Here is a 54,350-nt window from a genome sequence, read left to right as displayed (position 1 = left end):
TTTGAGCGACAATGAACTCACCTGTCTTAAAACAGGGTTGCCGACGCCGCCAGCGCATCATCCACATTACGCCTTTCGTTTTATCGATCTCTTCGCGGGCATCGGCGGCATTCGCCGCGGATTTGAAGCGATAGGCGGACAGTGCGTGTTTACCAGCGAATGGAATAAGCACGCGGTACGGACATATAAAGCGAACTATTTTTGCGATCCGCTGCAACATCGCTTTAATGAAGATATCCGCGATATCACGTTGAGCCACCGGGAAGGGGTCAGCGATGATGAGGCGGCGGAACACATTCGCCAGCATATTCCGCAACATGATGTCCTGCTGGCGGGCTTTCCCTGTCAGCCATTTTCTCTGGCGGGCGTTTCCAAGAAAAATGCGCTGGGCCGCGCCCACGGCTTTGCCTGCGAGACTCAGGGGACGTTATTTTTTGATGTCGTAAGAATTATCGACGCTCGCCGCCCCGCGCTGTTTGTGCTGGAAAATGTGAAAAACCTTAAAAGTCACGACCAGGGCAACACCTTCCGCATTATTATGCAAACGCTCGATGAACTGGGATATGACGTGGCGGATGCCGCTGACAATGGCCCGGACGATCCGAAAATTATCGACGGGCAGCACTTTCTTCCTCAGCATCGGGAACGTATTGTGTTGGTGGGATTCCGCCGCGATTTAAACCTGAAAACCGATTTTACGTTACGCAATATCGCCCGCTGTTATCCACCGCGCCGTCCGACGCTGGCAGAACTGCTGGAGCCCGTCGTCGAAGCCAAATATATCCTGACGCCGGTGCTGTGGAAATATTTATATCGCTACGCGAAAAAGCACCAGGCGCGGGGAAACGGTTTTGGCTATGGCATGGTTTATCCTGACAATCCGGAAAGTGTGGCGCGCACGTTATCTGCTCGCTACTACAAAGATGGCGCCGAAATTCTGATCGATCGTGGTTGGGATATGGCGAAAGGCGAAGTGAATTTCGACGATGCTGGCAACCAACAACATCGTCCCCGCCGACTCACGCCGAGAGAGTGCGCGCGTTTAATGGGATTTGAGGCGCCGCAAACGTACCAGTTCAGGATACCAGTCTCGGATACGCAGGCCTATCGCCAGTTTGGCAATTCCGTGGTGGTGCCGGTATTTGCCGCGGTAGCAAAGCTGCTGGAACCCAAAATTCACCAGGCGGTGGCGCTGCGTCAGAGAGAGACGGTAGATGGCGGACGTTCACGATAAAGCCACGCGCAGTAAAAATATGCGCGCGATAGCGACCCGCGATACGGCTATTGAAAAACGTCTTGCCGGCCTGCTAAGCGCGCAGGGGATTACGTTTCATACTCAGGACGCGACATTACCGGGCAAGCCGGACTTTGTGGTGAATGACTATGACTGTGTGATTTTTACTCACGGCTGCTTTTGGCATCATCACCACTGTTATCTGTTCAAAGTACCGGCCACGCGAACGGCTTTCTGGATGGAAAAAATCGGTAAGAACGTTGAGCGCGATGAGCGCGATATTCAGCGTTTACAGGTGCTTGGCTGGCGGGTACTGATCGTCTGGGAGTGCGCCTTGCGCGGGCGAGCGAAATTGAGCGACGCGGCGTTGGCGGAGCGCCTGGAAGAGTGGATCTGCGGCGGCGGCGCCAGCGCGCAGATCGACACCCAGGGGATTCATCTACTGGCGTGAATCTTCCGTTTTACACGGCGTGACCACCGCCTTGACAGGAAACAGGTACTTACCCAGAGTCACCAGCACTACGGCAAACACAATCACACCCAGCGCGGCCCATTCAACGGGCGATAACCTCTCGCCGCCCAGGCCAGTGCCAAGCAACACGGCGACAACCGGATTCACATAGGCGTAGCTGGTCGCCAGCGCCGGACTGACGTTGCGAATCAGGTACATATAGGCATTAATGGCGATAATAGAACCGAACAACGCCAGGTAGCCGACGGCCATAAACCCCGATAAACCAGGCAGCGTGGCGAGCTTTTCGCCGGAAAGAAACGCCGCGCAAAGCAATACCACGCCCGCCGCCAGCATTTCAATCGCGCCCGCCATCATGCCCACAGGGAGGGCGATGCGCGAGCCGTAAACGGAACCAAATGCCCAGCTCATCGAACCTATCAGGATCAAAATCGCGCCCCACGGATTGCCGCTTAAATTGCCGCCGCTGTTCAGCAGAATAATCCCGGCAAGTCCAATGGCAATCCCCACCCATTCTAATTTGCGCGTTTTAATACCAAAAAAGTAGCTAAAGCACAGCGTAAATAGCGGGACAGTGGCGACCACGACGGCAGCAATGCCCGATGGCACGTTTTGATGCTCCGCCACCGTCACCAGACCGTTACCCACCGCCAGCAGCAGTAGACCAATCAGCGCGGCGTTGATGGTCTGGCGTAGCGGCGGAAGTTTTTCGCCGCGCAGCAGCAAAAACGCCATGAGCAACATCCCCGCCGAGAGAAAACGTACGCCTGCCATCATCAGCGGCGGCCAGCTTTCAACGCCTATGCGGATAACAAAATAGGTAGACCCCCAAATGATGTACAAGGCAAAAAGCGCGCCAAAAAGAGGTAATAACTGCCGGAAACGCATAATCACTCACGGTGAAATAAAAAGGGTGAATATAGTAAACGTCAAAATTATTATGCTGGCGAGCATTATAATTGTCCTTTTGGAATAAAAAGGCGTTGACCCGCGCCGCCGGTTTCGGCATTGCGCGTTTTGCTACATACTTAACGTCTTAGAAGAAAAGACCGAGGAAATCATTTTGGCAGGAAGTAGCTTACTGACATTACTCGACGATATCGCCACGCTGCTGGACGATATTTCGATAATGGGCAAATTGGCCGCGAAAAAAACCGCGGGCGTACTGGGGGACGACCTGTCGCTCAATGCACAGCAGGTGACCGGCGTTCGTGCTAATCGCGAGCTGCCAGTGGTATGGAGCGTGGCGAAAGGATCATTAATCAACAAGGTTATTCTGGTGCCGTTGGCGCTGCTGATAAGCGCATTTATCCCGTGGGCCATTACGCCTTTATTAATGTTAGGCGGCGCGTTTCTCTGCTTTGAAGGGGTAGAAAAAGTCCTGCATACCTTTGAGGCGCGAAAACACAAAGAAGACCCGGCGGAGCGGCAAAAACGTCTTGAGGCGCTGGCTGCACAAGATCCTTTGGCCTTTGAAAAAGATAAAGTAAAAGGGGCGGTCCGTACCGATTTCATTCTTTCCGCTGAAATTGTGGCAATTACCCTGGGGATTGTCGCGCAGGCGCCGCTGCTTAATCAGGTGTTGGTACTGGCGGGGATTGCGTTGATTGTGACCATTGGCGTGTATGGCCTGGTGGGTATTATTGTCAAACTGGATGATATGGGGTACTGGCTGGCGGAAAAGCGTAGCGTGCTGGCGCAGGGCGTCGGTAAAGGATTGCTGATTATCGCGCCCTGGTTAATGAAAGCATTATCCATTGTCGGTACGCTGGCGATGTTTCTGGTTGGCGGCGGGATTGTCGTACACGGTATTGCGCCGCTACACCATGCCATTGAACATTTTGCGCAGCAGCAGGGGGCTTTCATGGCGCATACGATCCCTGCGGGGCTGAATCTGGTGCTCGGATTTATTATCGGCGCCATTGTGGTGGCGCTGGTGAAAGGTGTGGCGAAAATTCGCGGTGTTTCGCACTGATTTTCTACAATGAATTATGCAAAATTGCCCATCCTCGTCTAAGGTGAAAACGTTTCATCTGATACAGGAGGCAGGTATGGTCTTTTCTGTCAGTGAGGAAGTTACCGTGAAAGAGGGTGGGCCCCGGATGATCGTCACCGGTTATTCCAGCGGAATGGTAGAGTGTCGCTGGTATGATGGTTTTGGCGTAAAGCGGGAGGCATTCCATGAGAATGAGCTCGTGCCAGGCAAGGAAAGGCGCGTGCGGGACGAAGCCCGATGACAAAACGCCCGGTTAATGCCGGGCGTTTTGCTGTGGAGAAAAAGAGTCGTCGCGCTGCGACATGCTGCTACCTGGTTATGCCAGGATTGAGTGGTATCCCTTGATGAGGTCTGGCTACCGTAAGCCATCAGGGGGCGTTGTATCAATAACCAGGAGTTACCAGGGTGCCGCACGAAACACTGTTAGATAATCAAGGCTGGTTTAAAAAGCTGGCGCGGCGTTTTGGTCCCGGTCATGTCGTCAACACCTGTTTTCTGATCGTGATGCTGTTCTCGACGCTACTTACCTGGCGGGAAGTGATGATACTGAAAGACGCGTATGTCGCCAGTCAGCGCAATCATCTGGGGAGCGTCGCGAATGTCCTTGACCGCCAACTGCAATTCAACATGGACAGGTTGATCTTTTTACGCAACGGTATGCATGAAGCGCTGGTGGCGCCGCTGGCTTTTTCCGCATTGCAAAGCGCGGTGACGCAGTTTGAGCAACGACGCGTCAGACATTTCTGGCAACTGGAGCTGGATAAGCGGCGGACATTGCCGTTATATGGCGTTTCCGATCAATTTGTCGCCCGGACGACGCTTCTTTCGCGGGAAAGTCGTGACCTGGCAAATGAATTAACCGCCACGCTGGAGTTAGGGTATCTGGCGCGTCTGGCGCGCTCATCCGCCATGCTGACGCTGGAGACGATGTATGTTTCTCGCTCAGGGTTTTACCTCTCAACTCTCCCTACGGCGTACGGTAGCGATATTGTCTCCCGTTACTATCAGTACGTGACCCAGCCCTGGTTTATCGAGCAAAGCCAACGGCGTAACCCACAGCGCGGCGTGCGGTGGTTTACCTCCGCACAGCCCTATGTTGCTGACGAGCAGAAAAAAGTGACAGCCAGTCTACCGCTGGATCACGATAATTACTGGTATGGCGTACTGGCAATGGATATTCCCGTCGCGTCATTACAGCGGTTCCTGCGGGATGCGGCCGAAAAGGATATTGAAGGGGAATATCAGCTATACGATAACCATCTCCGTTTGTTGACGGACTCCGCGCCGGAACAACAAACCGCGAATACGTTAAATGACCGTGAGCGCGCCTTACTGGCGCGTGAAATAGAAAAAGATACCCTGGGCGGGCTGCGTTTAGGAACGCATTATGTAAGCTGGGAGCGGCTGGATCATTTTGATGGCGTCCTGCTGCGCGTGCATACACTACGTGAAGGCATCCAAGGGAATTTTGGCAGTATTAGTATCGCGCTGACGCTGTTATGGGTGCTTTTTACGGCGATGCTGTTGATCTCCTGGGGCGTTATTCGACATATGGTCAAAAACATGTTTGTTCTGCAAAATTCGCTGCAATGGCAGGCATGGCACGATCCGCTGACCCGGCTATATAACCGTGGCGCGCTGTTTGAAAAAGCGTCCAGGCTGGCAAAGCGCTACCGGGAAGCCCGCCAGCCATTTTCTGTGATACAGCTGGATTTAGATTATTTTAAAAGCGTTAACGATCGCTTTGGTCATCAGGCAGGCGATCGCGTGTTGTCCCATGCCGCTGGGCTCATTGGCAGCACCATTCGAGCGCACGACATCGCCGGACGGGTAGGGGGCGAAGAGTTTTGTATCGTGCTGCCCGGCGCGACGAAAGCGCAGGCGCTGCAGATTGCCGAACGCATACGCCAGCGCATTAATGACAAAGAGATTCTGGTGACGAAAAGCACGACGCTTCGTATCAGCGCGTCAATGGGGATCAGTAGCGCGGAGGAATACGGCGACTATGATTTTGAGCAGTTGCAGTCGCTGGCCGACAAACGGCTTTATTACGCCAAACAGTCCGGACGCAACCGTATTTGCGCCAGCGACGCGACTCAGGAGCGGGAAAAGAAATAGTCCATTCCTTCGCGCCAGCCATCCGGCCCTTCGTTCTGGCTACGGTAGACGCGCTGAGGATCGTCGTTACGCAAATGTACGCCCTCCCGGTTTAGCCCTTTAACGACAACCGCATAATCCATCACATCCAGTAAGGGCGCATCATTGGGGCCGTCTCCTAGCCCCAACGTCAGAGGGCGCGTGCGCCACTGCCGACGATATGCTTCTATCAGCCAGTTGGCAGCCTGATCTTTACCGGCGGAGGCGTCCAGCACATGCCAGAAACGGGCGCCATGGACAAATTGCAGTCCCAGGTCATTTAAATGGGCGACAAACTGCGCCATGCGTTCATCGCTATCGCGCCAGATCAGCGACACCGACGCTTCATGCAGACGGGTTAGGGCAGACTGTGCCCGGTTTAGGCCCGTCCATTCGCTTATCACCTGATCGTCAACGTCATCAAACGTGGTGAACTTAAACTGTTCCTTTTCACGCAATTTATGCAGGACGAGGCGGATTTCGTTGTGAGAAATACCGGCAATCAGACGGGGATAGTTGGGATGGTCTTCCCAATGAACGTCCAGTTGGATCACCGCGCCGTTTTCCGCAATTAGCGGCAGTCCCTGTAGATTTAACGTCGTCTGGAGCTGAAGCATTTCAGCCGCGGTTTTACTGCTACAGAGGATCACGGGCACGCCGCTTTCATGCAGGCGTGTAAGCCAGGGAGCCGCGGGCTGCCACTCAAAAGTGTGGCTGTTCAGCAATGTGCCGTCCAGATCGGTAAAAATCAGCAAGGGGTCATGGATTGAGAGCATTTTTTCCTCATTTTCCGTTGCAACGGCGGGCTTATTTCCAGGAAAAGTCCTAAAGCACACCCGAAAGAAGTCGAACGCTAACTGGAACCGATCCCGTCGCTTCCAGGCAGCACATGCGTTGTCACACTTTTGCTACCGAACTATTAGCGCGCTTAATCATTCATGTAAAAAATATTTACTTGTCATGCAAAAAAATTGCAGATAAGGTAAATCTCACATCAGATTTCCTGGTGTAACGAATTTTCAAGTGCTTCTTGCATAAGCAAGTTTGATCCCGACCCGTAGGGCCGGGATTTTTTTCGGCCATTTTTAACGGTTTACTTCTGTTACACTAAAATCATGAATATCCAGCTCGAATGCTTCAGCTAATTCATGCCATGTATGATATTCCCGTCCGTCTACGCTCACCCGCTCAGGATCTTCCTGGCTACGGTGAACCTCGCTTTCGCTGATTTCATTGATGGCCGCCAGTAGCGCATCTACATCGACGCTCACTTCGCGCTTGGCCGTATCACTGTACTCTTTTGCCGTTTTCATCTTCACTACCTCACGGGTTCCTGACAGCCTAAGTATAGACCGTTGAGAAAACCAGCAAACACGCCGGCAAGGCGCTGTCAGACGCAGAAAATTGTTCTACACTGGCACAAAGCGACAGGAGGAAAATGATGAAGGTGAATGATCGGGTAACCGTTAAAACGGACGGCGGTCCCCGCCGACCAGGCGTGGTACTGGCAGTGGAAGAATTTAGTGAAGGCACAATGTACCTGGTTTCGCTGGAGGATTACCCGCTCGGCATCTGGTTCTTCAATGAGTCAGGTCACCAGGATGGTATTTTTGTCGAGAAGGCGGAGCAGGACTAATTGAGCCGGACTGGAGGTACATTGCCAGTCCGGATGTCTCAGCGCATGTTAACAAAAATGCCGTTAGTGACGTTATCTGTCAGCCGCACTACGTGATAGATCACTTGTTTATTATGTGTTTTTATCTTTCTTTTTATATTCCCCTTATGGGAGGATACTGTTTTTGCTTTAATATTCATTCTGTCAGAAATCTGAATGGTTCCCTGACCTTCCATCCACATTCGCAACATGCTGGATTCAGTTCGACTTAACGATAATGTTGGTAAATTTATGGTTCCTGAAATACCCGACTCTTTTTTCAGAATATCGCCAAGAATGGTATCCAGCGAGTCAGGTTTAATCGATTTCGAGCTAATCAATAAGTTTTTTCTTACTAATAAATATTCATCAAAATGCACATTAGCAATTGCCATAAAAACAATAAATAACGTGTCAGGATGTTGATTAATGATTTGCTTTATTTGTTGACTGTCTGAAGGCGTATGAATGAAACAGTCCTCATTAATAAACACCACCGAAGGCTGATGCGCGCCACAAGCGATAGCGAGTTCGTCAACGGTTTCGATGTCGTTGATTTCCCTTTTTTTCACCCCTCTGCTGACCAGATACCCGCTTAACCCTAGCCGGGTGTAACTGCATAAATCCATAATAATCGTTGACATGGCATACCCTCACTCAATGCGTAACGATAATTCCCCTTACCTGAATAACTCACCATAATCAGACGGAACACGAATAGTCACCTTAGACAACGCTTACGCGGTTTTTCAGGCGAACTTACTATCCCGTAAAGTTACATATAATTTGCCAGGAATCATCTTAAAGTAAAGTGAATGTTGCGTTATGTGAGTGAAGTAAAAACAAATAAGGGGCAGCGGATATATCCTGGTGAATGTTTTTTAAAATTTATTTTCGGATAAACCTTAGTAAAACAGGATAAAAATTATGGGTTATTATTTATCGGCATCTCGCTAACAATATCAGCAAGCAAATTGAAAATTTCGCTGAATAAATGTTCGCAAAACGGCGCAATTAATGGCATTAGCGCGGCCATCAGCATAATGCCGACGGTGAGGGTAAGCGGGAAACCGATAACAAATATCGAGAGCTGCGGCGCCATGCGGTTTAATAGCCCCAGCGCCAGGTTGAGCGTAAGCAGGAGGGTAATGACCGGCAATGCCAGCATCAGTCCGTTTAAGAAAATGAGTCCTCCGGCCCTGGCGAGCGCCATAAATGCATTACTGTTCACCGGGTTACTACCGATGGGCAGAGTATGGAAGGTATCGACCAGCAGCGAAATAAGCCACAAATGGCCATTAAAGGTGAGAAACAGTAGCATGGCGAGCATATCCATAATACGCGCCAGAACCGGCATATTCAGGTGGCTGCCCGGGTCGACGAAGGTGGCAAAGGAAAGCCCCATTTGCAGACCGATAAACTCACCTGCGGTACGCACCGCCGCAAAGGCGAATTGCATGGTAAATCCCAGCGCAATACCGATCAGAATTTGTTGCATCGCCAGCCATAAGGCGGCAATAGAAAAAAGCGGCGTATCGTTTGCCGGTAGCGACGGCGCGATAACAAGGGTAATCATTATTCCCAACCCCAGTTTTACCCGCTTGGGAATAGCGCGCTCGCTGAGAATTGGCGCCGTTGAAATCAGCGCCAGTACGCGCAGCAAAGGCCAGAAATAGAGATGCAGCCAGTATAGCCATTGCTCGCTTGTAACCTGTATCATCGTTCTGTTTATCCGATGATATAAGGTAAATTGCTGAACAGAGTGCGTACGTAGTCCAGCAGCAGGTTGAGCATCCACGGGCCGGCAACGATAATTGCGATGAATACCGCGACGATTTTAGGGATAAACGACAGCGTCATTTCATTAATCTGAGTCGCGGCCTGTAAGATGCTGATAATGAGGCCGGTAATCAGCGCGACGAGTAACAGCGGCGCAGCCAGGGCGAGAGCGACTTTCATCGCCTCGGTGCCCATCATCATGACGGATTCAGGAGTCATTTTGCGCCTCTAACTGTAAAAGCTTTGGGCCAGCGACCCCACAAGCAATTGCCAACCATCGACCAGCACAAACAGCATCAGCTTAAACGGTAGGGCGATTGTCGCTGGTGGCACCATCATCATCCCTAACGCCATCAATACGCTGGCGATCACCAGGTCGATAATCAAAAAAGGGATGAAAATCGTAAAACCGATCTGAAATGCCGTCTTTAATTCGCTGGTGACATAAGCGGGCAGGAGGATACGCATCGGTACTGCTTCCGGTCCCTGTAACGGACCGCTATTGGCCAGACGGGCAAACAGCGCCAGATCGGCTTCGCGGGTTTGGCGCAGCATGAACGCGCGTAACGGTTGCGCGCCTTTATCCAGCGCTTCCTGCATAGAAATTTTCTGCTCGCTAAACGGCTGGTAAGCGTCCACGTAAATCTTGTCAATGACGGGCGACATAATAAAAAAGGTCAAAAACAACGCCAGTCCGAGTAACACCTGGTTTGGCGGTGCCGAGGGCGTGCCCAGCGCGTTACGCAACAGGCCAAAAACAATGATGATACGCGTGAAGCTCGTCATCATCAGTAAAATCGCCGGCAGAAACGTCAGCGAGGTGATGAAAACCAGCGTCTGGACGGATAATGACCAGCTTTGGCCTCCGCCCGCTAATGGTTGGCTGATAAGCCCCGGCAGTTGCGCAGCGGCGGCGGGACTAAAAAGCCACAGACCCGCCAGAGAAAGGAATAACAAACGGCGCATCAGGATCTCCCGGAACGCTTGAGTAAGTTCTTCATCATGTTCTGGAAATCCGCCGGTGGGGCAACGGGTGCTTCCGTGTCATTCTCCGCGGGCGGGAGGGTGTGCAGCAGGTTGATCTGCGAGGCGGTCACGCCCAGTACCAGACGCGCATTTTCGACCTCGACAATCACCACGCGTTCGCGCGGGCCAAGCGAGGCGCTGGCTGACACCTTGAGTCCCCGGACGCTATTTCCTTTTGGTACGAATCCCATACGCTTAATCACCCAGGCCGCCGCCAGAATGAGCGCAATAATGCCAATTAATGCGCCGCTCACCTGCATGAGCGGCGATCCGGCTGGCGCGGTGGGCTGAGAAACCGTGGCTTCTGTCTTCATCATTAACGACTCAAACGACGCATACGCTCGGATGGCGTAATAATATCGGTGATACGTACGCCGTATTTATCCGCCACGACGACCACTTCACCCTGGGCAATCAGGTAGCCATTAATCAGGATATCCAGCGGCTCGCCCGCCAGCCCGTCCAGCGCGACGACCGACCCCTGCGTCAGACGCAACAGTTCTTTAATGGTCATTCGCGTGCGGCCCAGCTCTACGGTCAGTTTGACCGGGATATCCATAATCAGATCGATATCCTGCATAGCACCGCTGACATCGCCGCCGCCAAGCTGTTGGAAAACCGCGTCGGCGGCGCTTTTATTGGTGGTCGCTTTTTGCTCGTTTAACGCGTCAGCCCACAGATCATCCAATGCGCCAGTATTCTCATCGGACGGATTATTCATGTCACTCATTTGGGCTGTTCCTCATTCAGCGAATTCAAAATTGGGTTGATCAAATGTTCTACGCGTAGCGCATACTGTCCGTTTACGGTGCCATATTGGCTGGTGAGTACCGGAACGCCGTCCACATGAGCAATAATGCGGTCGGGTTTTTCAATCGGCAGTACATCGCCGGGTTTCAGCTTCAAAATCTGGGAAAGACGTAACGGAATATCGGCAAAATTGGCTACCAGCTCCAGTTCAGAGTGCTGAACCTGGCGCACCAGGTTATCACGCCAGTTCTGATCTTCATGGCGCGAGTTTTCCAGCGGCGGATTCACCAACAGCTCACGCAGCGGCTCGATCATGCTAAATGGCAGACAGATGTTAAATTCACCGGTCAGATTGCCGATCTCCACATGAAACGGCGTATTGACGACGATATCGTTCGGCGAGGTGGTGATATTGGTAAATTTCACCTGCATTTCGGAACGCACATACTCCACTTCCAGCGGATTAATGGCTTTCCATGCGTCGCTATAGCCTTCCAGCGCCAGTTTCAGCATACGGTTGATGACACGCTGTTCCGTATGGGTAAACTCGCGGCCCTCGACTTTGGTCGGAAAACGACCGTCGCCGCCGAACAGGTTATCGACGGCAATAAACACCAGACTCGGCGAGAACACCACCAGCCCGGTGCCGCGTAGCGGCTTCAGGTGGATCAGGTTCAGGTTGGTCGGTACCGGCAGGTTACGCGCAAATTCGTGATACGGCTGAATACGTATGGCGCCCACGGTAATATCCGGGCTGCGGCGCAGCAGGTTAAATAATCCCATCCGGAACTGGCGTGCGAAACGCTCGTTAATAATCTCCAGCGCCTGCAAGCGTTCACGCACGACGCGACGCTGGGTATTGGGATCGTAAGGGCGAATATCGCTATCGCTTGCGATACCGGGAGTGGGTTCGTCTTTGGTGTCGCTGTCGCCGTTCAACAGCGCATCGATTTCAGCCTGAGAAAGAATACTATCGCCCATATCGTTACCGCAGAATAAAAGCTGTATAAAGCACGTCAGTGACGACCTGTTTTGGTTGTCCGGCAACGAGCGGCGCGGCCAGCGTCTCTTTAATGGCGGCAATCAGTTTTTGTTTGCCAGCTTCTGTTGAGAGCTCGGCGGCATTCTGGCGGGAAAACAACAACAGCAGACGGCTGCGCACTTCCGGCAGATATTCATTTAATCGCGCGCGCGTCGCTTCGTCTTTCAGACGCAGGGTCACGCCGATATACAACACGCGATCCGCATCGCCCAAATTGACGGTAAACGTATCCAGCGCAAAAAATACCGGCGCGGGCGGCGGAGCCGGTTCCGCTTTAGCGTTCGTGGTCGGTTGCTGCTGCATACGCCAGTAGCTATAACCGGCGGTCGCGCAGGCGGCGAGGGTAATCAACACCAGCAAAGGTATCCAAATCGAGCGTTTGCTCTTTTTGTTAATCGCGGAGTCAGTCATCTGATACGGGCTTCCTGTTTCGGTACTGCTTATTGGCTGATTATCCCGTGTCCTGTCCACGACAAAGCGTGGAAAAGACGCGGATAATCATGCTACCTCTGGCGTTAGGCGAAGATATCCACTGCGCCATTGCCGCGCGCGGCGGCCTGAAGCGAGGCCGGCGCCGCTAACGCTATGTCATCTTCAGCGCCAAACGCGTCCGGGTGTTGGGCGCGGCCAGACTGTTGTTGCGACGAAGACTGCTGCTGTCCGGCAAAGCTTTCGCTACTGATACTGCTTTGTCCCAACTGAATGCCGCTTTCCGCCAACTGAGTGCGTAACATGGGCAGGGCGGCTTCCAGCGCGGCGCGGACGTGGCTGTGCGGCGATACCATCTGGAGCTGCGCCTGATTGTCATCCAGCTTGAGCGAAATATGCACCTGACCTAACTCTTCCGGATGCAATCGAAGCTGCGCGCTTTGCTGTCCCTGACGCGTAAATAACATGACCTGCTGACTGAACGTTTGCTGCCATTCATGGCTGCCTAACGGCGCGCTGAGTACCGGGGCTGAGGCGACAGGTAGCGGTTGCGGTTGCGCCGTGGCGCTGCTGAGCGTCGGCATTGCCGCGCCATGCGTTACTGGCGCGGACGGGCTATCCACCTCCACTTTCGCGCTGGTCGCGGCGGCAGCGACCACCAGCGGCGTCAGTGCTGGACCCGTGGCGCGATCATCGCTGGCGCGCGCAAGCGACGCCTCGGTTTTCCCTTTTTCATGCTCGCTAAAAGAGAGCGTATGTGTCTCTTCCTGCGGCGCCGATGGCATGTCGCCGCGCAACAGTGACGGCAAGGCGATGTGATTTTCAGCCGGCGTCTCTCCGGCGACAGGCGTCGCGACAGGTTGTCCGGGCAGCATGGCGAATAAAGCGCTCAGACTGGCAAGATCCTCATCGCTCAGCGCGGGCGTTTTCTCGTCATGCTGCGCCGTCTTACTCAGTGCGGCCAGAGCGCTGGTTTTCAACGATGGCGTTAGCGTAGACAGTAGATGCTGCGCTTGTGTCAGATCGGTAAGCGTTTCATCCGTCGCATTCGCTTTTTGCGCCAGCAGGTCGGCAAGCTTCACCGCCTGGCCCGGCTCGCCATGTTGGGTCAGTAGCTCTTTCGATAACTTGCCGCCTGCCGCCTGTAAATCGGCCAGCGTGATGCGGGCGTCTTTGCCCTGTGCGCCGTCTGCGCCTAACGCGCCCGCCAGGAGCGCCAGAAAGTCCTCGGCTGAACCGGTGGTTTTTCCTGACGTCAGACCCGCGGTCATGTCGGTATCGGTGGTGATCAGTTGGGGCAGGGTGATCATTCGGGTTTCCTCATTGCTGCACGCTGAGCAAATTCATCCATCTTTTTCTGATCCATGCGGTTTTCAGCTAACAGCGCTGCCGCGGTTTGTCGGTCCTGTAAGGTTTGCCAGGCCTGAAGTCGCTGCTTTTTCTCACGCCAGCTCTTCAGCGCCAGGTCGACTTTTTGCGTCCACTGCGTAAGCTGGAGGCGATGCTGCTCTATCGCCTTTTCCAGTGTCTGAATAAACTGCTGATAGTTGATCCAGCGATTACTGGCGATGCCGTTGCCCATATCGGTGTTCAAATTACTGCGATACTCATTCTGATAATCGATCAGCATTTTGAGCTGTTCTTCCGCCTGTTGGCAGCCGCGACGCATTTCGCCCAGTAAACGCGCCGCATCATCTACCTCTTTTTCGGCCAGATCTTTGAGTGTTTCCAGAGCGCCATGTTGTGCCATGATCGTCGCCCTCCTGCTTTATCACACCGTCGGGAAAATTAAATCGAGCGCCTGCAGAGAGTCCTCCCAGTCGGCCCGTTCAAAAATGCCTTGCTGTAAAAACGCTTCCAGTTGCGGCCATAAGGTAATGGCTTTATCGAGCATCGGATCGCTGCCTTTGGCATAGGCACCGACGCTGACCAGATCGCGGTTACGCTGGAAACTGGAAAGCAACTGTTTAAATAGCCGTACCCGCGCATAGTGCTGCTCGGTAATGAGCGCGGTCATCGCCCGGCTGATTGACGCCTCGATATCAATGGCCGGATAGTGCCCGGCCTCCGCCAGACGGCGGGACAAGACAATGTGCCCGTCGAGGATTGCGCGTGCCGAGTCGGCAATGGGATCTTGTTGGTCGTCCCCCTCGGTCAACACGGTATAAAACGCGGTGATAGAGCCGCCGCCATGGATACCATTACCGGCACGCTCGACCAGCGCCGGTAGCTTTGCGAACACCGAGGGCGGATAACCTTTGGTGGCTGGCGGTTCGCCGATTGCCAGCGCAATTTCACGCTGTGCCATCGCATAGCGCGTCAGCGAATCCATAATCAGCAACACATGCTGTCCGCGATCGCGAAAGTCTTCGGCGATGCGGGTGGCATAGGCGGCGCCCTGCATTCGCAGCAGTGGCGAAACATCCGCCGGGGCGGCGATCACCACCGAACGCGCGCGGCCGTCGGGGCCGAGAATATTTTCGATAAAATCTTTAACTTCGCGGCCACGTTCGCCGATAAGTCCCACGACAATCACGTCCGCCCGCGTGTAGCGCGCCATCATGCCAAGCAGAACCGACTTACCGACGCCGGAACCGGCAAAGAGTCCCATACGCTGGCCGCGCCCTACGGTTAACAACGCGTTGATAGCGCGTACGCCGGTATCCAACACATGTTCGATTGGCGTTCGCTGTAGCGGGTTAAACGGCGGCGTGATTAACGCGCCGGTTTCCAGCGTATCCGGCGCAGGCAGTCCGTCGAGCGGTTTACCGCCGCCATCCAGCACCCGACCAAGCAGAGCCGGGCCGAGCGGTAACTGTTTGCCGCTTTGCAGACCGTCGCCATGCCCGTTACGGGCGTAAACGCGGGCACCGGGCAGAATGCCTTCGACCTCTTCCAGCGGCATTAAAAACAGACGCTGGCCGTTAAAACCGACGACTTCCGATTCCACCTCTTTGGTTTCAGGGCCGTCCTGGCGCTCAATAATGCAGGTGGCGCCCAGCGGAAGCTGGAGACCGGTGGCCTCCAGTACCAGGCCCGTGGCGCGGGTTAAACGTCCATAACGACGCACCGCCGGCAATAACGCCATTTTTGCTTCAAAGTTGTCGAGCGCGGTAAGCCAGCGGGTCAGACGCGTGGTCATCAGAGCACTCCCGGCGCCGCCAGGCGACACAACTCTTGCCAGCGAGTAGCAACGCTGGCGTCCAGATCGCCCTCATCGGCAGAGACTTTACACCCGCCGTGATGCAACGTTGGATCGCCGCGTAACCGCCATCCGTGAAGGCTGAGCGTGGCGCCCAGCATCTCTTCCACCCGCTGTAAGTCGTCCGGATGCACGCGCAACTGCGGCTTGCCGCTAAAGAGCGGCTCTTGCTGCAACAGTTGTTGGATCTGTTTAATCAGCGCCGAGTTGTCCACCGCCGGCGTTTGGCCGATGACCTGACGCGCAGCCTCCAGGGCCATTTGCATCAGCCGTGAGGCGATAACGCTATCGAGCGCGTCAAGCGTGTTCTGAAACTCGCTCACTAACTGCTGCATACGGGCATGAATCGGCGCCTGCTGCGTCTGCGCCTGAGCTTGTCCTTGCTCCAGCCCCTGCGCTAACCCTTCCTGGTATCCCTGCGCGTGTCCTTTTTGCCGTCCCTCCGCCAGCCCGGCGTTATAACCTTGTTCATGGGCCTGTATTTTTAACTGCGCCAGCTCCTGCTCCAGCTGCTGTTCGGCAGTGAGTTCGGGCTCCGGCGTATCGTCTGTCAAGGTCACGTTATCAGCCTCAACCGGCACAAACGTCTCCGGCGGCGGGGCGAGATCGTCGGGGGTCCAGACTTGCCACGGCAATTCATTAGACATAGGTATCCTCGCCGCTGCCAATCACCATTTCGCCGGTTTCCGCCAGACGACGCACAATAAGCAGAATCGCTTTCTGCTCGTTTTCCACCTGAGACAGACGAACCGGGCCACGGTTGGCAAGGTCGTCGCGCAGGATATCGGCGGCGCGCTGGGACATATTGCGCAGGAACTTCTCGCGTAATGGCGGTTCGGCGCCTTTCAGAGCGATCAGCAGCGATTCGGAATCCACTTCCTGCAACAGACGCTGGATACTGCGATCGTCCACATCCACCAGATTTTCGAACAGGAACATCTCGTCGATGATTTTCTGCGCCAGTTCGCCGTCGAATTCGCGCACAGCGGTAATAACCGCTTCTTCCTGCTGCGTTTTCATCAGGTTGATAATTTCCGCCGCGGTTCTTACACCGCCCATTTTGCTGCGTTTCAGGTTCTGACCATCGAGCAGGCCATTCAGCACTTCGGTCAACTCCGCCAGCGCCGCCGGCTGTACGCCGCCAAATGTCGCGATACGCAGCATCACATCATGACGCAGTCGTTCGTCAAACAGCGCCAGAATATCGGCGGCCTGACTGCGTTTGAGGTGAACCAGAATGGTGGCGATAATCTGCGGGTGCTCGTCGCGAATCAGGTCGGCGGCGCTCTGCGGTTCCATAAAGTTGAGCGTTTCGATACCGCTGGTGGTATCGCGCGTTTCCAGAATATCTTCCAGCAGGCTGGAGGCGCGTTCTTCGCCCAGCGCTTTAACCAGTACGGAGCGCAGGTATTCGTTGGCGTTAATATTCAGCGCGGCGAACTGCTCCGCTTCTTGCTCAAACTCTGATAGTACGTCCGTCAGTTGTTTGTTGGAGATCTGACGCACGTTAGCCATCGCCGTACTTAACGCCTGTACTTCGCGGGTGGAGAGGTGTTTAAACACCTCTGCCGCCCGGTCTTCGCCAATGGTCATCAACAAAATGACGCTTTTATCGGTACCGCTAAGATTACTCATGATCGTTACTCATCCACTGGCGAATGACCAGCGCCACCACGCGCGGATCGTTGTCTGACATTTCGCGAATACGCTGGCTCATCACCTCAGCGCCCAGACGCTGGTTAGCCCGGCGTTGCTGGAGCTGCTCGTCTTTGCTAAGGCGTACTTCCACGGCTTCTTCGGTTTCCTGGCGAACCTGCGCCTGTTCCTGCGCCGCTTTCGCTTCTTCAACACGGCGCGTCAACTGCGGACGTACCGCTTTGCGCCACAGAATCCAGGCCACCACCAGTACCAGCAACCAGCGACCTGCCGCGAGCAACTGATCGATAAAGGACTGCTGTTGCCAGAAGGGCAGTTCGCCGCCGGTGTTATCCACTGCGCTAAACGGTGAATTCACCACGTTTAGCGTATCGCCGCGTTTATCAGAAAAACCCATCGCTTCACGGGTTAAATCCTCGATCTGTTTCATCTGATCGGCGGTCAATGGCAGCGGTTTGCCATCTGCCAGCGTTTTGTAATTCACCACGACGGCCACGGAGAGACGCTCAATATCGCCCACATTCATTTTGGTGTGACGAATGGTGCGGTCCACTTCGTAGTTACTGGTTTCATTACGCTGTGTATTGCGCGGGCCAGCACTGTTACTGTTGGTACTGGTGCTGGTTTGTGGCGTATTCTGCGCGTTTTGTTGATTGGTCGGCGGCGTGGCGATCGGCGCCTCGTTAGGCGGCGCTGGTTGGTTCGACAGCGCGCCAGGCACGCCGCCGGGATAGCCCGCGCCTACCTGTTCGCTAATATTCAACTGACGTGAACGCAGGGTGGCCTTCGACGCATCGCCGTTCGGGCTGTAGTGCTCTTCCGTCTGTTCTTTATTGGCAAAATCCAACTGGGCGGTTACCTGAGCGTGAACATTACCGTTCCCGACGATAGGCGACAGAATGGCTTCGATACGGCGTTGGATGCGGCTTTCCACATCATTAGCAAATTTTAATTGCGCGTCATTAAGGTCGCGACCGCTGGTATTGGATTGCGTGAGCAGATGACCGGATTGATCGACCAGAGTGACGTTTCCTGGCGGCAAACCGGCGACAGCGCTGGAAACCAGATGTACCACGGCGCTAATTTGTCCTTCATCCAGCGCCCGTCCCGGTTCCAGTGTGACGGTGACGGAGGCGGAAGGGGATTTTTGTTCACGCACAAATAGCGACGGCTTTGGCATCGCCAGGTGAACACGGGCGCTTTTTACCGGACCCAGCGTCTCGATCGTCCGGGCCAGTTCACCTTCCAGCGCGCGCTGATAATTCACCTGCTCGCTGAACTGACTGATACCGAATTTTTCCTGATCAAGCAGTTCAAAGCCTACCGCGCCGCCTTTAGGCAGCCCCTGCTGCGCCAGACGCAGACGCAGTTCATGCACTTTGTCGGCGGGCACTTCAATCGCGCCGCTGCCATTGGCAAAGCGATAGGGGATATTCATCTGGGTCAACTGCGCGACGATCGCGCCGCCGTCCTGATCGGAAAGGTTGCTAAATAGCGTGCGGTAATCGGGCGTTTTGGCCCACAGCACCATCGCAACGACGATCGCCACGGCGGCGGAACCCGCCACAATTAACGGAATTCGGGGATTCGCGCGTAGGCGATTAAGCCACTCGAGAGGTTTAGGTTGGGTTGCAGTCGATGCAGTCGCACTCATCTCGCACCTCGTGACTGATCGTGGACGGCGTTTTTTGCAAAGTGGAACAAGACTCACTCCCGGGTCAGCAAACTCGAAAAATTGACGGTCTCATTATTTGTGGTTTCGAATTTTTCTATGCGCTAAAAACCGAGGTTTTTTATCGTTATTTAACGCCTTTATCTTATTGACAAACTGGTAATCTCTGCTGCGTAAAAAATCATCCAGGGGAATAGCATGGCAGCAATACAGGGGATTGAAGGGGTTATTAGCCAGTTACAGGCGACGGCGATGGCCGCGCGCGGGCAAGACACGCACTCGCAGTCGACGGTGAGTTTTGCCGGCCAGCTACATGCTGCGCTGGATCGTATTAGCGACAGACAGACGACGGCGCGCGTTCAGGCGGAAAAATTCACTCTGGGTGAGCCGGGCATTGCGCTTAATGACGTGATGGCTGATATGCAAAAAGCGTCCGTCTCCATGCAAATGGGGATTCAGGTGCGCAATAAGCTGGTCGCCGCGTATCAGGAAGTCATGTCCATGCAGGTTTAAGCCAGGGCTGAAAACCCATCCGCAACGAACTCCCGGGCGCTTACCTAGGTCAGCGGCGGGGGACGCGACGCCCATGCAACCAGTGCGTGATTATGTGGGCTTGTTTTTTGCGAGGCGCGCTCATTTTATTGATAAGCGGGTTGCACATTGTTGCAGGGACTTATTAAAAATAGGGTACGCCTGTTTACTGACGCCATTCATTCCTACTATTCGTTCTGAGGCTATTGTCATTGAGTTTGCAATCCAGAATGTTCCTGCAATATATGCGCCGTTGCGATAATACACGGTAAATTCTTTACTAATGCCTGGAATATCTGTTTCATGGAGATCCAGTATATACCCATACGGGGACAGATTATCAGCGAGACAGTGGGCAATGGCGCTCGGATGTGCATTGACCACTGTGACGGGTGAGTAACGGGCAGCGGCAAGACAGACGACTCCAATAATGGAGATGAAAATAATTTTTATCATTTTTTTGGCTTCTGCTGTGCATAAATAAATCATCACCTGATAATGTCAGTGAGTAAAAATATAAATACCTGATAGTCTTTTATGACGTAGAGGGAAAATAATAATTGTTTTATGTTTTGCTTAAAATAGTCATGGGTTTTTCATCGACTCAGACAAAATTAAAACGGTATACGTTATATAATAGATTTATGCCACGGCGCACAAGACGACCTTGTCTGATTTCTTTTATGCGTTTTAGATTTTTGCCGGTTACGCCGTAAAAGGTCTCCCGCCGTAACGTACAGCGGGAGCATGCGTTTATTTTTGAATCAGATAACGAATTGTCGGGCCATCCTGCTGGATATCCAGCACCGTATAGCCGTGATTGCGCGCATCCAGTGGAATATTATTAATGGACTGCGGACAGTCGCTCACCACCTCCAGGATCTCCCCTTTTTTTAGCTGCGGCATCGCTTCCAGAGTGGCGACCGCCGGGTACGGACAAGGTTCGCCAACCATATCCAGACGGTAATCAGGGACGATATTTTTCATACAGATTCCTTAGCAGGCGTCAGCCCCGCACGGCGGAAAAAACGTTTTTCCCAGCCGATAATTAACATCAGCGCGGCAAATAATAACAGGTAGGTGACCAGCAGACCGCCCAGCGGACCAAAGGTATTCAGCAGGTTAACTTTATCCCAACTGGTCGCCAGCGCGGGCGCGAAATCATCCCAGTAGTAAGCCAGGATGGTTGAACCGATGACATTGCCGAGGCCCACCCACCAGTAATGCACCTGGCCTTCTACGGCGCGGTACATCCAGCCGGTTTCGCAGCCGCCCGCCAGCACGATGCCAAAACCGAACAGCAGTCCGCCAATGATCGCATTCGGGCCAGCCCACATAATTTTAGGTGCAACGCCCAACTGCACGTAGCTGAAAATACCAATGGCGCTGACCGCCATGCCGAAAATAATCGCTTTCGCCATATGGGCGCGTCCGGAGATCCACAGATCGCGAAAGGCCGAGGTAAAGCAGATTTGCGCGCGCTCGATCAGCAGCCCAAACCCGACGCCGAACAGCATCGCCAGCCCTAGTTTCGGCTGATGCATTGCCGTTAATAACGCCCAGCCAATCATGCCGATAAAGACCAGCATACCGAGCCTGAAACGCCGTCTTGCCTGATCCGGTTTCTGCGTCAGTGGCGAAGCCGCGGAGACCTTTTGCATTTTCACCGGTATGCGAAATATCGGCAGCAACGTAAAGCGGGCGCCGAACCAGGAGCCGATAGCGGTCGCCAGCGCAAAGAACCACGCGTGTAGGGAGAACTGCGGGATCCCGGTAAAAAAGGCGGCCAGGTTACACCCCATCGCCAGACGCGCGCCGAAGCCAGCGATCATGCCTCCGACCACCGCCTGTACGATACGGATTCGGCTGCGCGGCATACGCAGTTTTACGTTGTTGGCCCACAGCGCCGCGGCGAAGCAGCCGCCGAACATGCCGAGGATCATCATGCCGTCGATACGCGTCAGCGGCGTACCTTCCAGATGAATCAGCTTGTAGTAGCCCCACTGTTCGGCATGAACGCCAAAAAGCTGCAAAATTTGCCCGCCCCAGCGGGTAAATTCGCCCGTCACGGCCCAAAACGTGCCGGTGATGCCAAAATAGTAGGTAGAGAGAATACCGGCTGCGATCACCGCAGGGGCCGGCGCCCAGAATTTAATTAACCAGGTTTGCTTGAAGTGTTGCCATGACATGTGTTTAGCCTCTGAACTCAGAAGGTGTGAAACAAGAAGTGCGCATACTACACCGATCACAGAATTTGCCTACACCTAATAAGCGGTAATACCGACTGGATCAAATTGCGGCCAGCGCCTGGAAAGGCTGGCGGCGTCAGGGCTTTAATGCCACAATTCTTCTTTCTTCTGATGCAGGATGAATGATGAAAAAAGTAGCGATCGTTGGCGCATTGCTGGTTCTGGCCGGATGCGCCGAGGTGGAAAACTATAATGATGTGGTGAAAACGCCCGCGCCGGCCGGTCTGGAAGGGTACTGGCAGTCAAAAGGCCCGCAACGTAAGCTGGTGAGCCCTGAAGCTATCGCCAGCCTGGTAGTGACTAAAGAAGGCGATACGCTGGACTGCCGCCAGTGGCAGCGCGTTATTGCTCTGCCGGGCAAGCTGACCATGCTCTCCGATGACTTAACCAATGTTACGGTTAAGCGTGAGCTCTATGAGATTGAGCGCGACGGGAATACCCTGGAATATGATGGCATGACGCTGCAACGGGTCGCTCGTCCGACGCCGGAGTGCGCCGCCGCGTTAGAAAAAACGCCGCTGCCGACGCCGCTGCCGTAATTTCGCTTCCCGGCAGCGCTCTGCCGCCGGGAACGCTCATCACATGTCCTCAATGATCCACACGCTGACGCTGCCTGCGTTGCAGAAGAACGTCGCTTCGCCTTGATCATTAGTTACAATATGCTCACTGCGGTTTCCCAGAAAATCACGCCAGGTCTTGTTAGCGTAATTGTCGCCGAGCAGGAGGGTTTTTTCACCGTCGTCGCCATTGGAAAGTACAACCACACAGCCTGGATTCTCTTCAGTACCGCTGCGACTAAAGGCGATACAGTTAGGATGATCGAAAAAGAGAGTTTGTATACCGTGCGCAAAACGCTGACGAGCAAGGATCAGCCGATCCAGTTGGTTAATCACCGGCATGTCGACCCGACAGGTCTCGCCATTTTCGCCGTTATCCTCATAGCTGGCGCCGTATAAATCGGGATAAAACACCGACGGTACGCCGTTTTCACGAAGCAGGATCAGCGCATAGGCCAATGGTTTGAACCAGGGTTCTACCGGCGCTTCCAGCGCCTGTAACGGTTGTGTATCGTGGTTAGCGACCAGCGTCACCGCATGAAAAGGGTCGGCTTCTACCAGCGTGCCGGTGAATATGTGGCGCATGTCATACTCCGCGCCCTGGCGCGAGGCTTCATGAAATTTCATCTGCAACGGCGCGTCGAACAGCATGGTTTTCCCGTCGACCTGATCGATGTACGTTTGCAGTTTATCCACTTCATGCGACCAGTATTCTGCGACAATAAACAGCGGTTTTGGTGCAACCGCCTGTACATGCTCAATCCATTCTTTATAAAACCAGGCGGGTATATGTTTTACCGCGTCCAGGCGAAAGCCGTCACAGTGGGTTTGTTCCATGACCCAACGAGCCCAATATTTAATCTCTTCCGTAACCGCGTGATTGCGAAAATCGATATTTTCACCCATCAGATAGTCGAAATTACCCATCTCATCATCAACCTGATCGTTCCAGCCATCGCCGGTATAGTCATTGACGATCTTAAAAATGCCGTCTTCGTCGGGATTCTCGATGTGATCAATGCCGCTGAAACAGTGATAGTCCCAAATAAAGTTGGAATACTGGCCCGCGCGGGCAGGGAAGGTGTAGCGCGTCCAGCCTTCGCATTCAATGATGTTGTCATCGATTTGCGTGCGGTCATCCTGATTCACGCGCTGAACGCGAATACGTTCTTTTTCGTCTGCGCCCATTTTGTGGTTCACGACGACGTCGAGCAGCACCGCAATATTATTTTTTTTGAGCGCGTCTATCGCCGCCAGTAACTGGCGTTTATCGCCGTACTTTGTCGCGATAGTTCCTTTTTGGTCAAATTCGCCGAGGTCAAACAGGTCGTAGGTATCATAGCCTACGGAATAGCCGCCGGAGGCGCCTTTACAGGCGGGCGGTAGCCAGACCATATTGATACCGATATCATTCAGCCCATCAGCACGTTCCGCCAGCTCAGACCAGAGTTTACCGCCGTCGGGATAATACCAGTGGAAGTACTGCAATAACGTGGGGTTTTTCATCTTCCGTGCTCCAGAAGTCGTTTAGCCGACCTCTGGAGTATGGAAGAATTTTCATACGAGACGGGAAAATATTATGAGGCGCCAGGCGCGTCTGGCACGAGTAACATACCGGAAAGACGGCCATAAGCGTTGTTGAGTGATTTTTGGCGGGTGGATTGTCCGATCAAACTACTCAGTTCATCCAGTCGCTGTTGCAGCAGCCCTTTCAGGAGCTGCTCATTATCCAGCGTTTGTTTGATGTATCCGGCGACCATATCCTGAATACTTCGCGTAATGCCCGGTGGAGTTTGCTTTTCCATCACCGTTTCAATACTTTGCAGATAGGAGACCTCTTGTTGCAGTAAGAGATCCCATTCACCTCGCTGCGCAAGTTCAAGCAGCGATTGACTGAGCAGCGCAATACGCTGCCAACGGTTGATAAACTCCACGGTTGAGGTCATTAACGAGACTCCTGGAAAGATGCTTTCGGTGAAATCTGTTTCCAGGCTTCTGCAATATTGCTGAGTAACCCTTCCACTTCTTCGATGGCCTGAGCGTCGTTACGCAAATTAGCCTGCAGTAAACGGCGAATCATATAGTCGTATAGCTCGGAAAGATTCGTCGCAATCTCACCGCCTTTTTCCTGATCGAGGCCGGCTTTCAGCCCGTTATCGATAATATTGATGGCTTTGCTTAACGCTTCACCTTTCGCGACAACATCGCCTTGTTCTAAAAACAGGCGAGCGCGCACCAGAGCGCTATTCGCGCCATCAAACAACATTTCAATCAACTGATGCGGGCTGGCGCTCATCACGGCGCTTTCCACGCTGACTTGCGCATAAGCTTTGATACCGCTCGCGGTGTACATGGTAACCTCTGTTATCAGGACTTGTTCATAGCATTAAATTGCTGGGTCAAATAAGTACTGGTGTTATTCAGTTTACTCATCATGGTATCCAGTTGGGTAAACTGGGCCTTGTAACGGGCAACGGTGTCGTCAATGCTACTGCTGACGGTCAGATATTGCTTAGTCAGCTTTTTCAGCGTGGCGTTAATACTGTCCTGGGCGCTGTCAATAATGCCGTCATCGGCCAGATAACTTTTCACTTCGGTGGCAATTTTGGTGGTGATCCCCGTTTCTTTACCATCACCTACCAGCAGCTCACGTACAGAAGCGGTATTTTCATCCAGCGCTTTTTTAAGCTTGGTATCATCAATTTTTAGTTTTCCGGTGGTACCATCAGAAGTAATACCAATTTCATTCAGGGTCTTAAATGTACCTGTACTTGCACCATTAGCGAACTGAGCGCGGATTCCAGTTTGAATCGTTCGCACCACGGTATCTCCAAGTAGTGCACCGTTGTTTTTGTCCTGTTCTTCAGCCCCTGGATCAACCTCTGTATATTTTGTTAATGAACTAAAGGTATCAAGCAGCGAGTTGTAGGCATCAACCCAACCTTTGACGGCTTCGGTCGCCTTTTCATTATCTTTTGTGACAGTAATACGGGCGTCTTTTACTTCTTTGGTTAGTTCAAGCGTCACACCTTGTGGAGCGTCAGTGATTTTATTACTTGGTCGCTCAATATCAATGCCGTTAACGGTTAACAAAGCATTATCTGCAGCAACCAGTTGCTTCATTTTGCCCGTGCCAGTACTACTATCATAGGACAACAGATCGCTGAGTTTGCTATCGCCTTCCACAGAGATAGTCATTTGATTATCCGTGCCACTATCTGCGGTCAGTACAAGCTGATAATCGCCTTCTTTAACTTTAACGATACTGGCGGAAATACCACTGTCAGCATCATTAATGGCGTCACGGATGCCCTCTAAAGAGGTTTGATCTTTAGTGAGCTTGATTTCAAGTGGTTCTTTACGGCCTTTCTGTTCAATTTTTATGGTACGGCTGTCAGATGTGGTATCTCCCAGCACTTCTTTGGTGGATGTAATTTTGGTTGCTGTACTCAAAGATTGTGCTTGTGCTAACTGAGTTACGCTAACCACATAAGTTCCAGGTGCGGCCCCAGCTTCCGTCGAGACTTTCAGGTCTTCTGTACTGCTGGTGACATTCGTACTTTTAAACAGATCGGCTTTATTTAACGCCGTGTTTGCTGTTTGAAACTTCTCCAGTGCACTTTTTAAAGTACCGTATGCCGTTAGACGGGCCGTATTAGCGCTCTGCTGCTGTGTGATCGGCGTTAAGCGTCCTTTTTCAGCGTTGGTCAGTTTAGTCAGCAGTGAATCCAGAGGTAAGTTTGACCCTACACCTAATGATGAAATTGAAGCCATGCCATCTTCCTTTCGATTGCAAACAGTAGTTAAACGCGTTATCGGCAATCTGGAAGCAAAGTTTAATGATAATTTTGCAAAAATAATGCGTGGAATAATGATGCATAAAGCGGCTATTTCGCAGGCTAAGAAAAAGATCGGGGGAAGTGAAAAATTTTCTAAAGTTCGAAATTCAGGTGCCGATACAAGGGTTACGGTGAGAAACCGTGGGCAACAGCCCAATAACATCAAGTTGTAATTGATAAGGAAAAGATCATGGCACAAGTCATTAATACAAACAGCCTGTCGCTGTTGACCCAGAATAACCTGAACAAATCTCAGTCCTCACTGAGTTCCGCTATTGAGCGTCTGTCTTCCGGTCTGCGTATCAACAGCGCGAAAGACGATGCGGCAGGCCAGGCGATTGCTAACCGCTTCACTTCTAATATCAAAGGTCTGACTCAGGCTTCCCGTAACGCTAACGACGGCATTTCTATTGCGCAGACCACTGAAGGCGCGCTGAATGAAATCAACAACAACCTGCAGCGTGTGCGTGAGTTGTCTGTTCAGGCCACTAACGGGACTAACTCTGATTCCGATCTGAAATCTATCCAGGATGAAATTCAGCAACGTCTGGAAGAAATCGATCGCGTTTCTAATCAGACTCAATTTAACGGTGTTAAAGTCCTGTCTCAGGACAACCAGATGAAAATCCAGGTTGGTGCTAACGATGGTGAAACCATTACCATCGATCTGCAAAAAATTGATGTGAAAAGCCTTGGCCTTGATGGGTTCAATGTTAATGGGCCAAAAGAAGCGACAGTGGGTGATCTGAAATCCAGCTTCAAGAATGTTACGGGGTATGATACCTATGCTGTTGGTGCCAATAAATATCGCGTGGATGTCAACTCAGGGGCGGTAGTAACTGACACCACTGCTCCAACTGTTCCTGATAAAGTATACGTAAACGCTGCAAACGGTCAGTTGACAACTGCCGATGCGCAAAATAACACCGCGGTTGATTTGTTTAAATCTACTAAATCTGCTGCAGGTACTGACGATGCCAAGGCTATCGCAACTTCTATCAAAGGCGGAAAAGTTGGTGATACCTTTGATTATAAAGGTGTGTCTTTTACTATTGATACAAAAGCTGGTGATGACGGTAATGGTACGGTTTCTACTACCATCAATGGTGAAAAAGTTACATTAACAATTAGTGATATTGGCGCGAGTGCAACAGACGTAAATAGCGCGAAGATTCAATCAAGTAAAGATGTTTATACTTCCGTTGTAAGCGGTCAGTTTACTTTTGCTGATAAAACCAAAAACGAGAGTGCGAAACTTTCTGATTTGGAAGCAAACAATGCTGTTAAGGGCGAAAGTAAAATTACAGTAAATGGGGCTGAATATACTGCTAACGCCGCGGGTGATAAGGTCACCTTAGCTGGCAAAACCATGTTTATTGATAAAACAGCTTCTGGCGTAAGTACATTAATCAATGAAGACGCTGCCGCAGCCAAGAAAAGTACCGCTAACCCACTGGCTTCAATTGATTCTGCATTGTCAAAAGTGGACGCAGTTCGTTCTTCTCTGGGGGCAATTCAAAACCGTTTTGATTCAGCCATTACCAACCTTGGCAATACGGTAACCAATCTGAACTCCGCGCGTAGCCGTATCGAAGATGCTGACTATGCAACGGAAGTTTCTAATATGTCCAAAGCGCAGATCCTGCAGCAGGCTGGTACTTCCGTTCTGGCGCAGGCGAACCAGGTTCCGCAAAACGTCCTCTCTTTACTGCGTTAATCCGGCGATTGATTCACCGACACGTGGTACACAATCAAGGCAGCGAAAGCTGCCTTTTTTAATTCCGGAGCCTGTGTAATGAAAGAAATCACCGTCACTGAACCTGCCTTTGTCACCCGCTTTTCCTGTTCTGGCTCGGCCTGCCGCGATCACTGTTGTAAGGGCTGGAAAATCACGCTGGATAAGACGACGGTCAAAAAGTACCTTACCAGCAAGGATGTAACCATCAGAGAGATTGCCAAAAATAGTATTATTCTTTTAAAGAAAGACCCAAATAACTGGGGGGAGATTAAATTACCATCTGGGACAGGAAGCTGCCCTTATCTGGATGACGATCGTCTGTGCAAGGTACAAAAAACACTGGGGGCTAAAGCATTAAGTTATACCTGCACTACGTTTCCGCGAGTGTTCCATACTTATAAAAACGAGGTTCGACATTCTCTAAGCCTTGCCTGCCCGGAAGTGACTGCGCATATTTTAAACGATGCTGATGCGGTAGCACTCAATGAAAAGGCGATCATTCAGCAGAAGTACAATACTGCGCCGCTATTCTCCCCACAGCAAAAACTACTTAACTTGTTTTGCCTGAGTTTGATTAACCATGCTGCCAGCAATCCGGATGCGGCATTATACGCGTTGATCAAGTTTGTAATGTATGTGCAGAAGTTTCCCCGGATTGATGACGCTGCATTAGGGGAGATTGAGCAAGTGTATGGCACGTTAGTTTCCCAGTTGCAGTCCGGTTCGTTAACTCAGGAACTCGCTAACATTACGCCGGATAAGAAATTCAAAACATCCCTGGTACTGTTGATGCAGGATTATTTCAGGGCGCTCCCACCGAGCAGAGGAAGCTATGTCCTCGATCACTATATCCAGTGTCTTCTGCGGGTGCTGACGGCGGAAGAGGGCGTTTCAATGGAGCAGAAGGTGAGCGATATTGAGTCCTCATTAGCGCGCTGTTTACAGGCGGATGAGCAGCAGAAGAACTGGGCCTTCAGAAATTTAATTCTCTATAAAATTTGGGAAAATAATTTCCCCAACCAGCCGAATGTCGACCCGTTACGCGCGCTGTATATTATCGTGGCGGAATATGCCTTTATTAAGCTATTAACGGCAGCCAGCGTGCATGAGCGCGGGCGTCTTGAGTGGGATGACGTTACCAATATTGTGTATAGTTTTCACTCCCGCAGCCAGCATAACAGCGAGGTGGCGAAGAATTTTCATCGCCATATAGAAACGGTACGTACTGGCGACGATCTGTCGATGATTCATCTTCTGACATAGTTTTGTTCGGGGTGGGCTTTTGCGCATCCCGTTTATCCTATCTGGCTGATTTTATTCTGCTCTTTGAGCCGCTAAAAAGGCGCTACAGGTTACATAAGTGAAATAACCCTTCTTTTATAGCCTTATTCCTTCGATAGAACCCTCTGTAGAAACGGATAATCATGCCGATAACTCATTTAACGCAGGGCTGTTTATCGTGAATTCACTGTATACCGCTGAAGGTGTAATGGATAAACACTCGCTGTGGCAGCGTTATGTACCGCTGGTGCGTCACGAAGCATTGCGCCTGCAGGTGCGATTGCCGGCGAGCGTGGAACTGGACGATCTGCTACAAGCGGGCGGCATCGGGTTATTAAATGCGGTCGACCGATATGACGCTTTGCAAGGAACGGCATTTACCACTTACGCAGTGCAGCGTATTCGTGGGGCGATGCTGGATGAATTACGCAGCCGCGATTGGGTGCCGCGTAGCGTCCGGCGTAATGCCCGCGAAGTGGCGCAGGCGATGGGACAACTGGAGCAGGAACTGGGGCGTAATGCGACGGAAACCGAAGTGGCGGAACGTCTTGGCATCCCTGTTGCGGAGTATCGTCAGATGTTGCTCGATACCAACAACAGCCAACTTTTCTCTTACGATGAGTGGCGGGAAGAGCATGGCGATAGCATCGAACTGGTGACTGAAGAACATCAACAGGAAAACCCGTTACATCAACTGCTGGAGGGCGACCTGCGACAGCGGGTAATGGATGCGATTGAATCGCTGCCGGAACGCGAGCAACTGGTGTTAACGCTGTATTACCAGGAAGAACTCAATCTCAAAGAGATTGGCGCGGTACTGGAAGTCGGCGAATCGCGGGTCAGCCAGTTGCATAGTCAGGCCATCAAACGATTACGCACCAAACTGGGTAAGTTATAGGTCGCGCATGGTCGCACCCGAAAAGTGCCGCACAACGTATAGACTACCAGGAGTTCTCATGACGGTGCAGCAACCTAAAAGGCGGCCCTTGAGCCGCTATCTTAAAGACTTTAAACACAGCCAGACGCATTGCGCGCATTGTCACAAACTGCTCGACCGCATTACGCTGGTTCGCCGTGGCAAGATCGTTAATAAAATCGCTATTTCACAGCTGGATATGCTACTTGACGACGCTGCCTGGCAGCGGGAGCAGAAGGAGTGGGTGGCGCTGTGTCGCTTTTGCGGCGATTTGCACTGCAAAAAGCAGAGTGATTTTTTCGATATTATCGGTTTCAAGCAGTATTTGTTTGAACAAACCGAGATGAGCCATGGCACGGTGCGGGAATATGTCGTGCGTTTACGACGTCTTGGCAATTACCTCAGCGAGCAAAACATTTCCCACGATCTGCTGCAGGACGGTTTTCTCGATGAAAGCCTGGCGCCATGGTTGCCGCAAACCAGCACCAATAATTACCGTATCGCACTGCGTAAATACCAGCAATATAAAGCGCATCAGCAGATTGCGCCCAGACAGAAATCCCCCTTTACCGCCAGTTCTGATATATATTAAAAAAGCATAAGATGTAGCAGAGTCGTGTTGGTGAAACGTGGCAAACCTTCTACATTAGGCTGAGTCCCCCAAAGGTTCGCGAGACGTGACGATGCGCCATGGCGGGACACAGTCTATGGTCATTAACGGCAATATTCGGGGTTACTATGAAATTAGCACTGCTGGGACGTCAGGCACTGATGGGAGTAATGGCTGTAGCGCTGGTGGCGGGAATGAGCGCGAAGAGCTTTGCCGATGAGGGTTTGCTGAACAAAGTTAAAGAACGCGGCACGCTGCTGGTAGGGCTGGAAGGTACCTATCCGCCGTTTAGCTTTCAGGGCGAAGACGGCAAATTAACCGGTTTTGAAGTCGATTTCGCCGAGGCGTTGGCAAAACATCTGGGCGTTAAAGCGTCGCTGAAGCCGACCAAATGGGACGGAATACTGGCGTCGCTGGACGCTAAACGCATTGATGTGGTGATAAACCAGGTCACGATTTCAGACGTCCGCAAGAAAAAGTATGATTTCTCTACGCCTTACACTGTCTCCGGCGTTCAGGCGCTGGTGAAAAAAGGCAATGAAGGCACGATCAAAACGGCGGCCGATCTGCAGGGCAAAAAAGTTGGCGTTGGGCTGGGGACTAACTATGAAGAGTGGCTACGTCAACATGTTCAGGGTGTGGATATCCGTACTTATGACGATGATCCTACAAAATACCAGGATCTGCGCGTAGGCCGTATTGACGCGATTTTAGTCGATCGTCTGGCGGCGCTGGATCTGGTGAAAAAAACCAAAGGTACGCTGGCTGTCACCGGTGATGCGTTTTCGCGTCAGGAGTCCGGCGTTGCGTTACGTAAAGGCAACGAAGACTTGCTGAAGGCGGTAGATAACGCCATTGCGGAAATGCAAAAAGATGGCACCTTAAAAGCGCTCTCTGAAAAATGGTTTGGCGCTGACGTGACCCAATAATGCTCTACGTTGCCCGGCAGGCAGAGCGCCGCCGGGCAATATCAACCTCATACTATGTCAGCAAACGGAGGCGCGTGAATCGGCGCCTTTTTTATTTCCGTTAGATCAACGTGCATAATAAAAAGAACACACCACAACGTTACCGGAGGCTCAATGCCACTACATCACTTAACGCGCTTCCCTCGCCTGGAGCTTATCGGCGCGCCGACCCCGCTCGAATACCTGCCGCGATTGTCTGATTATCTTGGCCGTGAGATTTACATTAAGCGCGATGACGTTACGCCCATTGCAATGGGCGGCAATAAACTGCGTAAGCTGGAGTTTCTGGTGGCCGACGCGCTGCGAGAAGGGGCGGATACGCTGATAACCGCAGGGGCGATTCAGTCGAACCATGTCCGTCAGACGGCGGCAGTCGCGGCCAAATTGGGACTGCATTGCGTCGCCTTGCTGGAAAATCCAATCGGTACCACCGCGGAAAATTACCTGACGAATGGTAATCGCCTGTTACTGGATTTATTTAATACACAAATTGAGATGTGCGATGCGCTAACCGATCCGGATGCGCAGCTGCAAACGCTGGCGACGCGCATTGAAGCGCAAGGGTTCAGGCCCTATGTGATTCCGGTCGGCGGCTCCAGCGCGCTGGGCGCAATGGGATACGTAGAGAGCGCCCTGGAAATCGCCCAGCAGTGTGAAGAGGTCGTCGGGCTCTCTTCGGTAGTGGTGGCCTCCGGCAGCGCCGGAACGCACGCCGGGTTAGCTGTCGGGCTGGAACATCTGATGCCGGATGTCGAACTAATTGGCGTGACCGTTTCACGTTCTGTCGCCGAGCAGAAACCCAAAGTAATTGCCTTGCAGCAGGCTATTGCCGGTCAGCTGGCGCTGACGGCGACGGCGGATATTCATTTATGGGATGACTATTTTGCCCCGGGGTACGGCGTGCCAAATGACGCGGGGATGGAGGCGGTGAAACTGCTGGCGAGCCTGGAGGGGGTGCTGCTGGATCCGGTATATACCGGCAAAGCGATGGCGGGTCTGATAGACGGCATCAGCCAGAAACGCTTTAACGATGACGGGCCGATTCTCTTTATTCACACCGGTGGGGCGCCTGCGCTGTTTGCCTACCATCCTCATGTATAACCTCCAGGTAATCAACGCGAATGCAAGAAAGTATCCAACTGGTTATTGAATCGCTGCCGTATTTGCTTAAAGGCGCCGTCTTTACCCTGCAACTGAGTATTGGCGGTATGTTTTTTGGTCTGCTGCTGGGATTTGTGCTGGCGCTGATGCGGATGTCTCCGCTATGGCCGGTTCGCTGGCTGGCGCGCTTTTATATCTCGATTTTTCGCGGTACGCCGCTTATCGCCCAGTTATTTATGATCTATTACGGCCTTCCGCAATTTGGTATTGAGCTGGACCCTATCCCGGCGGCGATGATTGGTTTATCGCTCAATACCGCGGCTTACACGTCCGAGACGCTGCGCGCGGCGATCTCGGCTATCGACAAGGGACAATGGGAAGCGGCGGCGAGCATTGGCATGACGCCGTGGCAAACGCTACGTCGCGCTATTTTGCCGCAGGCGGCTCGCGTCGCGCTTCCGCCGTTGAGCAACAGCTTTATCAGCCTGGTGAAAGATACGTCGCTCGCCGCGACGATTCAGGTGCCGGAGTTGTTCCGCCAGGCGCAGTTAATTACCTCGCGAACGCTGGAGGTGTTTACCATGTATCTGGCCGCGTCGTTAATCTACTGGGTAATGGCGACCGTCTTATCGGCACTGCAAAACTATTTTGAAAACCAGCTTAACCGCCAGGAGAGAGAGCCAAAATGAGTGCGATCGAAGTCACCAACCTGGTCAAAAAATTTCATGGTCAAACGGTGCTGCACGGTATCGACCTTGAGGTGAAGCCCGGAGAAGTCGTCGCCATTATCGGCCCGAGCGGCTCAGGGAAGACAACGTTATTACGCTGCATTAACCTGCTGGAACAACCGGAAGCGGGCACCATTAAAGTAGGCGATATTATCATCGATACCGCCCGCCCATTCAGCCAGCAAAAAGGGTTGATTCGCCAGCTACGTCAGCATGTCGGCTTTGTCTTTCAGAGTTTTAACCTGTTCCCGCATCGTACCGTGCTGGAAAATATCATTGAAGGTCCGGTGATTGTAAAGGGAGAGCCGAAAGCCGAGGCGACGGCGCTGGCGCGGGAACTGTTAGCCAAAGTCGGGTTGGCTGGTAAAGAGACCCGTTATCCGCGCCGCCTGTCGGGCGGGCAACAGCAGCGCGTGGCGATTGCACGCGCGCTGGCGATGCGCCCGGAAGTGATTCTGTTTGATGAGCCGACGTCGGCGCTTGATCCTGAATTAGTCGGCGAGGTGCTTAATACGATTCGCCAGCTGGCGCAGGAAAAGCGCACGATGGTGATCGTCACTCACGAAATGAGCTTTGCGCGTGACGTGGCTGATCGGGCAATATTTATGGATCAGGGGCAAATCGTTGAGCAGGGGCCGGCGAAAACCTTGTTCGCCGATCCTCAGCATCCGCGTACCCGCCAGTTCCTTGAGAAATTTTTAGTGAAATAATACCTTTTCAACGCTCGCCCGAATTAGCCGCGCCTCGGGCGAGCGCAATGAATAATTATGAAGTCATTCTGCCAGATTATTAACCTCGCTCTCAGGCGGAAGCCAAAAAACTGTAATGCCGCTCAAGTATTCTACGATTCGTCCGATATTTCTTATATATAAACACTATTTATGTGTTAATTTAAGTTATTCATAATAATGATTATCAATATCAAAGGCGTGACCATAAAATATGCAGGAAAATGATTTCTTCACCTGGCGACGCGCAATGTTGTTACGCTTTCAGGAGATGGCGGCAGCAGAGGATGTTTATACTGAATTGCAATATCAGACACAGCGGCTGGAATTTGATTATTATGCCCTGTGTGTTCGTCATCCCGTTCCCTTTACCCGGCCTAAAATATCGCTTCGTACCACTTATCCTCCGGCGTGGGTAACGCATTATCAGTCCGAAAACTATTTTGCGATCGATCCGGTATTAAAGCCGGAAAATTTCAGGCAGGGTCATTTACATTGGGATGACATGCTATTTCATGAAGCGCAGGCGATGTGGGATGCCGCCCAGCGTTTCGGATTACGCAGAGGCGTAACCCAGTGTGTGATGTTGCCGAACCGGGCGCTGGGCTTTTTATCTTTCTCCCGAAGCAGTTTACGCTGCTCCTCGTTTACCTACGATGAAGTGGAGCTGAGGTTGCAACTGCTGGCGCGGGAGAGTCTTTCGGCGCTGACAAGATTTGAAGACGACATGGTGATGGCGCCTGAGATGCGTTTCAGTAAACGTGAGAAAGAGATTCTGAAGTGGACGGCGGAAGGGAAGACCTCATCGGAGATCGCCATTATTCTGTCGATTTCTGAAAATACCGTTAACTTCCATCAGAAAAACATGCAGAAGAAATTCAATGCGCCAAATAAAACACAGATTGCCTGCTACGCTGCGGCGACAGGTCTGATATGACGTGCTGACGATGCTTCGCGCCAGACGCGAAACCGGCTGAAAGCGATGCTAACAGCCGGTTTTTTACTACTGGCGGTAAGCTTGTTTAATTTGCTTAACCGTACTGGAAAATACCGCCGCTTGTGCTTCATCATCCATCTGCGCGATCTGTTTTTCCATTTTAAGAATCACGCGCCCTGCATCGGCCTGGCCCATCGCCTGCAGCATCAGCGTTAACATGGCTTTCAGGCAGTTGACTTCAGTAGCCAGTTCTTGATTATTCTCAGCGGTGGAAAAATCAGGCGTACTCATTTATTTTCCTCGTTATGTTTCAGTGAAAATGTGCGATAGCAGATGTTAAGGCGGCGGAGTATACCATAAGCTACGCTAAAAATAGCAGTGGTTGTTTTTTGATCAAAAAGGGGAAGGTTTACCCACAAAATAAACGTTGCCGCGTGATGCATATATTTTCTTCATTCTTTGTTTATTACGCGTATTTCACTCGTTAATTATTGTTACAAAGTTGATTCTCTAATTAGTGTTTAGACAGCGGAACGTGAAATTTTTGTCACCATTATGAAATAGCAGCGCGGGACAGCGCCGCCAGAAGGGGCTACAACATTGGCAGTTGCCACATGACGTACAACATAATTTCCAAAAACGAGAGCAAAATCGAATACCCGGTGTTTTTTTACGTTTCAAAGTTGAGATAAAACCAGCTAATATAAGGACGATTAACTATCAGTAGCGTTATCCCTATTCTGGAGATATTCCTTTGATCAACGTTCTTCTTGTTGATGACCACGAACTGGTGCGCGCAGGGATACGACGCATTCTTGAAGATATAAAGGGCATTAAAGTTGTCGGTGAAGCGTGCTGCGGAGAGGATGCGGTAAAATGGTGCCGTACTAACGCCGTTGACGTCGTGCTGATGGATATGAACATGCCCGGTATTGGCGGCCTTGAGGCAACGCGTAAAATTGCCCGATCGACAGCGGATATCAAAGTGATCATGCTGACCGTCCATACGGAGAACCCGTTGCCCGCCAAAGTGATGCAGGCTGGCGCAGCTGGCTATCTCAGCAAAGGCGCTGCGCCTCAGGAGGTGGTGAGCGCTATTCGTTCGGTGTATTCCGGACAACGTTATATCGCCTCCGATATCGCTCAGCAGATGGCGCTCAGTCAGATCGAGCCTGCAAAAACGGAAACGCCGTTCGCCAGTTTGTCTGAACGCGAGTTGCAGATTATGCTGATGATCACCAAGGGTCAGAAGGTCAATGAGATTTCAGAACAGCTGAATCTCAGTCCTAAAACGGTGAACAGCTATCGCTATCGTATGTTCAGTAAATTAAACATTCATGGTGATGTTGAGCTGACTCACCTGGCAATCCGCCATGGCCTGTGTAATGCGGAGACGTTAACAAGCCAGTGAGTGAAATATTTGACGCAAAGGCGTTTTTGAAAACCGTTACCAGCCAACCCGGTGTCTATCGTATGTATGACGCCGGCGGTACGGTTATCTATGTTGGTAAAGCAAAAGACCTGAAAAAGCGTCTTTCCAGCTACTTTCGCAGCAACCTGGCTTCGCGTAAAACCGAAGCGCTAGTTGCGCAAATTCAACACATTGATGTCACGGTAACGCATACCGAAACGGAAGCGCTGCTGCTTGAGCATAATTACATCAAGTTGTATCAACCGCGTTACAACGTGTTGTTGCGTGATGATAAATCCTATCCTTTTATTTTTCTGAGCGGCGATACCCATCCGCGTCTGGCGATGCACCGTGGCGCTAAACATGCGAAAGGCGAGTACTTCGGCCCATTTCCTAACGGCTATGCCGTGCGGGAAACGCTGGCGCTGTTACAGAAAATTTTCCCTATCCGCCAGTGCGAAAACAGCGTGTATCGCAACCGCTCGCGTCCTTGCCTGCAATACCAGATTGGCCGCTGCTTAGGCCCCTGCGTTGCAGGACTGGTCAGCGAGGAGGAGTACACGCAACAGGTGGAGTATGTCCGGTTGTTTTTGTCCGGCAAGGACGACCAGGTCTTAACACAGCTGATTGCCCGGATGGAAAAGGCCAGCCAGGATTTGGCATTTGAAGAGGCGGCGCGTATTCGCGATCAGATCCAGGCGGTACGCCGGGTCACGGAGAGACAGTTTGTCTCCAATGCGGGCGACGATCTCGACGTTATCGGCGTGGCTTTCGATGCGGGTATGGCCTGTGTGCATGTGCTGTTTATTCGCCAGGGTAAGGTGCTGGGCAGCCGCAGCTATTTTCCAAAAGTGCCTGGCGGTACGGAACTGGGCGAAGTGGTGGAAACCTTTGTCGGGCAGTTTTACCTGCAGGGTAGCCAGATGCGCACGCTACCGGGCGAGATACTGCTCGATTTTAATCTTAGCGATAAAACGCTGCTCGCCGACTCGTTGTCGGAGCTTGCCGGACGGCGTATTCATGTCCAGACAAAACCGCGCGGCGATCGCGCCCGTTATCTCAAGCTGGCGCGGACCAACGCGGCAACGGCCTTAATTACAAAACTTTCGCAGCAGTCCACCATCACGCAGCGTTTGACTGCGCTGGCGGCGGTATTAAAACTTCCTGCTATTAAGCGGATGGAGTGTTTTGACATCAGCCATACCATGGGGGAGCAAACGGTCGCATCCTGTGTGGTATTTGACGCTAACGGGCCGTTACGCGCCGAGTATCGTCGTTATAATATCGCGGGCATCACGCCGGGTGATGACTACGCGGCGATGAATCAGGTGCTACGTCGGCGTTATGGCAAGGCCATAGAAGAAAGTAAGATTCCGGACGTTATTCTGATCGACGGCGGAAAAGGGCAGCTCGCCCAGGCGAAAGCCGTTTTCGCTGAGCTGGATGTCCCCTGGGATAAGCATCGCCCTTTGTTGCTCGGCGTCGCCAAAGGCGCAGACAGAAAGGCCGGTCTGGAAACACTCTTTTTTGAACCGGAAGGAGAGGGGTTTAGCCTGCCGCCGGACTCGCCGGCGCTGCATGTTATTCAGCATATTCGCGATGAGTCGCACGATCACGCGATCGGCGGACACCGTAAAAAACGCGCAAAGGTTAAAAATACCAGTACGCTGGAAACTATTGAAGGCGTTGGGCCTAAACGTCGCCAGATGCTGCTGAAATATATGGGCGGTTTGCAAGGACTACGTAACGCCAGCGTAGAAGAAATTGCAAAAGTGCCGGGTATTTCGCAAGGTCTGGCAGAAAAGATCTTCTGGTCGTTGAAACATTGAGGCCACTGTAGCAACATAGGGGTAATTTCACTGACAACAGATAGTTACCCGTCACTATGCAATTTAATATCCCTACGTTGCTCACGCTGTTTCGCGTCATCCTGATTCCATTCTTTGTCGTGGTGTTTTATTTGCCGTTCGCCTGGGCGCCGATGGTCAGCGCGCTGATTTTCTGTATTGCCGCTATTACCGACTGGTTTGACGGCTTTCTGGCGCGACGCTGGAACCAGAGTACGCGTTTCGGCGCTTTCCTCGACCCCGTCGCCGACAAGGTGCTGGTGGCGATCGCCATGGTGTTGGTCACTGAGCATTATCATAGCTGGTGGGTGACGTTACCTGCGGCGACGATGATAGCCCGCGAAATTATTATCTCTGCTCTGCGTGAATGGATGGCGGAGCTGGGCAAACGCAGTAGTGTAGCGGTCTCCTGGATCGGTAAAGTCAAAACTACCGCGCAGATGGTGGCGCTGGCGTGGCTCTTGTGGCGTCCGAATATCTGGGTAGAGTATGCCGGGATCGCGCTTTTCTTTGTTGCAGCGGTGCTAACGTTGTGGTCCATGTTGCAATATTTGAGCGCTGCACGCGGAGATTTGCTTGATCAGTGATCGTTTCGCCGCAAATTTCAGCAAACGATCGTGAGTGACGAAAAATATCGTTGACTCAGTGCGTCAGGTAAGTAGAATGCAACGCATCGAACGGTAGCACTGATTGCCAGACGATAACAAAATCAAGTGATTAACAAAGTTGCTTGATACTGCGGGAATAGCTCAGTTGGTAGAGCACGACCTTGCCAAGGTCGGGGTCGCGAGTTCGAGTCTCGTTTCCCGCTCCAGTTTAAAAGCATTGGCGTAAAGCGGATGCTGGCTGAAAAGCAAAAAAATTTGGCGCGTTAACAAAGCGGTTATGTAGCGGATTGCAAATCCGTCTAGTCCGGTTCGACTCCGGAACGCGCCTCCAATTTTTCCCGAGCCCGGATGGTGGAATCGGTAGACACAAGGGATTTAAAATCCCTCGGCGTTCGCGCTGTGCGGGTTCAAGTCCCGCTCCGGGTACCATGGGAAAGACAAGAATAATCAAAGCAATAAGCAGTGTCGTGAAACCACCTACGGGTGGTTTTTTTGTGTCTTCAATTTGTATGCCGACCGCGAGCGTGAACTTTCCAGCGCGATACACGGTAAAAAAACACCGGTAGCGGCATTTCTGCCAGTACAACAGTTATGTGCTACCGACCCGCAAGAACTTATGCCTGGTAAATACTAAACGTCGGGTAAATCAGCCGATAAAATCCATTAATCTCTATAAAAAATGCTGATATGTTTTATGCCTGCTTTATAAAGTGAGTAGGTCTGCCAGTGAAATATACCGATAATGCAAAATTATTTATTAGCTTCATTAATATTGGGATTGTAGGTTGCGCTTTGCTACTTTTTTTTATTTTGTATGAGCCTGAGAGTGCAATCGCAACCTACTCTCTTCCAGGCGAGTTTTCCTCTTCGACATGTGATGCGCGTAATTTTATTGGCTACGTCGATGAAAACGATTTTGCAGAGTATATAAAAAAAGTAGAGCTGACGCGCTACAGTATGTATTGTCTGAAAAAAACAGGGGCGGGGCAGTGGAGTATTTATGCAAATTAAACGAGTATATAACTGTTCAGGGGTGTTTTCTGCACAATTTAATTAAAGGTAGATAGCGAACTAATATTCATCATAAGGTAATGTGATCCGCATCATGCTTTAATCACGTTTTGCAATATTGTCTTAATAACAGGTCAACTACAGATAATTTCGGGTTTTCGTGAATGGCGGTTTTGGTCAGTCTCTATATTATGCCTTCCCCGCTTTACGGAGATGATGATGCAAAAGAAAACCTGGGCCGTTTTATTGATACCATTGTGCCTCACCGCTTGCCACCAGACGACCTACCGATCAACAGCCAAAGATGAAATTCTCACAGGGAGCTATATTGACCCGACAAAAACACGCTTTCCGTTAGCGGATTATTCACAGTCGGTTGATAAATGGATACCTCCGGACTCGGCTGATTACACTATTCCGGTTATTGATAGTGCTACCCAACAACGCTACTTTAACGCACTAAAATCTCATTATTTCGGAATGGACAGTGAAGCGCACTCGCCGTGGAATGGTTTTTATATTACCGCATTGCTGAAAAAAAACGCAGCACAGGCGCGGGATGCCAGTATTAAGCAGTTTCTTAGCGACGGCAGTGCTTATTGGGGGGAAAACTTCAGACTTTATACCTCTCGCTGGAAAGAGGGGGTTAGAGGGAATACGGATACGCAGATTGACAATATCTATCATGCCTCCCGGCGAGGCATTATGGTCAGGGAAAGTTTAGTCAGAGCGCTGCCAACGGACGACCCGCTCTTTAACGATCCCCGTCAGGCGGGCGAGGGGTACCCGTTTGATAATTTACAAATGTCTTCGCTGCGTCCCGGTACGCCGGTCTATACGCTGACGAAGAGCAAAGACCAACGCTGGCAATATGTCGTTTCACCAGCGGTAACTGGCTGGGTTCATAGTGAAGATATTGCCAGTGCGGATCAGAAATTTATAACACAGTGGGTTTTGCTTGCTCATAAGCAACTGGGGGCATTTATCAACGCGCCGGTTTCTGTCCATGCCGCAGGCGTCTATTATTTCACCGGGCGACCGGGCACTATTTTACCGTTCCGACATCAACGGGCGGGCCAGTTCCTGATTGCGGCGCCAGTTCGCGATAGCAATGGTCGTGCGTTTATCCATTGGGTCTGGCTAAGCGGTAACGAGTTTACGGCTATGCCGTGGAAAATGACGCCGGAAAATATCGCCGTGCTAATGAAAGCAATGCACGGCGCCCCCTACGGTTGGGGAAATTTTAACTTTTATAATGATTGTTCAGCCGAAGTCCGCAGCCTGTTAATGCCGTTTGGCATATTCCTGCCCAGACATTCATCCGCGCAGGTAGAGTCTGCTGGACGGGTGGTCGATCTTAGTCATAAAAATCCCCAAATGCGGATCGATTATCTCACCAGATACGGAAAACCGTTTACTACGTTGGTCTATATTCCAGGGCATATTATGCTGTATATCGGTAACACAACCATGAATGGGCAGGTCGTGCCGATGACTTATCAGAATATCTGGGGATTGCGCCCAAACCATGCTAATAGCCGGAGCATTATCGGTGAGGCGGTATTTTTGCCGTTACTGCGTTTTTATCCTGAAAATCCTGAGCTGATATCGCTGGCTGGTAAGGTTCTGTTTAAGCTTGGTTATATAGAATAGGTTGACAAGCTGTGTTATCGCGGAAGACATGATTAAGGCAGCCGTGCGCGTGGATATAAAGAGAGTATCCCTGTAAACTGTGTCTGAAAAAAGTATGCGCTATAGTGCGGGCTGTTTATTTGAAATACTATCTGGAGCTGATTCTGGATGTGATTATGTGCCTCACACATTGAAGTGAGAGTTATTGTTGGCGGTATCTGGCTGGAGGCTGGGTGGTAAAAAGACGTAATTTATTGCATTTTAATAACGGTGCCCGGTCAGAGCGCGATCTTGGGGATCTGGTCACTAAAGTTTTTGAGAAAGCGGCGAAAAAAGAACCGCAACCGCTATACACATTTAGCCTGCCGTTGCTGAGTGTGCAGGATGATATCCGTGTTTACTGTAAGAAAAAAAATATCAAAATAGGGTACGATACGCTGTTTATGGAAATAACCTTTTCTGCTGACAGAGAAGCGGTAGACGAACTCATTAAACACTTTTTTACTGAAAATAAGCTCTATTTGAGAGGGCGGTTTTATCTGTCCGCGGCGGTGGTATAAGTTAGCATGAGTATAATATAGCGAGAAACCCATCTCTCGCTTTTGTGTGGGGCGAGCGCTTCCTGGCGGAAAATCTGCGCCCTGATCCTCCTTTTGTGCGTTAACTTCCGGAATCCTCCTCATTTCGTGTTAATCTGGCCCCTGATGGTTGCCATCCAAACTGCCTGCAAAAAAATTATTTTTATCCGCTGCAATGTAAGAGGCCTACAGGCGGAAGTCATCACTGAGGAAAAGCGTTATGAAAATGGAACCATTAAACGAGAACGAGCTGGAATGGCTGGATGATGTGCTGACGAAATACAATACCGATCAGGCCATTTTGGATGTCGCGGAGCTGGACGGTCTGATTACTGCGGTACTAAGTTCTCCGCGTCCCATCGAGCCGGAACAGTGGCTGGTCGCGATATGGGGGGGACCCGCGTACGTACCGCGCTGGACATCTGAAAAAGAAATGACGCGATTTATGGATCTGGTGTTCCAGCACATGGCGGACACAGCCGCCCGGCTTGAAGATTATCCAGAACAGTTCGAGCCGCTGTTTGGCCTGCGAGAGGTTGATGGCCATGAATTAACGATTGTTGAAGAATGGTGCTTTGGTTACATGCGCGGAGTGTCGCTGTCCGACTGGTCTGACTTGCCGGATACGCTAAAACCGGCGCTGGAAGCGATTGCCTTACACGGCACTGAAGAAAACTTTGCGCTGTTGGATAAAATGAGCCCGGAAGCGTTCGATAAAAGCGTTGACGCTATCCGTATCGCGGCGCTTGAGCTTCATGCCTGGTGGATGGCGCATCCGCACACGACGCCGCTACAGATGCCGATAAAAGCAGAGGTGAAAGTGGGGCGTAACGATCCTTGTCCATGCGGGAGCGGCAAAAAATTTAAGCAGTGCTGCCTGCATTAATGGCTCGTAAACGGCCATAGCGTGATGATTATCGAGCCTGGACGGCGTCCGGGCCCGGTAATCTTTGCCTGGCGTTAACCTGGATCGGGCAGGAACCCCAGTGCGATCGAAAACTGGACGCCAATCACGACAATGCCGCAGATAAACACCAGCGCCAGCGCTGGCGTGCCGCCTGCCACACGATATCCCGCCTGAGGGCTCTGTTTACGGCATTGCCAGACCAGCATAGCAGGGATGAGCAGTGCCAGCACTGCCAGCGCTACGCCGGCATAGCCTAATGCCATCACAAATCCACGTGGGTAGAAAAGCGCAAACGCCAGCGGCGGCAGAAAGGTAATCAGCCCGGTTTGCAGACGTCCGGACACCGTACTGCGGCGCTGGAATAGATCGGCCAGGTAATCAAATAATCCTAGCGCTACGCCCAGAAAAGAGGTCGCCAGCGCCAGATCGGCGAACAGGTGGACCGCCAGTTCGACATGTGGCGAAGCGACCACTTCTCTGAGTGCCTGCAGCAGGCCATTTAACCCGGCATGGCTGGCCAGTAGCCCTCTGAATGTCGGCGAGTCGATACTTCCCAGCGTGGCGAGCTGCCAAAAAATATAGGCCACTAACGGAATGGCACTACCCGTCATAAAGACCCAACGCAGCCGGCGAATGTTGCCGTTCATATAACTCACAATACTCGGTACGCTTCCGTGAAAACCAAACGAGGTGAAAATGACCGGTATGGCGGATAACGCCAGCCCCTGCTGTAAAGGAAGCGTAAGAAGATTTACTTTATGAATATGTGGCGTGAGCAACGCAAGCATGATGACCAGAAAAATGATCTTTGCGCTAAACAGGAAGCGGTTAAAAAGGTCGACCAGCGAGGTGCCCACACACACCACCCCACCGGCAACAAAGGTGAACAGCAGCACCCCGGCAGCGGGCGAGAGCGTGGCGCCAAGCCAGTTATTAATACTGGATGCCAGTAATTCTCCGGCTCCGGAAATGTAGGCGGCGGTGAGCGCATACATTAAGAACATCATACTGAATCCCGTAAGCCACTGTCCGTAACGTCCAAGATAGCGTTTTGCCAACGAGCCCAGCCCGGTATCTGCCGGAACGTGTTGATATACCTCCAGTAATAGTAGCGCGGTATAACACATCAGCGCCCACAGGCCAATCAACAATCCCAGCGTGACGCTGAAACCAACGCCAGCCGCTGCCAGCGGCATTGCCAGCATCCCGGCGCCGATAGTAGTGCCTGCCACGATAAAAATACTGCCCAGAGTTCTGTTTTTCACGCTTTCTACTACCCCGGTAACAAAGAACGGTGATATCCGCGGCGCAGGGTAAGGCATTACGCTATTTTCGTCAAATGGTCGTTACAATGGGTGTACTGTAAAATTTACAGTTCCGGGCATAAAAGCGAATATGAGAGGAGACGCGGACAACCGCCGCAAACCTGCGCTAGCGCAAAGTCGCTCGCACAAGGACACATTAGGCTACGAGTTTTATTCAGGAGGAGTTATGGATTCCATTCACGGTCACGAAGTGCTCAACATGATGATTGAGTCTGGCGAGCAGTACACGCATACCTCGCTGGAGGCGGCAATAAAAGCGCACTTTGGCGAGCGGGCACGATTTCACACCTGTTCAGCGTCAGATATGACGGCGGCGGAACTGGTCGCGTTTCTGGCGGCGAAAGGAAAGTTTATTGCCGTGGAGGACGGTTTTTCAACGCATGAGAGTAAAATCTGCCGCCACTAATACGCCACGGTGAGAGCTCGTCTCACCGTGTAAGGACGTGTTGGATTAATTTTGCGTATCCAGTGTGGAGAGTTCTTTATCAATGAAATAAAGCCCTTCGCCGCTTTTTCCCGCCAGCGTTAATTTATCAATAATAGATTTGAACAGTTTTTCTTCTTCATGCTGTTCTGCCACATACCACTGCAAGAAATTAAATGTCGGATAATCCTGGCTGGTCATTGCGGCATGAGCCAGTTCATTAATTTTTTGCGTAATAAGCTGCTCATGCTCATAGGTCGCGCGGAACAGCTCATCCAGTGAGGTGTACTCAGCGAAGGGCGAAGAAACGGTATTAATGCGCGGCAGGCTTCCGGTATCGGTAAGGTAGTCAAACAGGCGCTGCATATGCGTCATCTCTTCTTGCGCATGGCGACGAAGAAATGCGGCCGCGCCTTCAAAACTGTGATAGCTGCACCACGCGCTCATTTGTTGATAGAGCAGGGAGGAGTACAACTCCAGATTCATTTGCTCATTCAGTTTGTCGATCATTTCTGTTTTCAGCATGGTTCCGCTCCACAAATAGCAAAAGATATACAGTAATGTGGCGCCACTATAATTTGTTATTTTATTATTTGCAAAAGGTAAAATATTAAATTTAATTATTAAAAATACGAATGGGAATAAAACGCATTAACGTCAGTGTATAGCGTATAAAAATAAAGGAAAGCCAGCACCTTCATGCTGGCAATAGCGACCCTGCACTCTCCTCCATTGTACATGGTGTCGGCGTTAAGCCAGCCGCCTTAATAATAAAGCGGCATGATTTGCGGGACGGCAACGCCCCGGCACTGCCAGGAGAGGGTAAATCGGGTGTTCAGACACAACGAGCCCGCATAAATGCTACAGGTTCCTACCGGCTGACCAAACGAAACGGCATCGGCATAGCCCATCTGCTGGCATTCGCGTGTTGCGGTCCCGTGAGATACATAGTCATCTGTCCGTGAAGTAAAAAATAGCGGCTGGTTATACGTCAGGCGCACGATGCCGCTTATCGGGCTGGCTTCGCTGACCTGCGCTTGTCGAGTAATGGTGCATCCCGTCAGGGCTAGCAGTGAAAGAGTAAAAATAAGAGGCTTCATAAAATCGCTCCGACAGTTCGGTATCAGACCATGCTACCTCGTGTCTTGCACCGTCAATGGCTGGAATAACTTACGGATTCGCCTTGATTAAAGGTAACGGCAGGGATTTACAGCAGGAACAGAAAATGTGTGAGCGTCTTTTCATTTAATGAAACCTCATTTCATTAAATTTGAATGTGTGTTCGCAAATGTGTGGTGTGGGCAAAACGTTATGATTTACGCAGGCAAGACCGTCTGCATTCAGGAGGAACAGGATGAAAATTGCACTGATGATGGAAAATAGCCAGGCCAGCAAAAATGCCATCATTTATAACGAACTTAGCGCCGTCGCCAATGAAAAGGGATTTCCCGTTTTTAACGTCGGCATGTGCGACGAAAATGACCATCACCTGACGTACATTCATTTAGGCATCATGGCGAGTATTCTGCTTAATGCAAACGCGGTTGATTTTGTGGTTACTGGCTGTGGCACCGGTCAGGGCGCGCTGATGTCGTTAAATATTCATCCAGGTGTCATTTGTGGCTATTGCATCGATCCGGCAGATGCTTTTCTGTTTGCGCAGATCAACAACGGCAATGCGTTGTCCCTGCCATTTGCGAAAGGCTTTGGCTGGGGCGCTGAGCTGAACGTGCGTTTCATCTTTGAAAAAGCGTTTACCGGGCGTAAAGGCGAGGGGTATCCGCCTGAGCGCAAAGCGCCGCAGGTACGCAATGCGGGCATTTTGAACCAGGTTAAGGCCGCGGTCGTCAAAGAGAATTATCTGGATACACTGCGGGCTATCGATCCTGAACTGGTTAAAACGGCGGTTTCAGGGCCGCGTTTCCAGCAATGTTTGTTTGAAAACGGACAGAATAAAGAAATAGAAGCGTTTGTACGTGAGATGCTGGGGTAATGCCCGGACAAGCCAGAGACGTTTCGCGCCTGTCGGCTGGCATGATGTGCCGATAATACGCCAGTAGCGACAGGCGCCACCTCTGGCAAACAGATCAGAAACGGTGTAGGCCGGATAAGCTGCTTCGCGTTGCTATCCGGCTAATAACGTCTCAATATTGTCGCTCGGGGAGCCGCTATCAGTGATGCTGATAGGTCACGACGTTAAGGAGATGCTGATCGGTTTGCGCCAGGCATAACCCTGCTCGTTTAGCGCTGCGAACTTCTTCGAGAATAGTTTGTAAAAGTACGCCATCCTGCTGCTGCTCTTTTTCCAGGGTATGGAGAAAATCGAGCGTTGAGGCATCATTCAGCGCTTTCGCTTCATCTGCCAGACGCGACAGCGTGCTGGCGCGTTGCTGATAATCCTCCAGGGTTTTCTGGAACAATTCTTCCAGAGAGCAGAGCTCTTCACCCGGAACATCAATGGCTTTAACGATAGGGGTGGCACCGGCGTTTTTCATAAAATTAAACATGCGCATCATTTGCGTCACGTTGCCTTGCGCCTGGGTACGAAGAAAGGTGGCGGTGCCTGTTAAACTGTGTTCAGAACACCATTCGCTTAGATGGAGGTAAAGATTTGATGCGTAAAACTCAAGGTTCATTGGCGTGTTGAGCTTTTGAACCATTCCTACAGCTGCCATAACAATATCCTTATTTCCAGAAAGTGTTGATGTGCATGACAGACGAGAATGCAACGGGCCGTTGTCACTTTCTTACATCTATCATCTATGCACAATAAATACTCTTAGCAGAAGAACTCCGTTCCGCCAGTCCCTTATGCGATCTCATTTCCTGTTTATCGATCGGTAATGAGAATAGCGCGTCAATAAAAATAAGAAAATCCTTAAATGCAATTGTTTATCTTTTTTTACATTTTCAGCGGTGTGATTTTTTCAGGTGTAATGATTTTTGGTGTGGAGCGGTTGCAACTGTTTGAAAGTTAAATGATATTATATGGGTTTCTAATTTATGAAACATTGTTTCAGATCATGGGGTGAGCCTTTCAAGTATGGTAATTTCAATAAAATAAACATTAGCCAGTCTGGATATCACACGCATAAACGGTTGAGAGCAAATATGCCTGTTTTTATAAACTAGCCGATTTTGCGGTAGATCATTTTTAATGTCATTAATCATACGAGCACGTTATTCGGTTGAGCGCAGTTTTGATGGGTGACTCGTTAACAAGGAGCAGTCAATGAAAAAGGTCGCGGTGCTGTTGGCACCAGGATTTGAAGAAGCAGAGGCCATTGTTACTCTTGATATTCTGCGACGTTTGTATATCGACGTCGAAACGCTGGCGTGTGCTGAATCACGGGCGGTGGTGAGTTACCATGATATTCCTATGGTTGCGGACAGCACGCTGAGTGAACGCCAGCAGGCGCTTTTCGATGCGGTAGTGCTGCCGGGCGGTCCGCAGGGGAGCGCTAATCTGGCGGCTAATCCGGCGGTGATCGCTTTCGTTGCGCGTCATGATGCGGCAGGCAAATTAATTTGTCCTATCTGTTCCGCGGCGGCAAGGGTGCTGGGTGCTCACGGATTGCTGAAGGGGCGTCGTTATGTCTGTTCCGGCGACCTGTGGAAAGCGGTTCCGGAAGGTGTCTATGTGGATGCGCCCGTTGTTGAAGATGGTAATTTAATTAGCGGCAAAGGCTTGGGGCATGTCTTTGATTTCGCGCTAACCCTTTCCGCCAGACTGCTGGGAGACGATGTGCCGGTTCGCGAACAGGCTGAACATATCTATTATTCCTGGTAATCGTTATTCACCCAGGGCCGTAAGGATTAGCTGGCTGATGTTATGGATTAATGTGCTGGCTTTCCTGCCTTTTGGCTGATGAATTCGCTCTGGGTTATGTCATTTTTCGCTAAAACTATTCCTGCCATCAGCATTTATCTAATGAATGAAAGATAGTGCACCGTTTTACGTCTTCTCTAACAAGAATCGTTTGACTTTACCCTACATAAAAAACGCTAAAGCTGGTCAATGACTTCCCTGGGTTATGAGTTAATCGTTATTTCTGCGGGTGTCTTAGGGGGGGTATTCCTGAAAGGCGGCCTCGGAAAAGTCTCATATGTGGTGGCGAGCGTACTGATATCAGGAACGGTGGAGAACGCGATGAACCTGTTCAACATTTCACCTTTTGCACAGTATGTGGTTCGCGGCTGAATCCTTCTGACAGCAGTTATCTTCGACCATTATAAGCAAAAAGCGAAGCGTACGATTTGATGAATTAACACTCAACTAAACAGTATAGCTTCACGTCATCGCCAGCCGCTACCCCGGCTGGCGATGGTCTTTCTAAATGGCGAGCAGCGTCACACTGTCTATACTTACATGACTAATGAGACCGTTTGTGAGTCTCAATATGATGATAAGGAGGAGACCAGGGTGGCAGAACCGTTAACCGTATCCCCCGAACTCACTGCGAACTATGCGTATTTTTTTGACCTTGATGGCACATTGGCAGAGATAAAGCCTCATCCCGATCAGGTAGTGGTACCGCATAAAATCCTTCAGTTGTTAGACCGTCTCGCGGCGCACAACGCAGGGGCACTGGCATTGATTTCAGGGCGTTCAATGACTGAGCTGGATGCTTTGGCGAAGCCTTTTCGCTTTCCGCTCGCTGGCGTTCACGGTGCAGAGCGTCGTGACATCAATGGTAAAACCCATATCGTGCGCCTTCCTGAAGCGGTAGTCCGTGAGGTGGAGGTGTTATTACGTTCGACGCTTGTAGCGCTGCCCGGAACGGAGCTGGAGACGAAGGGGATGGCGTTTGCGCTGCACTACCGTCAGGCTCCGGAACATGAAGCGGCGCTATTGGCGCTTGCGCAACACGTTACGCAGCACTGGCCGCAACTGGCGTTGCAGCCCGGTAAATGTGTTGTGGAAATCAAACCTAAGGGAACCAATAAAGGCGAAGCGATTGCCGCCTTTATGCAGGAGGCGCCCTTTGCGGGACGGATTCCCGTTTTTGTGGGCGACGATTTGACCGATGAGGCTGGCTTTGGCGTGGTGAATCACGCTGGCGGAATTTCCGTAAAAGTGGGCGTCGGGGCAACCCAGGCGGCATGGCGGCTGGAAAGCGTACCCGATGTCTGGCGCTGGCTGGAGCAAATCAATTATCCACAACAAGAACAACAAGTAATGAATAACAGGAGAGATGGCTATGAGTCGTTTAGTCGTAGTATCTAATCGAATTGCCCCCCCGGATAATAAAGGCGGCGCCGGCGGCCTCGCCGTTGGCGTGCTTGGCGCGCTAAAAGCGGCTGGCGGGTTGTGGTTCGGCTGGAGTGGCGAGACAGGTAACGAGGATGAGCCATTAAAAAAGGTGACAAAAGGTAATATTACCTGGGCATCGTTTAACCTGAGTGAACAAGATTACGAAGATTATTACTGTCAATTTTCCAATGCGGTTCTCTGGCCTGCGTTCCATTATCGTCTGGACCTGGTACAGTTTCAGCGTCCTGCATGGGAAGGCTATATGCGGGTGAATACGTTATTAGCGGATAAGTTATTGCCCCTCATTAAAGAGAACGACATCATTTGGGTGCATGACTACCACCTGTTACCGTTCGCCAGCGAGCTGCGTAAACGCGGCGTGAACAACCGAATTGGTTTTTTCCTGCATATTCCATTCCCGACCCCGGAGATTTTTAACGCTTTACCGCCGCATGATGAACTGCTGGAGCAGTTGTGTGACTTTGATCTGCTCGGGTTCCAGACAGAAAATGATCGCCTGGCTTTTCTGGATAGCCTTTCGAGTCAAACGCGAGTCACGACTCGCAGCGGCAAGCAGCATATCGCGTGGGGTAAAGACTTCCAGACAGAAGTGTATCCTATCGGTATTGAGCCCGATGAGATTGCTCTGCAGGCAGCCGGGCCGTTGCCGCCTAAACTGGCGCAGCTCAAGGCGGAACTGAAAAATGTGAAGAATATTTTTTCCGTTGAGCGGCTGGATTATTCGAAAGGGCTGCCGGAACGCTTTCTGGCGTATGAAGCGCTACTGGAAAACTACCCGCAGCATCGGGGAAAAATTCGTTATACCCAAATTGCGCCTACGTCACGCGGCGAAGTACAGGCATATCAGGATATTCGCCACCAGCTTGAGACGGAAGCAGGCCGGATTAATGGGAAATATGGACAATTGGGCTGGACGCCGCTCTATTATCTGAATCAGCATTTTGACCGTAAACTGTTAATGAAGATATTCCGTTATTCAGACGTCGGGCTCGTCACCCCGTTGCGTGACGGGATGAACCTGGTGGCGAAAGAGTTTGTCGCCGCGCAGGACCCCGCTAATCCTGGCGTACTGGTACTGTCACAGTTTGCCGGCGCGGCGAATGAACTGACGTCGGCGTTAATCGTCAATCCTTACGATCGGGATGACGTGGCGGCGGCGCTCAATCGTGCGTTAACGATGCCCCTTGCCGAGCGTATTTCGCGCCATGCGGAAATGCTGGACGTGATCGTTAAAAATGACATTAACCGCTGGCAGGAGCGTTTTATTCATGACCTAAAGGAGGTCACGCCGCGTAGCCCTGAGCGTCAGCAGCAGAACAACGTGGCGACGTTCCCTAAGCTGGCCTGAAATATTGCGAGCGGCGACTAGTCGCCCGCTAACGGCACCAGCAACACATCTACCTGGCTGGCGCTGACGACACTTTTTGCCGAGCAGGACGCGCGCGAAAAGAAACTGTGGTTATGGTTGCCGCAAATGACCAGATCAACATGGTGTTTGCGGCACACAGCTAAAATATGCTGGCTTAACTCACCTGATGCGATGAAAGTTTGTTCAATCGGATAATCCGCCTTTTCCCCCAGCATCTTAAGAAAATTCTCGGTTTCCTCATGCATAACCGCGCGTAAATCCTCCATCATGGGCGCGGCGAACTGGTTATACAGTTCGGGATCGGAAGCGAGAGTAATCAGGCTTACTTTCGCCTGAACAGGGCGGGCGATAGAGACCGCTTTAGCCAGTAGCTGGTGACTTTCCGGGGTGACGGCAACGGCGACAAGAATATGGGTGTAGCTCATAACTCGCTCCTTGATTGCAAGAATATGAGATTGTGCTTTAGCTTTACTCTGTTTAGCGCATTTCTGCAATGCGTTAATGCCACATTAATGTGAAGGACATCATAATTAATCATTAATTATTCTTATGTAAAGAATCGTGGCATAAGACACTTTTTACACACCACCAGGATGCTTTATTTAAACGGGTGAACAAGGAAAGCTAAAAGTTAAATCAAATGAGCTTATTTTTAACAGGGGAGGGCGTATGCTGTGACGAGATTAATTAATAACGTTTAATATTTAAGCCACTGTTTACTAAAGGTAAAATAGAATCGTTTCTAAAATAGAAATAATAGCCTGTTATCTATTATCCTGGCGTTATTTTAACAGAGAGAAACAAAAAAGAATTTGGTGTTGACGTCCCCCTATTCAGCAGTGTGGAATAGAAAAAGTGAACATTAGGTTATTAATTAAACAAAGTAAAAGCCATGCTGATGGTTTTATAGTAAGTATTCTGTTAAATTATGTGATCTACATCACATATTTTCTAAAATCGCCGTCCCGCTCCGTTGTATGTCACGAAGCTGACGAGTAGAGTTGCGTCGAATTAGGAAAAATCTTAGGCATTTGTAAAAATTGATGTAAACGTGTAAGGCGAATCTCAGTGGGAAGCTGCGTTATACGTCACAATGTCCACAATGTCTGAGCGCTGCTATGCATTTGACCTTTTTGCTTCTTTTACCGGGCCTTCCCGGCGACATCACGGGGTGCGGCTACGTCGCACAAAAATAAAGTTGGTTATTCTGGATGGGAACAATGCATACATCCGAGTTGCTAAAACACATTTATGACATCAATTTGTCATATTTACTCCTTGCACAGCGTTTGATCGTCCAGGACAAAGCATCTGCGATGTTCCGCCTCGGTATCAACGAAGAGATGGCAAACACACTGGGCGCGTTGACCTTGCCGCAGATGGTCAAACTGGCGGAGACGAACCAGTTAGTTTGTCATTTCCGGTTTGACGATCATCAGACGATCACCCGTTTGACTCAGGATTCGCGCGTCGATGATTTACAGCAGATTCACACAGGTATCATGCTTTCAACGCGTCTGCTCAATGAAGTGGACGATACGGCGCGTAAGAAAAGGGCATGATAATGAGTGAAAAAAGCATTGTTCAGGAAGCTCGCGATATCCAGTTGGCGATGGAGTTGATTAATCTTGGCGCTCGTCTACAAATGCTGGAAAGCGAAACACAGCTCAGCCGTGGTCGCCTCATCAGGCTGTACAAAGAATTACGCGGTAGCCCGCCGCCTAAAGGGATGCTGCCATTTTCGACAGACTGGTTTATGACCTGGGAGCAAAATATTCATGCCTCCATGTTCTGCAACGCCTGGCAATTTTTACTGAAGACCGGCTTATGCAGCGGTGTGGATGCGGTGATTAAAGCTTATCGGCTTTATCTTGAGCAGTGTCCGCAACCGCCTGAAGGGCCGTTGTTGGCGCTGACTCGCGCATGGACGCTGGTGCGTTTTGTTGAAAGTGGGTTGCTTGAATTGTCGAGCTGTAACTGCTGCGGTGGGAACTTTATTACCCATGCGCATCAGCCCGTGGGCAGCTTTGCGTGTAGTTTATGCCAGCCGCCATCCCGCGCAGTAAAAAGACGTAAACTTTCCCGAGATGCTGCCGATATTATTCCACAACTGCTGGATGAACAGATCGAACAGGCTGTTTAACCGAAACGGTGTGGACAAACACTCCAGCAGCGGTAAGTCATTACCGCTGCTTTTTTTTGCCTTGCCTTCGCGTTAATCGCCCGACTGCGCATCCTGTCATAGTCAACAGCGGAAGGATGATGTCGTGCTTATCTTATTAGGTTACCTGGTGGTTATCGGTACAGTTTTCGGCGGTTATGTCATGACCGGCGGACACCTTGGGGCACTCTATCAACCTGCTGAACTGGTCATCATTGGCGGCGCGGGGATAGGGGCGTTCATTGTCGGCAACAACGGGAAGGCCATCAAAGGCACGATGAAAGCGATCCCGTTGTTATTTCGTCGTTCGAAATACACGAAATCTATGTACATGGATTTGCTGGCGTTGCTCTATCGCCTGATGGCCAAATCACGCCAGCAGGGGATGTTCTCCCTTGAACGCGATATTGAAAATCCGAAAGAGAGTGAAATCTTCGCCAGTTATCCGCGTATTCTGGCCGATGCGGTAATGCTTGATTTTATTGTCGATTATCTGCGCCTGATCATCAGCGGCAACATGAATACGTTCGAAATTGAAGCGTTGATGGATGAAGAGATTGAAACCCATGAA

The 54,350-nt window shown here is 51.2% G+C and carries 64 protein-coding genes, 3 tRNA genes and 2 pseudogenes (2 of these 69 only partly in view); 37 read left to right on the top strand and 32 right to left on the bottom strand.

What is annotated here, in order from left to right:
- Together J4645_RS08435 and J4645_RS08430 are read left to right on the top strand one after the other, a co-directional pair.
- Nucleotides 1–1,234, top strand: partial view of a DNA cytosine methyltransferase gene (locus J4645_RS08435; protein ID WP_001157312.1) — the 3' portion only. Its footprint begins 197 nt before the window's first position; only the last 1,234 of its 1,431 coding nucleotides appear in the window; its start codon lies off the left edge, out of view; it ends in the stop codon at nucleotides 1,232–1,234.
- Complete coding sequence (locus tag J4645_RS08430; RefSeq protein ID WP_023214914.1) at nucleotides 1,215–1,685, top strand: very short patch repair endonuclease; 471 nt, start codon at nucleotides 1,215–1,217, stop codon at nucleotides 1,683–1,685. The genes J4645_RS08435 and J4645_RS08430 overlap by 20 nt, the downstream gene beginning before the upstream one ends.
- On the opposite strand, the gene yedA is transcribed toward J4645_RS08430, so the two are convergent.
- Nucleotides 1,674–2,594 carry a drug/metabolite exporter YedA gene (gene yedA / locus J4645_RS08425; protein ID WP_001212264.1) on the bottom strand — a complete coding sequence of 307 codons (921 nt, stop codon included), beginning with the start codon at nucleotides 2,592–2,594 and terminating at the stop codon, nucleotides 1,674–1,676. The genes J4645_RS08430 and yedA overlap by 12 nt on opposite strands.
- A gap of 169 nt (nucleotides 2,595–2,763) precedes the next feature.
- Between yedA and J4645_RS08420 the strand changes: the two genes are divergently transcribed.
- The 3 genes from J4645_RS08420 to dgcQ all read left to right on the top strand — a co-directional run bounded on the left by J4645_RS08420 (nucleotide 2,764) and on the right by dgcQ (nucleotide 5,820).
- Nucleotides 2,764–3,681: a DUF808 domain-containing protein gene (locus J4645_RS08420; RefSeq protein WP_094883055.1), complete on the top strand. Its 918-nt coding sequence runs from the start codon at nucleotides 2,764–2,766 to the stop codon at nucleotides 3,679–3,681.
- A gap of 76 nt (nucleotides 3,682–3,757) precedes the next feature.
- Nucleotides 3,758–3,943 (top strand): YodC family protein, encoded by a 186-nt coding sequence (locus J4645_RS08415; RefSeq protein ID WP_000232161.1) that lies wholly within the window; start codon nucleotides 3,758–3,760, stop codon nucleotides 3,941–3,943.
- Nucleotides 3,944–4,107: 164 nt separating this feature from the next.
- A complete protein-coding gene (dgcQ, locus tag J4645_RS08410; protein WP_001119828.1) occupies nucleotides 4,108–5,820 on the top strand; it encodes a cellulose biosynthesis regulator diguanylate cyclase DgcQ in 1,713 nt (570 codons plus the stop codon).
- On the opposite strand, the gene J4645_RS08405 is transcribed toward dgcQ, so the two are convergent.
- On the bottom strand, nucleotides 5,799–6,614 hold the full coding sequence (locus tag J4645_RS08405; protein WP_000948788.1) for a mannosyl-3-phosphoglycerate phosphatase-related protein: 816 nt from the start codon (nucleotides 6,612–6,614) through the stop codon (nucleotides 5,799–5,801). The two genes, dgcQ and J4645_RS08405, sit on opposite strands and share 22 nt — an antisense overlap.
- Before the next feature lie 309 nt (nucleotides 6,615–6,923).
- Nucleotides 6,924–7,151 (bottom strand): YodD family peroxide/acid resistance protein, encoded by a 228-nt coding sequence (yodD, locus tag J4645_RS08400; protein WP_000844798.1) that lies wholly within the window; start codon nucleotides 7,149–7,151, stop codon nucleotides 6,924–6,926.
- A gap of 128 nt (nucleotides 7,152–7,279) precedes the next feature.
- Here yodD and dsrB point away from each other — a divergent pair, with 128 nt between their 5' ends.
- Nucleotides 7,280–7,474, top strand: coding sequence for a protein DsrB (dsrB, locus tag J4645_RS08395; RefSeq protein WP_000867218.1), 195 nt, complete (start codon nucleotides 7,280–7,282; stop codon nucleotides 7,472–7,474).
- A 38-nt stretch (nucleotides 7,475–7,512) separates the two neighbouring features.
- Here dsrB and rcsA read toward each other — a convergent pair whose 3' ends face one another.
- The 14 genes from rcsA to fliF all read right to left on the bottom strand — a co-directional run bounded on the left by rcsA (nucleotide 7,513) and on the right by fliF (nucleotide 19,030).
- Nucleotides 7,513–8,136, bottom strand: a complete 624-nt coding sequence (rcsA, locus tag J4645_RS08390) for a transcriptional regulator RcsA (protein WP_000103971.1) — start codon at nucleotides 8,134–8,136, stop codon at nucleotides 7,513–7,515.
- 281 nt (nucleotides 8,137–8,417) lie between these two features.
- On the bottom strand, nucleotides 8,418–9,212 hold the full coding sequence (gene fliR / locus J4645_RS08385) for a flagellar biosynthetic protein FliR (protein ID WP_000616953.1): 795 nt from the start codon (nucleotides 9,210–9,212) through the stop codon (nucleotides 8,418–8,420).
- Nucleotides 9,213–9,220: 8 nt separating this feature from the next.
- Entirely contained in the window at nucleotides 9,221–9,490 is a 270-nt protein-coding gene (gene fliQ, locus J4645_RS08380; protein WP_000187355.1) for a flagellar biosynthesis protein FliQ, read from the bottom strand.
- A 9-nt stretch (nucleotides 9,491–9,499) separates the two neighbouring features.
- Nucleotides 9,500–10,237 carry a flagellar type III secretion system pore protein FliP gene (fliP, locus tag J4645_RS08375; RefSeq protein WP_001253411.1) on the bottom strand — a complete coding sequence of 246 codons (738 nt, stop codon included), beginning with the start codon at nucleotides 10,235–10,237 and terminating at the stop codon, nucleotides 9,500–9,502.
- Nucleotides 10,237–10,614: a flagellar biosynthetic protein FliO gene (gene fliO, locus J4645_RS08370; protein ID WP_000978280.1), complete on the bottom strand. Its 378-nt coding sequence runs from the start codon at nucleotides 10,612–10,614 to the stop codon at nucleotides 10,237–10,239. The genes fliP and fliO overlap by 1 nt, the downstream gene beginning before the upstream one ends.
- Nucleotides 10,614–11,027 (bottom strand): flagellar motor switch protein FliN, encoded by a 414-nt coding sequence (gene fliN, locus J4645_RS08365; RefSeq protein ID WP_001282111.1) that lies wholly within the window; start codon nucleotides 11,025–11,027, stop codon nucleotides 10,614–10,616. Before fliN ends, fliO begins: the two co-directional genes overlap by 1 nt.
- Nucleotides 11,024–12,028 (bottom strand): flagellar motor switch protein FliM, encoded by a 1,005-nt coding sequence (fliM, locus tag J4645_RS08360; protein ID WP_000502811.1) that lies wholly within the window; start codon nucleotides 12,026–12,028, stop codon nucleotides 11,024–11,026. Before fliM ends, fliN begins: the two co-directional genes overlap by 4 nt.
- Before the next feature lie 4 nt (nucleotides 12,029–12,032).
- Nucleotides 12,033–12,500, bottom strand: a complete 468-nt coding sequence (gene fliL / locus J4645_RS08355; protein ID WP_000132169.1) for a flagellar basal body-associated protein FliL — start codon at nucleotides 12,498–12,500, stop codon at nucleotides 12,033–12,035.
- 104 nt (nucleotides 12,501–12,604) lie between these two features.
- Nucleotides 12,605–13,828 (bottom strand): flagellar hook length control protein FliK, encoded by a 1,224-nt coding sequence (gene fliK, locus J4645_RS08350; RefSeq protein WP_023376955.1) that lies wholly within the window; start codon nucleotides 13,826–13,828, stop codon nucleotides 12,605–12,607.
- Nucleotides 13,825–14,268, bottom strand: a complete 444-nt coding sequence (gene fliJ / locus J4645_RS08345; RefSeq protein ID WP_000046981.1) for a flagellar export protein FliJ — start codon at nucleotides 14,266–14,268, stop codon at nucleotides 13,825–13,827. Before fliJ ends, fliK begins: the two co-directional genes overlap by 4 nt.
- A gap of 21 nt (nucleotides 14,269–14,289) precedes the next feature.
- Nucleotides 14,290–15,660 carry a flagellar protein export ATPase FliI gene (fliI, locus tag J4645_RS08340; RefSeq protein WP_000213257.1) on the bottom strand — a complete coding sequence of 457 codons (1,371 nt, stop codon included), beginning with the start codon at nucleotides 15,658–15,660 and terminating at the stop codon, nucleotides 14,290–14,292.
- Nucleotides 15,660–16,367 (bottom strand): flagellar assembly protein FliH, encoded by a 708-nt coding sequence (fliH, locus tag J4645_RS08335; protein ID WP_000064158.1) that lies wholly within the window; start codon nucleotides 16,365–16,367, stop codon nucleotides 15,660–15,662. Before fliH ends, fliI begins: the two co-directional genes overlap by 1 nt.
- The gene (gene fliG / locus J4645_RS08330) at nucleotides 16,360–17,355 is read right to left on the bottom strand and encodes a flagellar motor switch protein FliG (RefSeq protein WP_000067735.1); all 996 of its coding nucleotides are present in this window, start codon (nucleotides 17,353–17,355) and stop codon (nucleotides 16,360–16,362) included. Before fliG ends, fliH begins: the two co-directional genes overlap by 8 nt.
- Complete coding sequence (fliF, locus tag J4645_RS08325; RefSeq protein WP_001276832.1) at nucleotides 17,348–19,030, bottom strand: flagellar basal-body MS-ring/collar protein FliF; 1,683 nt, start codon at nucleotides 19,028–19,030, stop codon at nucleotides 17,348–17,350. Before fliF ends, fliG begins: the two co-directional genes overlap by 8 nt.
- Before the next feature lie 216 nt (nucleotides 19,031–19,246).
- Between fliF and fliE the strand changes: the two genes are divergently transcribed.
- Nucleotides 19,247–19,561: a flagellar hook-basal body complex protein FliE gene (fliE, locus tag J4645_RS08320; RefSeq protein WP_001529222.1), complete on the top strand. Its 315-nt coding sequence runs from the start codon at nucleotides 19,247–19,249 to the stop codon at nucleotides 19,559–19,561.
- A gap of 120 nt (nucleotides 19,562–19,681) precedes the next feature.
- On the opposite strand, the gene J4645_RS08315 is transcribed toward fliE, so the two are convergent.
- The 3 genes from J4645_RS08315 to yedE all read right to left on the bottom strand — a co-directional run bounded on the left by J4645_RS08315 (nucleotide 19,682) and on the right by yedE (nucleotide 21,825).
- Nucleotides 19,682–20,068 carry a hypothetical protein gene (locus J4645_RS08315; protein ID WP_077908838.1) on the bottom strand — a complete coding sequence of 129 codons (387 nt, stop codon included), beginning with the start codon at nucleotides 20,066–20,068 and terminating at the stop codon, nucleotides 19,682–19,684.
- A gap of 264 nt (nucleotides 20,069–20,332) precedes the next feature.
- Nucleotides 20,333–20,566 (bottom strand): sulfurtransferase-like selenium metabolism protein YedF, encoded by a 234-nt coding sequence (gene yedF / locus J4645_RS08310; RefSeq protein ID WP_000790504.1) that lies wholly within the window; start codon nucleotides 20,564–20,566, stop codon nucleotides 20,333–20,335.
- Nucleotides 20,563–21,825 (bottom strand): selenium metabolism membrane protein YedE/FdhT, encoded by a 1,263-nt coding sequence (yedE, locus tag J4645_RS08305; protein ID WP_327301421.1) that lies wholly within the window; start codon nucleotides 21,823–21,825, stop codon nucleotides 20,563–20,565. The genes yedF and yedE overlap by 4 nt, the downstream gene beginning before the upstream one ends.
- A 128-nt stretch (nucleotides 21,826–21,953) precedes the next feature.
- On the opposite strand from yedE, the gene yedD reads away from it, so the two are divergent.
- Nucleotides 21,954–22,367 (top strand): lipoprotein YedD, encoded by a 414-nt coding sequence (gene yedD, locus J4645_RS08300; RefSeq protein ID WP_000754694.1) that lies wholly within the window; start codon nucleotides 21,954–21,956, stop codon nucleotides 22,365–22,367.
- 39 nt (nucleotides 22,368–22,406) lie between these two features.
- Here the strand turns inward: yedD and amyA are convergent, their stop codons facing one another.
- From amyA to fliD, 4 genes are all read right to left on the bottom strand, one after another.
- Entirely contained in the window at nucleotides 22,407–23,891 is a 1,485-nt protein-coding gene (gene amyA / locus J4645_RS08295; protein ID WP_023376956.1) for an alpha-amylase, read from the bottom strand.
- A gap of 71 nt (nucleotides 23,892–23,962) precedes the next feature.
- Complete coding sequence (gene fliT / locus J4645_RS08290; protein ID WP_000204899.1) at nucleotides 23,963–24,331, bottom strand: flagella biosynthesis regulatory protein FliT; 369 nt, start codon at nucleotides 24,329–24,331, stop codon at nucleotides 23,963–23,965.
- Complete coding sequence (fliS, locus tag J4645_RS08285; protein ID WP_000287764.1) at nucleotides 24,331–24,738, bottom strand: flagellar export chaperone FliS; 408 nt, start codon at nucleotides 24,736–24,738, stop codon at nucleotides 24,331–24,333. Before fliS ends, fliT begins: the two co-directional genes overlap by 1 nt.
- Before the next feature lie 14 nt (nucleotides 24,739–24,752).
- On the bottom strand, nucleotides 24,753–26,159 hold the full coding sequence (gene fliD / locus J4645_RS08280) for a flagellar filament capping protein FliD (RefSeq protein WP_000146816.1): 1,407 nt from the start codon (nucleotides 26,157–26,159) through the stop codon (nucleotides 24,753–24,755).
- Between fliD and J4645_RS08275 the strand changes: the two genes are divergently transcribed.
- From J4645_RS08275 to sdiA, 10 genes are all read left to right on the top strand, one after another.
- A complete protein-coding gene (locus J4645_RS08275) occupies nucleotides 26,158–26,397 on the top strand; it encodes a hypothetical protein (RefSeq protein ID WP_001141165.1) in 240 nt (79 codons plus the stop codon). The two genes, fliD and J4645_RS08275, sit on opposite strands and share 2 nt — an antisense overlap.
- A gap of 17 nt (nucleotides 26,398–26,414) precedes the next feature.
- Nucleotides 26,415–27,941, top strand: coding sequence for a flagellin (locus J4645_RS08270; protein WP_023214816.1), 1,527 nt, complete (start codon nucleotides 26,415–26,417; stop codon nucleotides 27,939–27,941).
- Nucleotides 27,942–28,019: 78 nt separating this feature from the next.
- Nucleotides 28,020–29,225 carry a flagellin lysine-N-methylase gene (fliB, locus tag J4645_RS08265; protein WP_023214817.1) on the top strand — a complete coding sequence of 402 codons (1,206 nt, stop codon included), beginning with the start codon at nucleotides 28,020–28,022 and terminating at the stop codon, nucleotides 29,223–29,225.
- A gap of 196 nt (nucleotides 29,226–29,421) precedes the next feature.
- Nucleotides 29,422–30,141 (top strand): RNA polymerase sigma factor FliA, encoded by a 720-nt coding sequence (locus tag J4645_RS08260; RefSeq protein WP_001087453.1) that lies wholly within the window; start codon nucleotides 29,422–29,424, stop codon nucleotides 30,139–30,141.
- A 58-nt stretch (nucleotides 30,142–30,199) separates the two neighbouring features.
- Nucleotides 30,200–30,751, top strand: coding sequence for a flagella biosynthesis regulatory protein FliZ (fliZ, locus tag J4645_RS08255; protein WP_000218082.1), 552 nt, complete (start codon nucleotides 30,200–30,202; stop codon nucleotides 30,749–30,751).
- Between the two features lie 146 nt (nucleotides 30,752–30,897).
- The gene (gene tcyJ, locus J4645_RS08250) at nucleotides 30,898–31,698 is read left to right on the top strand and encodes a cystine ABC transporter substrate-binding protein (RefSeq protein ID WP_000761634.1); all 801 of its coding nucleotides are present in this window, start codon (nucleotides 30,898–30,900) and stop codon (nucleotides 31,696–31,698) included.
- 153 nt (nucleotides 31,699–31,851) lie between these two features.
- Nucleotides 31,852–32,838, top strand: coding sequence for a D-cysteine desulfhydrase (dcyD, locus tag J4645_RS08245; protein WP_001128188.1), 987 nt, complete (start codon nucleotides 31,852–31,854; stop codon nucleotides 32,836–32,838).
- Nucleotides 32,839–32,858: 20 nt separating this feature from the next.
- A complete protein-coding gene (tcyL, locus tag J4645_RS08240) occupies nucleotides 32,859–33,527 on the top strand; it encodes a cystine ABC transporter permease (RefSeq protein ID WP_001158238.1) in 669 nt (222 codons plus the stop codon).
- Nucleotides 33,524–34,276, top strand: a complete 753-nt coding sequence (gene tcyN, locus J4645_RS08235; RefSeq protein WP_001273038.1) for an L-cystine ABC transporter ATP-binding protein TcyN — start codon at nucleotides 33,524–33,526, stop codon at nucleotides 34,274–34,276. The genes tcyL and tcyN overlap by 4 nt, the downstream gene beginning before the upstream one ends.
- A 232-nt stretch (nucleotides 34,277–34,508) precedes the next feature.
- Nucleotides 34,509–35,231: a transcriptional regulator SdiA gene (sdiA, locus tag J4645_RS08230; RefSeq protein WP_001157165.1), complete on the top strand. Its 723-nt coding sequence runs from the start codon at nucleotides 34,509–34,511 to the stop codon at nucleotides 35,229–35,231.
- A 66-nt stretch (nucleotides 35,232–35,297) separates the two neighbouring features.
- Here the strand turns inward: sdiA and J4645_RS08225 are convergent, their stop codons facing one another.
- Together J4645_RS08225 and J4645_RS08220 are read right to left on the bottom strand one after the other, a co-directional pair.
- Nucleotides 35,298–35,522, bottom strand: a complete 225-nt coding sequence (locus J4645_RS08225; protein WP_000106483.1) for a DUF2594 family protein — start codon at nucleotides 35,520–35,522, stop codon at nucleotides 35,298–35,300.
- Nucleotides 35,519–35,674 carry a hypothetical protein gene (locus J4645_RS08220; protein WP_000546183.1) on the bottom strand — a complete coding sequence of 52 codons (156 nt, stop codon included), beginning with the start codon at nucleotides 35,672–35,674 and terminating at the stop codon, nucleotides 35,519–35,521. The genes J4645_RS08225 and J4645_RS08220 overlap by 4 nt, the downstream gene beginning before the upstream one ends.
- Nucleotides 35,675–35,985: 311 nt before the next feature.
- Here J4645_RS08220 and uvrY point away from each other — a divergent pair, with 311 nt between their 5' ends.
- From uvrY to J4645_RS08170, 10 genes and pseudogenes are all read left to right on the top strand, one after another.
- Complete coding sequence (uvrY, locus tag J4645_RS08215) at nucleotides 35,986–36,642, top strand: UvrY/SirA/GacA family response regulator transcription factor (RefSeq protein ID WP_000611323.1); 657 nt, start codon at nucleotides 35,986–35,988, stop codon at nucleotides 36,640–36,642.
- The gene (gene uvrC / locus J4645_RS08210) at nucleotides 36,639–38,471 is read left to right on the top strand and encodes an excinuclease ABC subunit UvrC (RefSeq protein ID WP_001289475.1); all 1,833 of its coding nucleotides are present in this window, start codon (nucleotides 36,639–36,641) and stop codon (nucleotides 38,469–38,471) included. The genes uvrY and uvrC overlap by 4 nt, the downstream gene beginning before the upstream one ends.
- A 56-nt stretch (nucleotides 38,472–38,527) precedes the next feature.
- A complete protein-coding gene (pgsA, locus tag J4645_RS08205; RefSeq protein WP_001160192.1) occupies nucleotides 38,528–39,076 on the top strand; it encodes a CDP-diacylglycerol--glycerol-3-phosphate 3-phosphatidyltransferase in 549 nt (182 codons plus the stop codon).
- Nucleotides 39,077–39,227: 151 nt separating this feature from the next.
- Nucleotides 39,228–39,303: transfer RNA gene (locus tag J4645_RS08200), tRNA-Gly, on the top strand.
- A gap of 51 nt (nucleotides 39,304–39,354) precedes the next feature.
- A tRNA-Cys gene (locus tag J4645_RS08195) sits at nucleotides 39,355–39,428 on the top strand.
- 11 nt (nucleotides 39,429–39,439) lie between these two features.
- Nucleotides 39,440–39,526: transfer RNA gene (locus J4645_RS08190), tRNA-Leu, on the top strand.
- A gap of 250 nt (nucleotides 39,527–39,776) precedes the next feature.
- A pseudogene (locus tag J4645_RS08185) lies at nucleotides 39,777–40,108 on the top strand (hypothetical protein).
- Nucleotides 40,109–40,321: 213 nt separating this feature from the next.
- Entirely contained in the window at nucleotides 40,322–41,761 is a 1,440-nt protein-coding gene (locus J4645_RS08180; RefSeq protein ID WP_077905972.1) for an SH3 domain-containing C40 family peptidase, read from the top strand.
- 212 nt (nucleotides 41,762–41,973) lie between these two features.
- Nucleotides 41,974–42,300 carry a glucose-6-phosphate dehydrogenase gene (locus J4645_RS08175; RefSeq protein WP_000240832.1) on the top strand — a complete coding sequence of 109 codons (327 nt, stop codon included), beginning with the start codon at nucleotides 41,974–41,976 and terminating at the stop codon, nucleotides 42,298–42,300.
- A gap of 238 nt (nucleotides 42,301–42,538) precedes the next feature.
- A complete protein-coding gene (locus J4645_RS08170; RefSeq protein ID WP_000781521.1) occupies nucleotides 42,539–43,204 on the top strand; it encodes a YecA family protein in 666 nt (221 codons plus the stop codon).
- A 74-nt stretch (nucleotides 43,205–43,278) separates the two neighbouring features.
- Here the strand turns inward: J4645_RS08170 and tyrP are convergent, their stop codons facing one another.
- Nucleotides 43,279–44,490 carry a tyrosine transporter TyrP gene (tyrP, locus tag J4645_RS08165; RefSeq protein ID WP_001562965.1) on the bottom strand — a complete coding sequence of 404 codons (1,212 nt, stop codon included), beginning with the start codon at nucleotides 44,488–44,490 and terminating at the stop codon, nucleotides 43,279–43,281.
- A gap of 226 nt (nucleotides 44,491–44,716) precedes the next feature.
- Here tyrP and J4645_RS08160 point away from each other — a divergent pair, with 226 nt between their 5' ends.
- The gene (locus J4645_RS08160) at nucleotides 44,717–44,956 is read left to right on the top strand and encodes a YecH family metal-binding protein (protein WP_023214818.1); all 240 of its coding nucleotides are present in this window, start codon (nucleotides 44,717–44,719) and stop codon (nucleotides 44,954–44,956) included.
- Between the two features lie 45 nt (nucleotides 44,957–45,001).
- On the opposite strand, the gene ftnA is transcribed toward J4645_RS08160, so the two are convergent.
- Nucleotides 45,002–45,499, bottom strand: coding sequence for a non-heme ferritin (ftnA, locus tag J4645_RS08155; RefSeq protein ID WP_000920619.1), 498 nt, complete (start codon nucleotides 45,497–45,499; stop codon nucleotides 45,002–45,004).
- A 239-nt stretch (nucleotides 45,500–45,738) separates the two neighbouring features.
- Complete coding sequence (locus J4645_RS08150; RefSeq protein WP_000803229.1) at nucleotides 45,739–46,074, bottom strand: YecR-like lipofamily protein; 336 nt, start codon at nucleotides 46,072–46,074, stop codon at nucleotides 45,739–45,741.
- 254 nt (nucleotides 46,075–46,328) lie between these two features.
- On the opposite strand from J4645_RS08150, the gene J4645_RS08145 reads away from it, so the two are divergent.
- Nucleotides 46,329–46,967 (top strand): RpiB/LacA/LacB family sugar-phosphate isomerase, encoded by a 639-nt coding sequence (locus tag J4645_RS08145; RefSeq protein ID WP_000684804.1) that lies wholly within the window; start codon nucleotides 46,329–46,331, stop codon nucleotides 46,965–46,967.
- Nucleotides 46,968–47,145: 178 nt separating this feature from the next.
- On the opposite strand, the gene J4645_RS08140 is transcribed toward J4645_RS08145, so the two are convergent.
- Nucleotides 47,146–47,649: a non-heme ferritin-like protein gene (locus J4645_RS08140; RefSeq protein ID WP_000741707.1), complete on the bottom strand. Its 504-nt coding sequence runs from the start codon at nucleotides 47,647–47,649 to the stop codon at nucleotides 47,146–47,148.
- A gap of 557 nt (nucleotides 47,650–48,206) precedes the next feature.
- On the opposite strand from J4645_RS08140, the gene J4645_RS08135 reads away from it, so the two are divergent.
- The 4 genes and pseudogenes from J4645_RS08135 to otsA all read left to right on the top strand — a co-directional run bounded on the left by J4645_RS08135 (nucleotide 48,207) and on the right by otsA (nucleotide 51,597).
- A complete protein-coding gene (locus tag J4645_RS08135) occupies nucleotides 48,207–48,764 on the top strand; it encodes a DJ-1/PfpI family protein (RefSeq protein WP_023213143.1) in 558 nt (185 codons plus the stop codon).
- Nucleotides 48,765–48,992: 228 nt separating this feature from the next.
- A pseudogene (gene araH, locus J4645_RS08130) lies at nucleotides 48,993–49,175 on the top strand (L-arabinose ABC transporter permease AraH); the annotation flags it as partial.
- Between the two features lie 222 nt (nucleotides 49,176–49,397).
- Nucleotides 49,398–50,201 carry a trehalose-phosphatase gene (gene otsB / locus J4645_RS08125; RefSeq protein WP_023214819.1) on the top strand — a complete coding sequence of 268 codons (804 nt, stop codon included), beginning with the start codon at nucleotides 49,398–49,400 and terminating at the stop codon, nucleotides 50,199–50,201.
- Nucleotides 50,176–51,597 (top strand): alpha,alpha-trehalose-phosphate synthase, encoded by a 1,422-nt coding sequence (gene otsA / locus J4645_RS08120; RefSeq protein WP_000089047.1) that lies wholly within the window; start codon nucleotides 50,176–50,178, stop codon nucleotides 51,595–51,597. Before otsB ends, otsA begins: the two co-directional genes overlap by 26 nt.
- A 17-nt stretch (nucleotides 51,598–51,614) precedes the next feature.
- Here the strand turns inward: otsA and uspC are convergent, their stop codons facing one another.
- Nucleotides 51,615–52,043 (bottom strand): universal stress protein UspC, encoded by a 429-nt coding sequence (uspC, locus tag J4645_RS08115; protein ID WP_000122606.1) that lies wholly within the window; start codon nucleotides 52,041–52,043, stop codon nucleotides 51,615–51,617.
- Complete coding sequence (locus J4645_RS08110; protein ID WP_031601778.1) at nucleotides 52,040–52,156, bottom strand: hypothetical protein; 117 nt, start codon at nucleotides 52,154–52,156, stop codon at nucleotides 52,040–52,042. Before J4645_RS08110 ends, uspC begins: the two co-directional genes overlap by 4 nt.
- A 682-nt stretch (nucleotides 52,157–52,838) precedes the next feature.
- Here J4645_RS08110 and flhD point away from each other — a divergent pair.
- From flhD to motA, 3 genes are all read left to right on the top strand, one after another.
- Nucleotides 52,839–53,180, top strand: coding sequence for a flagellar transcriptional regulator FlhD (gene flhD, locus J4645_RS08105; RefSeq protein WP_001518146.1), 342 nt, complete (start codon nucleotides 52,839–52,841; stop codon nucleotides 53,178–53,180).
- On the top strand, nucleotides 53,177–53,761 hold the full coding sequence (gene flhC / locus J4645_RS08100; RefSeq protein ID WP_000605987.1) for a flagellar transcriptional regulator FlhC: 585 nt from the start codon (nucleotides 53,177–53,179) through the stop codon (nucleotides 53,759–53,761). Before flhD ends, flhC begins: the two co-directional genes overlap by 4 nt.
- 124 nt (nucleotides 53,762–53,885) lie before the next feature.
- Nucleotides 53,886–54,350, top strand: the 5' portion of a protein-coding gene (gene motA / locus J4645_RS08095) for a flagellar motor stator protein MotA (RefSeq protein WP_000906312.1). The gene runs 423 nt beyond the window's last position; only the first 465 of its 888 coding nucleotides appear in the window; it begins with the start codon at nucleotides 53,886–53,888; the stop codon falls past the right edge of the window.

It is taken from the genome of Salmonella sp. 32082101201600294FB01SM01 (genome assembly GCF_017572865.1).
In the GTDB taxonomy this organism is placed as follows: domain Bacteria; phylum Pseudomonadota; class Gammaproteobacteria; order Enterobacterales; family Enterobacteriaceae; genus Salmonella; species Salmonella enterica.
This window is presented reverse-complemented; position numbering and strand designations above follow the sequence as displayed.

Excerpts from the sequence above, each read along its gene's own strand:
- fliM (WP_000502811.1), bottom strand. The coding sequence starts at position 12,028 with ATGGGCGATAGTATTCTTTCTCAGGCTGAAATCGATGCGCTGTTGAAC.
- sdiA (WP_001157165.1), top strand. The coding sequence starts at position 34,509 with ATGCAGGAAAATGATTTCTTCACCTGGCGACGCGCAATGTTGTTACGC.
- J4645_RS08225 (WP_000106483.1), bottom strand. The coding sequence starts at position 35,522 with ATGAGTACGCCTGATTTTTCCACCGCTGAGAATAATCAAGAACTGGCT.
- J4645_RS08150 (WP_000803229.1), bottom strand. The coding sequence starts at position 46,074 with ATGAAGCCTCTTATTTTTACTCTTTCACTGCTAGCCCTGACGGGATGC.
- yodD (WP_000844798.1), bottom strand. The coding sequence starts at position 7,151 with ATGAAAACGGCAAAAGAGTACAGTGATACGGCCAAGCGCGAAGTGAGC.
- J4645_RS08170 (WP_000781521.1), top strand. The coding sequence starts at position 42,539 with ATGAAAATGGAACCATTAAACGAGAACGAGCTGGAATGGCTGGATGAT.
- J4645_RS08145 (WP_000684804.1), top strand. The coding sequence starts at position 46,329 with ATGAAAATTGCACTGATGATGGAAAATAGCCAGGCCAGCAAAAATGCC.
- fliE (WP_001529222.1), top strand. The coding sequence starts at position 19,247 with ATGGCAGCAATACAGGGGATTGAAGGGGTTATTAGCCAGTTACAGGCG.
- J4645_RS08405 (WP_000948788.1), bottom strand. The coding sequence starts at position 6,614 with ATGCTCTCAATCCATGACCCCTTGCTGATTTTTACCGATCTGGACGGC.
- amyA (WP_023376956.1), bottom strand. The coding sequence starts at position 23,891 with ATGAAAAACCCCACGTTATTGCAGTACTTCCACTGGTATTATCCCGAC.
- pgsA (WP_001160192.1), top strand. The coding sequence starts at position 38,528 with ATGCAATTTAATATCCCTACGTTGCTCACGCTGTTTCGCGTCATCCTG.
- dsrB (WP_000867218.1), top strand. The coding sequence starts at position 7,280 with ATGAAGGTGAATGATCGGGTAACCGTTAAAACGGACGGCGGTCCCCGC.
- J4645_RS08275 (WP_001141165.1), top strand. The coding sequence starts at position 26,158 with ATGCCATCTTCCTTTCGATTGCAAACAGTAGTTAAACGCGTTATCGGC.
- tcyN (WP_001273038.1), top strand. The coding sequence starts at position 33,524 with ATGAGTGCGATCGAAGTCACCAACCTGGTCAAAAAATTTCATGGTCAA.
- fliD (WP_000146816.1), bottom strand. The coding sequence starts at position 26,159 with ATGGCTTCAATTTCATCATTAGGTGTAGGGTCAAACTTACCTCTGGAT.
- fliT (WP_000204899.1), bottom strand. The coding sequence starts at position 24,331 with ATGACCTCAACCGTGGAGTTTATCAACCGTTGGCAGCGTATTGCGCTG.
- fliG (WP_000067735.1), bottom strand. The coding sequence starts at position 17,355 with ATGAGTAATCTTAGCGGTACCGATAAAAGCGTCATTTTGTTGATGACC.
- fliI (WP_000213257.1), bottom strand. The coding sequence starts at position 15,660 with ATGACCACGCGTCTGACCCGCTGGCTTACCGCGCTCGACAACTTTGAA.
- J4645_RS08160 (WP_023214818.1), top strand. The coding sequence starts at position 44,717 with ATGGATTCCATTCACGGTCACGAAGTGCTCAACATGATGATTGAGTCT.
- uspC (WP_000122606.1), bottom strand. The coding sequence starts at position 52,043 with ATGAGCTACACCCATATTCTTGTCGCCGTTGCCGTCACCCCGGAAAGT.
- J4645_RS08180 (WP_077905972.1), top strand. The coding sequence starts at position 40,322 with ATGATGATGCAAAAGAAAACCTGGGCCGTTTTATTGATACCATTGTGC.
- J4645_RS08315 (WP_077908838.1), bottom strand. The coding sequence starts at position 20,068 with ATGATTTATTTATGCACAGCAGAAGCCAAAAAAATGATAAAAATTATT.
- fliL (WP_000132169.1), bottom strand. The coding sequence starts at position 12,500 with ATGACTGACTCCGCGATTAACAAAAAGAGCAAACGCTCGATTTGGATA.
- fliQ (WP_000187355.1), bottom strand. The coding sequence starts at position 9,490 with ATGACTCCTGAATCCGTCATGATGATGGGCACCGAGGCGATGAAAGTC.
- fliS (WP_000287764.1), bottom strand. The coding sequence starts at position 24,738 with ATGTACACCGCGAGCGGTATCAAAGCTTATGCGCAAGTCAGCGTGGAA.
- J4645_RS08220 (WP_000546183.1), bottom strand. The coding sequence starts at position 35,674 with ATGCATCACGCGGCAACGTTTATTTTGTGGGTAAACCTTCCCCTTTTT.
- fliK (WP_023376955.1), bottom strand. The coding sequence starts at position 13,828 with ATGATCACCCTGCCCCAACTGATCACCACCGATACCGACATGACCGCG.
- fliN (WP_001282111.1), bottom strand. The coding sequence starts at position 11,027 with ATGAGTGACATGAATAATCCGTCCGATGAGAATACTGGCGCATTGGAT.
- fliB (WP_023214817.1), top strand. The coding sequence starts at position 28,020 with ATGAAAGAAATCACCGTCACTGAACCTGCCTTTGTCACCCGCTTTTCC.
- J4645_RS08140 (WP_000741707.1), bottom strand. The coding sequence starts at position 47,649 with ATGGCAGCTGTAGGAATGGTTCAAAAGCTCAACACGCCAATGAACCTT.
- rcsA (WP_000103971.1), bottom strand. The coding sequence starts at position 8,136 with ATGTCAACGATTATTATGGATTTATGCAGTTACACCCGGCTAGGGTTA.
- flhC (WP_000605987.1), top strand. The coding sequence starts at position 53,177 with ATGATAATGAGTGAAAAAAGCATTGTTCAGGAAGCTCGCGATATCCAG.
- dcyD (WP_001128188.1), top strand. The coding sequence starts at position 31,852 with ATGCCACTACATCACTTAACGCGCTTCCCTCGCCTGGAGCTTATCGGC.
- J4645_RS08270 (WP_023214816.1), top strand. The coding sequence starts at position 26,415 with ATGGCACAAGTCATTAATACAAACAGCCTGTCGCTGTTGACCCAGAAT.
- fliO (WP_000978280.1), bottom strand. The coding sequence starts at position 10,614 with ATGATGAAGACAGAAGCCACGGTTTCTCAGCCCACCGCGCCAGCCGGA.
- J4645_RS08430 (WP_023214914.1), top strand. The coding sequence starts at position 1,215 with ATGGCGGACGTTCACGATAAAGCCACGCGCAGTAAAAATATGCGCGCG.
- otsA (WP_000089047.1), top strand. The coding sequence starts at position 50,176 with ATGAGTCGTTTAGTCGTAGTATCTAATCGAATTGCCCCCCCGGATAAT.
- J4645_RS08415 (WP_000232161.1), top strand. The coding sequence starts at position 3,758 with ATGGTCTTTTCTGTCAGTGAGGAAGTTACCGTGAAAGAGGGTGGGCCC.
- fliH (WP_000064158.1), bottom strand. The coding sequence starts at position 16,367 with ATGTCTAATGAATTGCCGTGGCAAGTCTGGACCCCCGACGATCTCGCC.
- tcyJ (WP_000761634.1), top strand. The coding sequence starts at position 30,898 with ATGAAATTAGCACTGCTGGGACGTCAGGCACTGATGGGAGTAATGGCT.
- fliJ (WP_000046981.1), bottom strand. The coding sequence starts at position 14,268 with ATGGCACAACATGGCGCTCTGGAAACACTCAAAGATCTGGCCGAAAAA.
- fliP (WP_001253411.1), bottom strand. The coding sequence starts at position 10,237 with ATGCGCCGTTTGTTATTCCTTTCTCTGGCGGGTCTGTGGCTTTTTAGT.
- ftnA (WP_000920619.1), bottom strand. The coding sequence starts at position 45,499 with ATGCTGAAAACAGAAATGATCGACAAACTGAATGAGCAAATGAATCTG.
- J4645_RS08110 (WP_031601778.1), bottom strand. The coding sequence starts at position 52,156 with ATGATTAATTATGATGTCCTTCACATTAATGTGGCATTAACGCATTGC.
- yedA (WP_001212264.1), bottom strand. The coding sequence starts at position 2,594 with ATGCGTTTCCGGCAGTTATTACCTCTTTTTGGCGCGCTTTTTGCCTTG.
- fliF (WP_001276832.1), bottom strand. The coding sequence starts at position 19,030 with ATGAGTGCGACTGCATCGACTGCAACCCAACCTAAACCTCTCGAGTGG.
- yedD (WP_000754694.1), top strand. The coding sequence starts at position 21,954 with ATGAAAAAAGTAGCGATCGTTGGCGCATTGCTGGTTCTGGCCGGATGC.
- fliZ (WP_000218082.1), top strand. The coding sequence starts at position 30,200 with ATGACGGTGCAGCAACCTAAAAGGCGGCCCTTGAGCCGCTATCTTAAA.
- tcyL (WP_001158238.1), top strand. The coding sequence starts at position 32,859 with ATGCAAGAAAGTATCCAACTGGTTATTGAATCGCTGCCGTATTTGCTT.
- flhD (WP_001518146.1), top strand. The coding sequence starts at position 52,839 with ATGCATACATCCGAGTTGCTAAAACACATTTATGACATCAATTTGTCA.
- J4645_RS08135 (WP_023213143.1), top strand. The coding sequence starts at position 48,207 with ATGAAAAAGGTCGCGGTGCTGTTGGCACCAGGATTTGAAGAAGCAGAG.
- fliR (WP_000616953.1), bottom strand. The coding sequence starts at position 9,212 with ATGATACAGGTTACAAGCGAGCAATGGCTATACTGGCTGCATCTCTAT.
- yedF (WP_000790504.1), bottom strand. The coding sequence starts at position 20,566 with ATGAAAAATATCGTCCCTGATTACCGTCTGGATATGGTTGGCGAACCT.